General features: G+C 73.1%; 44 protein-coding genes, 3 tRNA genes and 1 pseudogene (2 of these 48 only partly in view). 32 read left to right on the top strand and 16 right to left on the bottom strand.

What is annotated here, in order from left to right:
- From OUQ99_RS26545 to OUQ99_RS26530, 4 genes are all read right to left on the bottom strand, one after another.
- Positions 1–1163: the 5' portion of a thioester domain-containing protein gene (locus OUQ99_RS26545; RefSeq protein WP_346660219.1), read on the bottom strand. Its footprint begins 22 nt before the window's first position; 1163 of the gene's 1185 nt are visible here — the first part of the coding sequence; it begins with the start codon at positions 1161–1163; the stop codon falls past the left edge of the window.
- Between the two features lie 298 nt (positions 1164–1461).
- On the bottom strand, positions 1462–2676 hold the full coding sequence (locus OUQ99_RS26540; RefSeq protein ID WP_267946502.1) for a thioester domain-containing protein: 1215 nt from the start codon (positions 2674–2676) through the stop codon (positions 1462–1464).
- Positions 2677–3280: 604 nt separating this feature from the next.
- Positions 3281–4492, bottom strand: a complete 1212-nt coding sequence (locus tag OUQ99_RS26535; RefSeq protein ID WP_267946501.1) for a thioester domain-containing protein — start codon at positions 4490–4492, stop codon at positions 3281–3283.
- Between the two features lie 410 nt (positions 4493–4902).
- Positions 4903–6078: a Cys-Gln thioester bond-forming surface protein gene (locus OUQ99_RS26530; RefSeq protein WP_267946500.1), complete on the bottom strand. Its 1176-nt coding sequence runs from the start codon at positions 6076–6078 to the stop codon at positions 4903–4905.
- A gap of 318 nt (positions 6079–6396) precedes the next feature.
- On the opposite strand from OUQ99_RS26530, the gene gatB reads away from it, so the two are divergent.
- From gatB to cimA, 13 genes and pseudogenes are all read left to right on the top strand, one after another.
- Complete coding sequence (gene gatB / locus OUQ99_RS26525; RefSeq protein WP_267946499.1) at positions 6397–7893, top strand: Asp-tRNA(Asn)/Glu-tRNA(Gln) amidotransferase subunit GatB; 1497 nt, start codon at positions 6397–6399, stop codon at positions 7891–7893.
- A gap of 439 nt (positions 7894–8332) precedes the next feature.
- Positions 8333–11038: a putative bifunctional diguanylate cyclase/phosphodiesterase gene (locus tag OUQ99_RS26520; RefSeq protein ID WP_267946498.1), complete on the top strand. Its 2706-nt coding sequence runs from the start codon at positions 8333–8335 to the stop codon at positions 11036–11038.
- Positions 11039–11406: 368 nt separating this feature from the next.
- A pseudogene (locus OUQ99_RS26515) lies at positions 11407–13188 on the top strand (acetolactate synthase large subunit); the annotation flags it as partial.
- A gap of 20 nt (positions 13189–13208) precedes the next feature.
- Positions 13209–13733 (top strand): acetolactate synthase small subunit, encoded by a 525-nt coding sequence (gene ilvN, locus OUQ99_RS26510; RefSeq protein WP_267946497.1) that lies wholly within the window; start codon positions 13209–13211, stop codon positions 13731–13733.
- Positions 13734–13848: 115 nt separating this feature from the next.
- Positions 13849–14844 carry a ketol-acid reductoisomerase gene (ilvC, locus tag OUQ99_RS26505; RefSeq protein WP_267946496.1) on the top strand — a complete coding sequence of 332 codons (996 nt, stop codon included), beginning with the start codon at positions 13849–13851 and terminating at the stop codon, positions 14842–14844.
- A gap of 164 nt (positions 14845–15008) precedes the next feature.
- Positions 15009–16598: a phosphoglycerate dehydrogenase gene (serA, locus tag OUQ99_RS26500; RefSeq protein ID WP_267946495.1), complete on the top strand. Its 1590-nt coding sequence runs from the start codon at positions 15009–15011 to the stop codon at positions 16596–16598.
- Positions 16599–17020: 422 nt separating this feature from the next.
- On the top strand, positions 17021–17962 hold the full coding sequence (locus OUQ99_RS26495; RefSeq protein ID WP_267946494.1) for a class I SAM-dependent methyltransferase: 942 nt from the start codon (positions 17021–17023) through the stop codon (positions 17960–17962).
- A complete protein-coding gene (locus OUQ99_RS26490) occupies positions 17959–19944 on the top strand; it encodes a glycosyltransferase family A protein (protein ID WP_267946493.1) in 1986 nt (661 codons plus the stop codon). Before OUQ99_RS26495 ends, OUQ99_RS26490 begins: the two co-directional genes overlap by 4 nt.
- The gene (locus OUQ99_RS26485; protein ID WP_267946492.1) at positions 19941–21545 is read left to right on the top strand and encodes a glycosyltransferase; all 1605 of its coding nucleotides are present in this window, start codon (positions 19941–19943) and stop codon (positions 21543–21545) included. The genes OUQ99_RS26490 and OUQ99_RS26485 overlap by 4 nt, the downstream gene beginning before the upstream one ends.
- A gap of 14 nt (positions 21546–21559) precedes the next feature.
- Complete coding sequence (locus OUQ99_RS26480; RefSeq protein WP_267946491.1) at positions 21560–23110, top strand: glycosyltransferase family A protein; 1551 nt, start codon at positions 21560–21562, stop codon at positions 23108–23110.
- Positions 23111–23831: 721 nt separating this feature from the next.
- Positions 23832–24896, top strand: a complete 1065-nt coding sequence (locus tag OUQ99_RS26475) for a 3-isopropylmalate dehydrogenase (RefSeq protein WP_267946490.1) — start codon at positions 23832–23834, stop codon at positions 24894–24896.
- Positions 24897–25137: 241 nt separating this feature from the next.
- Positions 25138–26268, top strand: a complete 1131-nt coding sequence (locus tag OUQ99_RS26470) for a branched-chain amino acid aminotransferase (protein ID WP_267946489.1) — start codon at positions 25138–25140, stop codon at positions 26266–26268.
- Between the two features lie 340 nt (positions 26269–26608).
- The gene (gene cimA / locus OUQ99_RS26465; protein ID WP_267946488.1) at positions 26609–28219 is read left to right on the top strand and encodes a citramalate synthase; all 1611 of its coding nucleotides are present in this window, start codon (positions 26609–26611) and stop codon (positions 28217–28219) included.
- A 33-nt stretch (positions 28220–28252) separates the two neighbouring features.
- On the opposite strand, the gene OUQ99_RS26460 is transcribed toward cimA, so the two are convergent.
- Entirely contained in the window at positions 28253–29092 is an 840-nt protein-coding gene (locus tag OUQ99_RS26460) for a DUF3152 domain-containing protein (protein WP_267950511.1), read from the bottom strand.
- 320 nt (positions 29093–29412) lie between these two features.
- Here OUQ99_RS26460 and OUQ99_RS26455 point away from each other — a divergent pair, with 320 nt between their 5' ends.
- The 8 genes from OUQ99_RS26455 (at position 29413) to OUQ99_RS26420 (ending at position 35188) form a co-directional block, all read left to right on the top strand.
- Positions 29413–30213, top strand: a complete 801-nt coding sequence (locus OUQ99_RS26455) for a fumarylacetoacetate hydrolase family protein (RefSeq protein WP_267946487.1) — start codon at positions 29413–29415, stop codon at positions 30211–30213.
- 96 nt (positions 30214–30309) lie between these two features.
- Entirely contained in the window at positions 30310–31344 is a 1035-nt protein-coding gene (locus tag OUQ99_RS26450) for a GDSL-type esterase/lipase family protein (protein ID WP_267946486.1), read from the top strand.
- A gap of 62 nt (positions 31345–31406) precedes the next feature.
- Positions 31407–32852, top strand: a complete 1446-nt coding sequence (gltX, locus tag OUQ99_RS26445) for a glutamate--tRNA ligase (protein WP_267946485.1) — start codon at positions 31407–31409, stop codon at positions 32850–32852.
- Between the two features lie 142 nt (positions 32853–32994).
- Positions 32995–33066 (top strand) — tRNA-Gln (locus tag OUQ99_RS26440).
- 47 nt (positions 33067–33113) lie between these two features.
- Positions 33114–33189: transfer RNA gene (locus OUQ99_RS26435), tRNA-Glu, on the top strand.
- Positions 33190–33298: 109 nt separating this feature from the next.
- Positions 33299–33374, top strand: a tRNA-Glu gene (locus OUQ99_RS26430).
- A gap of 415 nt (positions 33375–33789) precedes the next feature.
- Positions 33790–34053 carry a hypothetical protein gene (locus tag OUQ99_RS26425; protein WP_267946484.1) on the top strand — a complete coding sequence of 88 codons (264 nt, stop codon included), beginning with the start codon at positions 33790–33792 and terminating at the stop codon, positions 34051–34053.
- 217 nt (positions 34054–34270) lie between these two features.
- Entirely contained in the window at positions 34271–35188 is a 918-nt protein-coding gene (locus OUQ99_RS26420; protein ID WP_267946483.1) for a helix-turn-helix transcriptional regulator, read from the top strand.
- A gap of 274 nt (positions 35189–35462) precedes the next feature.
- Here OUQ99_RS26420 and OUQ99_RS26415 read toward each other — a convergent pair whose 3' ends face one another.
- Complete coding sequence (locus tag OUQ99_RS26415) at positions 35463–36146, bottom strand: IclR family transcriptional regulator (RefSeq protein WP_276567193.1); 684 nt, start codon at positions 36144–36146, stop codon at positions 35463–35465.
- Positions 36147–36300: 154 nt separating this feature from the next.
- Here OUQ99_RS26415 and leuC point away from each other — a divergent pair, with 154 nt between their 5' ends.
- From leuC to OUQ99_RS26400, 3 genes are all read left to right on the top strand, one after another.
- Complete coding sequence (leuC, locus tag OUQ99_RS26410) at positions 36301–37707, top strand: 3-isopropylmalate dehydratase large subunit (protein ID WP_267946481.1); 1407 nt, start codon at positions 36301–36303, stop codon at positions 37705–37707.
- Between the two features lie 28 nt (positions 37708–37735).
- On the top strand, positions 37736–38332 hold the full coding sequence (gene leuD, locus OUQ99_RS26405; protein ID WP_267946480.1) for a 3-isopropylmalate dehydratase small subunit: 597 nt from the start codon (positions 37736–37738) through the stop codon (positions 38330–38332).
- 350 nt (positions 38333–38682) lie between these two features.
- Positions 38683–38967 carry an HU family DNA-binding protein gene (locus tag OUQ99_RS26400; protein WP_267946479.1) on the top strand — a complete coding sequence of 95 codons (285 nt, stop codon included), beginning with the start codon at positions 38683–38685 and terminating at the stop codon, positions 38965–38967.
- Positions 38968–39174: 207 nt separating this feature from the next.
- On the opposite strand, the gene cofC is transcribed toward OUQ99_RS26400, so the two are convergent.
- On the bottom strand, positions 39175–39870 hold the full coding sequence (gene cofC, locus OUQ99_RS26395; RefSeq protein WP_267946478.1) for a 2-phospho-L-lactate guanylyltransferase: 696 nt from the start codon (positions 39868–39870) through the stop codon (positions 39175–39177).
- A 217-nt stretch (positions 39871–40087) separates the two neighbouring features.
- On the opposite strand from cofC, the gene OUQ99_RS26390 reads away from it, so the two are divergent.
- From OUQ99_RS26390 to OUQ99_RS26375, 4 genes are all read left to right on the top strand, one after another.
- The gene (locus tag OUQ99_RS26390; protein WP_267946477.1) at positions 40088–40918 is read left to right on the top strand and encodes a lysophospholipid acyltransferase family protein; all 831 of its coding nucleotides are present in this window, start codon (positions 40088–40090) and stop codon (positions 40916–40918) included.
- An 8-nt stretch (positions 40919–40926) separates the two neighbouring features.
- The gene (locus OUQ99_RS26385) at positions 40927–41982 is read left to right on the top strand and encodes an NAD(P)H-dependent glycerol-3-phosphate dehydrogenase (protein WP_267946476.1); all 1056 of its coding nucleotides are present in this window, start codon (positions 40927–40929) and stop codon (positions 41980–41982) included.
- Between the two features lie 11 nt (positions 41983–41993).
- Positions 41994–43208 carry a trans-sulfuration enzyme family protein gene (locus tag OUQ99_RS26380; protein WP_267946475.1) on the top strand — a complete coding sequence of 405 codons (1215 nt, stop codon included), beginning with the start codon at positions 41994–41996 and terminating at the stop codon, positions 43206–43208.
- 61 nt (positions 43209–43269) lie between these two features.
- A complete protein-coding gene (locus OUQ99_RS26375) occupies positions 43270–44394 on the top strand; it encodes a D-alanine--D-alanine ligase family protein (RefSeq protein WP_267946474.1) in 1125 nt (374 codons plus the stop codon).
- A 256-nt stretch (positions 44395–44650) separates the two neighbouring features.
- On the opposite strand, the gene OUQ99_RS26370 is transcribed toward OUQ99_RS26375, so the two are convergent.
- The 6 genes from OUQ99_RS26370 to OUQ99_RS26345 form a co-directional block, all read right to left on the bottom strand.
- Positions 44651–45607, bottom strand: coding sequence for an EI24 domain-containing protein (locus tag OUQ99_RS26370; protein ID WP_267946473.1), 957 nt, complete (start codon positions 45605–45607; stop codon positions 44651–44653).
- Positions 45608–45695: 88 nt separating this feature from the next.
- On the bottom strand, positions 45696–47387 hold the full coding sequence (gene cydC / locus OUQ99_RS26365) for a thiol reductant ABC exporter subunit CydC (RefSeq protein WP_267950510.1): 1692 nt from the start codon (positions 47385–47387) through the stop codon (positions 45696–45698).
- A 122-nt stretch (positions 47388–47509) separates the two neighbouring features.
- Positions 47510–49249 carry a thiol reductant ABC exporter subunit CydD gene (gene cydD, locus OUQ99_RS26360; protein WP_267946472.1) on the bottom strand — a complete coding sequence of 580 codons (1740 nt, stop codon included), beginning with the start codon at positions 49247–49249 and terminating at the stop codon, positions 47510–47512.
- Positions 49250–49419: 170 nt separating this feature from the next.
- Entirely contained in the window at positions 49420–50490 is a 1071-nt protein-coding gene (gene cydB / locus OUQ99_RS26355; RefSeq protein ID WP_267946471.1) for a cytochrome d ubiquinol oxidase subunit II, read from the bottom strand.
- A gap of 12 nt (positions 50491–50502) precedes the next feature.
- Positions 50503–51948, bottom strand: a complete 1446-nt coding sequence (locus OUQ99_RS26350) for a cytochrome ubiquinol oxidase subunit I (protein WP_267946470.1) — start codon at positions 51946–51948, stop codon at positions 50503–50505.
- A gap of 353 nt (positions 51949–52301) precedes the next feature.
- A complete protein-coding gene (locus tag OUQ99_RS26345) occupies positions 52302–53039 on the bottom strand; it encodes a DUF305 domain-containing protein (protein WP_267946469.1) in 738 nt (245 codons plus the stop codon).
- Between the two features lie 89 nt (positions 53040–53128).
- Here OUQ99_RS26345 and OUQ99_RS26340 point away from each other — a divergent pair, with 89 nt between their 5' ends.
- On the top strand, positions 53129–53866 hold the full coding sequence (locus tag OUQ99_RS26340) for a DUF3105 domain-containing protein (RefSeq protein ID WP_267946468.1): 738 nt from the start codon (positions 53129–53131) through the stop codon (positions 53864–53866).
- A gap of 116 nt (positions 53867–53982) precedes the next feature.
- Here the strand turns inward: OUQ99_RS26340 and OUQ99_RS26335 are convergent, their stop codons facing one another.
- Together OUQ99_RS26335 and OUQ99_RS26330 are read right to left on the bottom strand one after the other, a co-directional pair.
- Entirely contained in the window at positions 53983–54444 is a 462-nt protein-coding gene (locus tag OUQ99_RS26335) for a DUF3515 domain-containing protein (RefSeq protein WP_267946467.1), read from the bottom strand.
- 38 nt (positions 54445–54482) lie between these two features.
- Complete coding sequence (locus OUQ99_RS26330) at positions 54483–54716, bottom strand: Lrp/AsnC family transcriptional regulator (protein ID WP_267946466.1); 234 nt, start codon at positions 54714–54716, stop codon at positions 54483–54485.
- A 133-nt stretch (positions 54717–54849) separates the two neighbouring features.
- On the opposite strand from OUQ99_RS26330, the gene OUQ99_RS26325 reads away from it, so the two are divergent.
- Positions 54850–55860, top strand: a complete 1011-nt coding sequence (locus OUQ99_RS26325) for a thiamine-phosphate kinase (RefSeq protein WP_267946465.1) — start codon at positions 54850–54852, stop codon at positions 55858–55860.
- Positions 55861–56061: 201 nt separating this feature from the next.
- Positions 56062–56721, top strand: coding sequence for a cellulose binding domain-containing protein (locus tag OUQ99_RS26320; RefSeq protein ID WP_267946464.1), 660 nt, complete (start codon positions 56062–56064; stop codon positions 56719–56721).
- 138 nt (positions 56722–56859) lie between these two features.
- Here the strand turns inward: OUQ99_RS26320 and rpmB are convergent, their stop codons facing one another.
- Positions 56860–57045: a 50S ribosomal protein L28 gene (gene rpmB / locus OUQ99_RS26315; protein WP_013151263.1), complete on the bottom strand. Its 186-nt coding sequence runs from the start codon at positions 57043–57045 to the stop codon at positions 56860–56862.
- A gap of 425 nt (positions 57046–57470) precedes the next feature.
- Here rpmB and recG point away from each other — a divergent pair, with 425 nt between their 5' ends.
- Positions 57471–57671 carry the 5' end (the start) of an ATP-dependent DNA helicase RecG gene (gene recG / locus OUQ99_RS26310; RefSeq protein ID WP_267946463.1) on the top strand. Its footprint extends 2007 nt past the window's final position, so only the first 201 of its 2208 coding nucleotides appear in the window; it begins with the start codon at positions 57471–57473; its stop codon lies beyond the right edge, outside the window.

Below are 57671 nucleotides of genomic sequence, written 5' to 3'. Positions count from 1 at the left end.
GCCGCTGCCCTGCGCCTGCGGGCCAGGAGGAGGAGCACCGCCCCGGCCCCCAGGGCGAGCGCACCGGCCGCGACCAGGGCGGCGACCGCGCCACCGGTCAGGGCCAGCGGCCGCTCGTCGCGGTCCGCGGGGTCCGTGCCGCCGGCCGCCCCGGCGGGGCTCTCGGAGGTCTCGATCGGAGGCGGGGTCCCGCCCTGCGCGTCCCAGGCCGCGGAGGCGGAGTCCGACACGGTGATCTCGCTGTCCTGGGCGGTGATCAGGGTCTGGGTGGGCTCGTCCGACTCGCCCCTGAACAGGCGCCCGGTCCGGACGGTCGCCTCGGCCTCCAGGGTGAAGGTCGCCTCGCCCGCCCCGGCGTCCGCGGGAACGGCGAAACCGACCGTGGAGCCGTCGCCGACCCCGGTCACCGGCTCCCCGCTCCCGAGGTCCACCAGCTCCACGCCCTCGGGGGCGTCCACGGTCACCGGGACCTCGTCGGCGCTGGTCTCCACGGTGAACTCGCCGACGGTCCCGCCGGCCAGCCCGGAGCCGCGGTCGGGGCTGACGGTCAGCGCCGACCCCGGCTCGTCGGGCGTCTCCTCCGCGTGCTCCACGAGGTGGTCGTAGAGCCGGACGACGTCGCCCTCGACGACCCCGGCCTCCAGTTCGGGCCCCTGGTGGACCTCCTCCAGGTCGAGGCCGTTGCTGAAGTGCCAGATCGCCGCCTGGGTCGCGGTCAGCGCCTCCGACGCGTCCACGCCCGCGATGCCCGTGTCCTCGCGCAGCTCCCCGAGGCCGGTGACCGGATAGGAGTTGAGGAGGATCCACCGGACCTTGCCCGGTTCGGCGAAGTCGCCCCTGCCGGGGTAGGTGTCCCACCGGTCCTCGCGGTACCAGGCATCGCCGACGATGCCGGTGCGGAAGTCGATGCAGTAGGCGGTGAGGAGCTGGTCGCCCTCCAGGTCGACGTTGAACGTGCTCGTGGTCGTGTACGTCTCGCCCCTCATGGTGACGGCGTGGCCGTGCTCGGCGACGCCCGTGTACTGCCCGCGCACCGAGTAGACGGCCGGTTCGGCGGGAAGGGAGGCCGCGGGGGCGGCGGGGCCGAGGACGAGCGCCGAGACCGCGGCGACCGCGAGGACGGGGCGTGCGGGACCGGGACGGGGGATGGGCACGTGCGTCACATCGCTTCCTGAGGTGCTGCCGTGCCGAGGAGGCCCGGGGCCGGAGGCCGGTGCGGCACGGGAGGGCAGAGGGGGAGGAACTGCCACGGGAGCGGGGGCGCGCAGGGAGTTCCGGTCGCGGTGAGGGGCCTACCCGGCCGATGCTAATGACCCGGACCCGCGCCTCCAACCCGGTGAGGCGGGATTATCGCGGTGTGTCCGGAAGCGGTCACGGTGTGAACGCCGAAGGGCCCGCCCGCGTGGTCTCCCACGGGGGCGGGCCCTCGGCCACGGCCGCCCGGAGGCGGCCGGAGGAGGACTAGGCGTCCAGGTCCTCGGAGCCGGCCGCCGCCTTGCGCTTGCGGCTCAGGTAGACCGCTCCACCGCCGGCGCCGAGCGCGGCGATGCCCGCCGCGACCAGTCCGGCCAGGGCCCCGCCGGTGACCGGCAGGCTCGGCCGGTCACTGTCGTCGACGGGGGCCGAGGGCGTGTCGCTGGGCTCGACGCTGGGGCTCGGGGCCGGGGACTCCGGCGGGGTGGGCTCCCCGGACGGCTGCTCGGTGGGCCCCTCCGACGGCTCCTCGGTGGGAGGCGCGGTCTCACCGCCGCCCTCCCAGCTGGCGGAGGCGGAGGCGGACACGGTGGTCTCGTCGCCCTCGGCGGTGATCAGGGTCTGGGTGGGCTGGTCCGCCTCCTCGCCCTTGAACAGGCGGCCGGTCTCGACGCGGGCGGTGGCCTCCAGGGAGAAGGAGGCCTCGCCGGCGTCGGCGCCGGCGGGGACGGAGAAGCCGACCGTGTCGCCGTCGTCGACCGTGTCGACGGACTCACCGGTCGCCAGGTCGACCAGCTCGACACCGTCCGGCGCGGCCAGGGTCACGGGGACGCCGGTGGCGTTCGTGGCGATGGTGAACTCGCCGACGGTCTCGCCCGCGGTGCCGGAGGCGGTCTCGGGGGTGACGCTCAGGGCGGGGCCCGGCTCCTGGGGGAGGTCCTCCGCCGCCTCGAGGAGGTGGCGGTAGATCGCGGTCGTGTTGCCGTGGGCGCGGGTGAGCTCGGCGCCGTTGGTGAAGTGCCAGATCGCGGCCTGGGTCGCGGCGAGGGCCTGGGCCTCGGTGGTGCGGGAGTTCGCCTCCGCGGCCTCGGCCAGGGCGGCGGCGCTCACGGCGGGGTAGGAGTTCTGGAGGAGCCAGTGCACCTTGCCGGGCTCGGCGAAGTCGCCCTCACCCGGGTAGTTCGCCCAGGCGTCCTCCTTGTACCAGGCGCCTCCGCGGATGTCCGTCTCGAGGTCGATGCAGTACGTGGTGAGCACCGTGCCGTTCTCGAGCTCGAGATTGAAGAGGTTCGTGCCGACGCTCCTACCGTTCACGGTGATGGTCTCGCCCGTCTGGGCGTTGTCGACGTACTGGGCGCGGACGGAGCCCTCGTAGGTCTCGGCGGGGTCGGCGGCGGCCGGGGCGGCCAGGCCGAAGGCGAGGAACGCGGCGGCGGAGGCGGCCAGGGCCGTGCGGCCGGCGGCGCGGGGGAAGTGCGTCACATCATGTCCTGTCGTGGTTCTGCCGGGCGGCCCGGGGAAGCGGCGGGGTGCGCGGCGGTGCTGTCGGCCGGAACGTCCGGACTCGTGGGAGCGGAGGGAGGACCCTGACCCGGGACGGAGGGCCGGCAGGGCCGGGGCCGTGGGGCGCCCGGAGCTCCCGGGGCCCGGCAGAAGAGGTGTGTGTCAGACCGGTGTTCGTGGTGCGGTCCCGGCGGCGCCGACCTGGCGCGGCGGCATCCGCACGCCGGGACAGGTGTGGCCGCAGGGGTCCGACAATGAAGACGTCGGAGCGCCCTCTCCGGTTGTCCACACCCGGGAAACAGATCTGGCGGGAGCGTGAGCTCGGCCATAGCGTGGAAACAGGGGGGTTCCCGGGGCCCGCCCGCTTAGCGCTGCCCGCCCCCACCCTGCCCCGCTCCCGCACCGCCCGCGCGGCCCCGTCCCGCCCGCCCCCCGCCGGACCCACACCGCCCCACCCGCGCCCGGCGTCCCGCCCCGGACCGTCCCCCCGCCTTCCCACCCCGCACACGCGAAGGGCCCGCCCGCGTGGTCTCCCACGGGGACGGGCCCTCGGACGCCACCGCCCGGAGGCGGCCGAAGGGGACTAGCCCTCCAGGTCCGCGGCGTTGGCGGCCTTGCGCTTGCGGCTCAGGTAGATCGCTCCACCGCCGGCGCCGAGCGCGGCGATGCCCGCGGCGACCAGGCCGGCGAGCGCGCCACCGGTGACCGGCAGGGTCGGCTCGTTGCTGTCGTCAGCGGGGGCCGAAGGCGTCTCGCTGGGCGTCTCGCTGGGGCTCGGCGTCGGGGCCGGGGACTCCGGCTCGCTGGGCTCCTCGGTCGGCTCGCTGGGCTCGTCGGTGGGGGGCGTGGTCTCGCCGCCCTCCTCCCAGGTGGCCGACGCGGAGGCGGTGACCGTGGTCTGGCCGCCCTGGGCGGTGATCAGGGTCTGGGTGGGCTCGTCCGACTCGCCCTTGAACAGGCGGCCGGTCGCGACGGTCGCGGTGGCCTCCAGGGAGAAGGAGGCCTCGCCCGGGGCGGTGCCCTCGGGGACGGAGAAGCCGACCGTGTCGCCGTTGTCGACCGTGTCGACGGCCTCGCCGGTCTCGATGTCGACCAGGGTCACGCCCTCGGGCGCCTGAAGGTCGACCGGGATGGCGGAGGCGTTGGTCTCGATGGTGAACTCGCCGACGGTCCCGCCCGCGGTGCCGGAGGCGGTGCCCGGGGTGATGCTCAGGGCGGCGTCGGGCTCGACGGTCTGCGGCAGGTCCTCGGCCGCGCCGACCAGGTACTCGTAGACGGCTGTGACGCCCTCGCTGTTGTCGCCGTCGAGGGTCATGCCGTTGCTGAAGTGCCAGATGGCGGCCTGGGTGCCGCCCAGGGCGTCGGCGTCGCTGAGGCCCTCGAACTCGGCCTCGGCGCCCAGCTCCGCCGCGCTCAGCGCGGGGTAGCCGTACTGGAGGATCCAGTGGACCTTGCCGGGCTCGGCGAAGTCACCCTGACCGGGGTAGTTCTCCCACTTGTCCTCGCGGTACCAGGCATCGCCGACGATGTTGGTGTGGTAGTCGATGCAGTACGTGGTGAGGAGGGTGCCGTCCTCCAGCTCCAGGTTGAACAGGCTGGTGCGCGCACCGCCGCCGTCCATGTTGACCCGGGTGCCGTTCTCGGCGTTGCCGATGTACTGGCCGCGGACGGAACCTTCGTAGGTCTCCACGGGCTCGGCGGAGGCGGGGGCCGCGAGGCCGAGGGCCAGGAACGCCGAGGCGGTGGCCGCCAGGCCCGCGCGCCCGACGGTGCGGGGGAATGAGGAGTTAGTCAAGTTGTGTCCCGGTGTCTTCTAGGGGTAACCGGATGGAGTGCCCGTCCAAGAGGCCGAACGGGCCGGTGGGACGGTTGCGGTGGACAACGGCGCACGACGCGTTCAGGGGAGGTTCTGGATTCGCCGTGTTCGCTCGCCCGTTTCCGGGGTCACCACGTCGGGGTCGGGGACGCGGCGCCGTGTGGGGTGGGCGCGATCGTCCGGTGGGGCTCGCTGTGACGCGGGAGCGGGCCGCGCTCGCCGTGGAATGCCAACCGCCCGGCCGATACTAGCGACCCGCTTGGCCACTTCCAACCCGGTTCGACGAAAATGTGACGTGATACGGGCAGGAAAAAAACCGACCCGGACAAATCCGCATTATGACCCGAAGTTATGGATCGGGGACCGTGAGACAGGCGTGAGTTGTGGGATCAACCGCGACGTTTGCGGCCCAGAACCAGGATGAGCAGGCCGGATACCACCAGGGCGCCCGCGATGATGAGCAGCCCGGACAGCCAGGTGCCGGTGCGCGCCAAGCCCTCCCCGGGGATTCGGTCATCCGCTCCCGGGGGGGTCTCGACCCCGGTGGGAGCCTCGTCGGGGGCTTCGCCGAGGGCCGGGGGCTCCTGCGAGGGCGCGGGCTCCGGGGTCTCCTCGGGGCTCGGCTCCGCCGTCTGCTCCGGGTGCCAGGTGAACGTCGCGGAGGCCGAGCTCGTCGCCGAGACCTCCTCGGCGGTGATCAGCGGCTGCGTGCGCACGCCGTCCCGGCCGGTGAACAGACGCCCCTCCGGCAGGGACACGTCCTGGCCGAGCAGGTGCAGGGTCACCACCCCGGCCGGGACCGACGGGTCCACGTCGAGGAAGAGCTCGGCGCCGTCGTCCGCCTGGGTCACCTGGTCGCCGGCCCCGTCCACCAGCCACGCCGCCGGAGCGCCGCGGACCGAGACCTGCACGGGGTCCGCCGCGGAACTGTGCACCGTGAGCGGGCCGAGGGGTTCGTCGGGCGCGACCTCCTCCACGTGGGAGGGCGAGAGCTCCAGTGAGCGCGCGGTCGTGTGGTCGGCCGCCGCCCCGCTGCCCGCCACCAGGAACTCGTAGAGGGCGACGACCCCGAGGTCGTTCGCGGAGCGGTCCGGCTCCGCCCCCTCCAGCACGTGCCACAGGGCGGCCTGGGTGGCCGCGATGGCCCCGGCCTCGTCCAGCTGGACCAGGCCGGTCACCTGCGCCAGGAGACCGAGGTCGACCGCCGGGTAGGAGTGGGAGACGATCCAGTTCGCGCGGTCGGCGGGCGCGGGGGACGGGTCGGACCCCGTCCCCGTCCACCCGGGGTTGTCCGACCACGCCGACTCGACGTAGGCGGTGCGCGGCCGGACCTCCTCCTCCACCCGGGCCGCGTAGGCGCGGACCGAGGCCTCGTCGGCCACGCGCAGGCTGAAGAGCGCCGTGTCGACCTCCTGGCCGTCGGCGAGGACGAGTGCCGCCCCCTCGACGGGGTCGCGGTCCACACGTGAGAAGTCGTCGGCGTCGGCGGCGGGTGCGCTGACCAGAGCGCCTGTCAGGGCGGCCGAGGCCAGCAGCGCGGCGCACCGACGCAGGATGCCGGACATGCTCTTGCGCTCCCGTGCGAAGGGCGGAGGGCCCTCGGGGCCGACCGGCGAAATCATCTTCCTGGGGAACACAGACTAGTCGCTCAAGCACCCTGGGTGATCGGTCGACGCCTGGACAGCGGCCCAATCGTGTACTCGCCGTGACATCCGCGGGGGCGGACGGCGCCCCGGGCGCGCCTGCGGCGCGGGGCCGGGCACTCCACCCCCGGGCGCTCGGTAGGCTGACCTGGAAGGTATGTCCTCTACGGAAACGGGTTTGCGGCGATGGCCCACGCGGTAACTCCTAGCCCTGCCAAGAGCGGTGGCGAACCCACCCCGGTGGCCTACGAGCAGGCGCTGACCAGGTACGAGCCCGTCCTCGGTCTGGAGACCCACATCGAGTTGGGCACCGCCTCCAAGATGTTCTGCTCCTGCCCCACCGGCTTCGGCGCGGAGCCGAACACCCAGGTCTGCCCTGTCTGCCTCGCGTTCCCGGGTTCCCTCCCGGTGGTCAACGAGAAGGCCGTCGAGGGCGCGATCCGCCTGGGTCTGGCGCTGAACTGCTCCATCGCGCCCTGGGGCCGGTTCGCCCGGAAGAACTACTTCTATCCGGACATGCCGAAGAACTACCAGATCTCGCAGTACGACGAGCCGATCTGCGTGGACGGCCACCTCGACGTCACCGTCGACACCCCCGACGGCCCGCGCGAGTTCCGCGTGGAGATCGAGCGCGTCCACATGGAGGAGGACACCGGCAAGACCTCCCACGTGGGCGGGGCGACCGGCCGCATCCACGGCGCCACCTACTCGATCGTCGACTACAACCGCGCGGGCATCCCGCTGCTGGAGATCGTCACCCGGCCCATCACCGGCACCGGCGAACTCGCGCCCCTGGTGGCGCGCGCCTACGCCGCCGAGCTGCGCGACCTGGTCCGCTCCCTGGGCATCTCCGACGTGCGCATGGAGGAGGGCTCCATGCGCTGCGACGTCAACGTGTCCATCCAGCCGGTCGGCACCGCCGAGTGGGGCACCCGGAGCGAGACCAAGAACGTCAACTCGCTGCGCTCCGTCGAGCGCGCCGTGCGCTCCGAGATCGAGCGCCAGGCGGGCGTCCTCGACGCCGGGCACAGGGTCGTGCAGGAGACCCGCCACTTCCAGGAGAACACCGGCCGCAGCATCTCCGGCCGCTCCAAGGAGGAGGCGCAGGACTACCGGTACTTCCCGGACCCCGACCTCGTCCCGGTGGCCCCGACCGAGGAGTGGATCGAGGAGCTCCGCGCCACGCTGCCGGAGCTGCCCGCCGCCCAGCGCGCCAGGGTCAAGGCCGAGTGGGACCTCAGCGACACCGAGCTGCGGGACCTGGTCAACGCCGGTGCGATCGAGCTGGTCGAGGCGACCGTGGTCGCCGGTGCCCCGTCCGCCGAGGCGCGCAAGCTGTGGCTCAACGAGCTGTCCCGCCGCGCCACCGAGCAGGAGGTCGAGCTGGGCGCCCTGCCCATCACGCCCGCCCAGGTCGCGCGGATCATCTCCCTGGTCTCCGAGGGCACGCTGACCAACAAGCTCGCCCGCCAGGTCGTGGAGGGCGTGCTGGCCGGTGAGGGCGGGCCCGACGAGGTCGTCGAGGCGCGCGGCCTCCAGGTCGTCAGCGACGACGGCGCGCTGGGCGCCGCCGTGGACGAGGCCATCGCCGCCAACCCGGACGCCGCCGACAAGGTGCGCGGCGGCAAGCTCGCCGCGGCCGGCGCCCTGGTGGGCGCCGTCATGAAGGCGACCCGGGGCCAGGCCGACGCCGGACGCGCCCGGGAGCTCATCCTGGAGAGGCTCGCCGGGGCATGACCCCCTTCCGGGCCGGTCGGGCGACGACCGGCCCGGTCCCTCCCGGAGCCGGTCCGCCCGCCGTGCGGCGGGTCCCGGCGCCGCCGGGGCGCGGCGGGCCGGGAGGGGGGCCCACGGCGCGTCGCGCGCGCGGCGCGAGGCCCGCGCGCCATGGTGACTCCGGGTCACCATTCTGTCGTCATCTCTCATCCGGTCCTCAATCGCTGTGTGACCTTGGTTGCGTAGGGTTGCGACGCACGGGGGCGTGCGCGGTCGCTCCGGCCGCCCCGCCGCCGGGCTCGTCCCGGTCCCGCGAGAACCCGGGCGGCAGACCGCGGTACCTGGCGCTGTGCCGCGCCGGTACTCGAACGACGCGAGGTGGGTGCTCCATGTACGAGGAGAGAGCGCGACGGCGGCTGCGTGCCGCGACGGTCGCGACACGCCCGCGGGGAGGTCGGTGATGGGAACCCGGGCACGCCGTCTGTGGACCTTCGGCCTGGGCGTGCTGTTCCTGGTCTACGTGGCGGCGGCGTTCGTCCCGCTGGGGTCGACCACCGTCACCGCGGCGTTCGCCGAGTGGCCGACGGCGCTGGCCGCGGGCGTCGCCGGACTCTCCCTGCTCCTGGCCTCGCGGCGCTGGGCGGCGACCGGGGCCGACCGCGACGCGCACGTCGACGGGGCCGACGGCCCGGCCGCGCTGCGGCACCTCGGGTTCGCCGCGCTCGCCTGGTGCGCGGGTGGCGTCACTCACGGTCTGACCCGGCTCTTCAGTTCCAGTTCGGTGCTCTCGCTCACTCTGGGTGATCTTTTCGCGCTCGCCGCGCTGCCACTCTTCGTGGTGGGGTTCACCCGGTTCGCCCCCTGGCCGGGCGGACTGCGCACCGCGATGCGCCACATCACCGACAGCTACGTGTGCGCCGCCGCGGTGTTCTCCGTGGTGTGGCTGCTGCTGTTCTCCCCCCTCTACGAGGAGCTCGGGGAGGGCGCCGGGTTCCTGGGGTTTGCCCTGGTCTACCCGGTCGCCGACATCGTCGTCCTGTGCCTGCTCGTCCCGCTGGTGTTCATGTCGCCGCACAGCACGCGGCGCGCGGTGCTGCTGGCCATCGGGGCGCTCATCGTCATCGCCGGTTCGGACATGATCGGCGCGCTCACCCGCCTGACCGGGGTCCCCATCGCCGGGGGCGTCGAGCACCCGATCAAGTTCCTGGGCTTCGCCCTCCTGGGCGCCCTGCCGTGGCTGATCGAGCACCGGCCGGGCGCCGATCCCCGCCGGATCACGGGGAGGGGCCTGTACCGGTTCGCGCCCGAGCTGGCGGCGGTGGGGGCGGTGGCCGTCGCCGCCGTGGTGCTCACGGTGGCCGGGGTCCGGCTGTCCGGGGTGGCCCCGGTGCTCCCGCTGGCGGCGGGGACCGCCGTGATCGTGCTCCTGGTGCGGGTCCTGGGCATGCTGGAGGAGAACGCGACCCTCGCCCGCATGGTCCGCAACCGCGAGGGCCACTTCCACGAGCTGGCGCGCAACAGCGGGGACGTCATCCTCATCCTCGACCGGGACGGGGGCGTGTTCTACGTCAGCCCGGGGACGGCCGAGGCGTTCGGCTACCGCCTGGACGACGTGCTCGCCGCGCCCGTCACCGCGCTGATCCACCCCGAGGACCTCGCGCGCACGAAGGCCGTCACGGACCTGTTCACCGAGCGCGGCTCGCAGGGCGTGCACCTGCGGCTGCGGGTGCGGGCCGCCGACGGGACCTGGCGGCACACCGAGTCGACCGCCTCCCTGTACGAGCAGCCGGGGGAGCCCGACCGCCTGCTGGTGACCACCCGCGACATCAGCGCGCAGGTGGCCCTCCAGGACGAGGTGGAGCACCTGACGTTCCACGACGGGGTGACCGGGCTTCCCAACCGGGCGTACCTGGAGGAGCGGGCCAGCGACGTGCTGGCGCACAGGGCGATCAGCGAGGAGCCCACCGAGGACATCGCGGTGATCTTCCTGGACCTGGACGGGTTCACGTCCGTCAACGACTCGGCGGGCCACGTGCGCGGGGACCACCTGCTGGGCCAGGCGGCCCGCAGGCTGCGCGCCGAGGTGGACTCCAACGCCACCCTGGCCCGGTGGGGCGGCGACGAGTTCGCGGTCCTGGTGGAGGGGGTGCCCCGGGCCCAGCGGGTGGTCGACCTGGCCGAGCGCCTGGGCCGCGTGATCGCCTCCGAGCCCTTCCAGGTGGCCGACCGGGACATCATGCTGACCGCCAGCACGGGGGTGGCCTTCGCGGAGCCCACCACCGACAGCGGCGAGCTGCTGCGCAACGCCGACGTGGCCATGACCAGGGCCAAGGAGCGCGGCGCGGGGCACGTGGAGGTCTACGCCGCCCACATGCACGACATGGTGGTCTCCCGCCTGGAGCTGCAGATACGCCTGCGCGAGGCGCTGGCCAACGGCGACTTCTTCCTGGAGTACCAGCCGGTCGTCGACCTGGGCACCTCCCAGGTGACCTCGGTGGAGGCTCTGGTGCGCTGGGACCGCGACGGGGAGGCGGTCGGTCCGGACGCGTTCCTCGGCGCCGCCGAGGAGTCGGGGCTGATCGTGCCGCTGGGGGAGTGGATCCTCCGCGAGGCGTGCGAGAAGGTCGCGGTGTGGCGGCTCTCGGACTGGGACATCGGCCTGTCGGTCAACCTGTCCGTGAAGCAGGTCCTGTCGCCCCGCTTCATGGAGACGGTGGCCGGCGTCCTCGCCGAGACGGGGCTGTCCTCCGACGTGCTCACCCTGGAGGTGGACGAGGAGGTCCTGCTGGACGACGGCGGCGAGGCGGTGCAGCGCCTGGCGGAGCTCCGGGAGCTGGGCGTGCGGCTGGCCATCGACGACTACGGCATGGGCTACGCGTCGCTGGCGCACCTGCGGCGGCTCAGCGTGGACGCGATCAAGATCGACCCGTCCTTCATCGCCGACCTCGGGCGCGACGACACGGTCACCCTGCTCACCCACACGATCATCCAGCTGGGCCGCGACCTGGGGGTGCAGGTGGTGGCGGAGGGCATCGAGCGCCCCGAGCAGCTGGAGCAGCTGAGGGCCATGGGCTGCGACCACGGCCAGGGCTTCCTGGTGGCCCGTCCGATGCCCGCGAGCGGCGTCGAGTCCCTCGTCGGGGGGGAGGCCGGGGCCAACCTCTGACCCCGGACGCGCCCCCCGACCCCCGGTCGCACACGACCCCCGCCACGTGTTCTGTGTTACACGCGGTGGGGGTCTTGTGGTGGTTGGTCCAGTTCAGAAGGGCTTCTCAGTGAGGGGCGCGGTCGCATGCTGACATATGAGTCTCACATAATGAGACATTATGTCGTTCTTGTTGACGGGCGGCCCCTCCGTCGGCCAATGTGGTCAACGTGCAGAACACCTCCCTGATCCTCGTACTTGGTCGGCGCGCAGCCCACTGAGTTTCTTCTGCTGCGCGCCACCCCTCAACCGCCACAGGGCGGTGGGGGTTTTTTTATTGCCAGGCAGGGACCAGACCCACCAAGCCAGAGCCCCAGCACCGCTCTGGAACCTCGCTGAAGGATCTTGAGATGACCGAGCAGATGACCGGCGCCCAATCGCTGATCAGGTCGCTGGAGCAGGTCGGCGTTGACACTGTCTTCGGGATTCCCGGCGGTGCCATCCTCCCGGCCTACGACCCGCTCTACGACTCGGCCGAGGTGCGCCACATCCTCATGCGCCACGAGCAGGGGGCCGGGCACGCCGCCGAGGGCTACGCCTACGCGACCGGCCGGCCCGGGGTGTGCATGGCCACCAGCGGGCCCGGCGCCACCAACCTGGTGACCCCCCTCGCCGACGCCCACATGGACTCGGTCCCGATGGTCGCCATCACCGGGCAGGTCGCGGCCCCCATGATCGGCACGGACGCCTTCCAGGAAGCCGACATCTGCGGCATCACGATGCCGATCACCAAGCACAACTTCCTGGTCAAGAACGCCCGCGACATCCCCCGGACCATCGCCGAGGCCTTCCACATCGCCTCCAGTGGACGCCCCGGGCCGGTCCTGGTCGACATCTCCAAGGACGCGCTCCAGGCCTCCGCCGACTTCGTCTGGCCCGAACGCCTCGAACTCCCCGGCTACCGGCCGGTCACCAAGCCCCACGGCAAGCAGGTCCGCGAGGCGGCCCGCATGATGGCCGAGGCCCGCCGCCCCGTCCTGTACGTCGGCGGCGGCGTCCTGCGCGCCGGCGCCGCGGCCGAGCTGCGCGTCCTCGCCGAGATCACCGGCGCCCCCGTCGTCACCACGCTGATGGCCCGGGGCGTCTTCCCCGACAGCCACCCGCAGTTCGTGGGCATGCCCGGGATGCACGGCGACGTCAGCGCCGTCGGGGCCCTCCAGAAGGCCGACCTCATCGTCGCTCTGGGCGCGCGCTTCGACGACCGCGTCACCGGCAGGCTCGACAGCTTCGCCCCCGACGCCAAGATCGTCCACGCCGACATCGACCCGGCCGAGATCTCCAAGAACCGCCACGCCGACGTGCCCATCGTCGGCGACTGCCGCGAGGTCCTCGCGGACATGGTCGTGGCCGTCCGCGCCGACCAGGAGAAGGGCCGGCAGGGCGACTACGAGGCCTGGTGGCAGCAGCTCAACCGCATGCGCACCACCTACCCCAAGGGTTACGAGGCCTCCGACGACGGCAGCCTCTCCCCGCAGGCCGTCATCCAGCGCCTGGGCCAGATCGCCGGCCCGGAGGCCACCTACGTCGCGGGCGTCGGCCAGCACCAGATGTGGGCCGCCCAGTTCATCGACTACGAGCGCCCCGGGTCCTTCGTCAACTCCGGCGGGCTCGGCACCATGGGCTTCTCCGTCCCCGCCGCCCTGGGCGCCAAGGTCGGCGACCCCGACCGGGTCGTCTGGTCCGTGGACGGCGACGGCTGCTTCCAGATGACCAACCAGGAACTGGCCACCTGCGCCATCGAGGGGATCCCCGTCAAGGTCGCGGTGGTCAACAACGGCAACCTGGGCATGGTCCGCCAGTGGCAGACCCTCTACTACGAGGGCCGCTACTCCAACACCGACCTCCAGACCTCGCCCCGGGACGAGAAGGTCCGGATCCCCGACTTCGTCCGCCTCGCGGAGGCGTACGGTTGTGTCGGCCTGCGCTGCGAGCGCGCCGAGGACATCGACGCCACCATCGAGAAGGCCATGGCGATCGACGACGCACCCGTCGTCGTGGACTTCACGGTCAATCACGACGCCATGGTCTGGCCGATGGTCGGCCCCGGCGTCAGCAACGACAACATCCAGTACGCGCGCGACATGGCGCCGAACTGGGAACACGAGGACTAAGAGGAGAAGGCCGAACCACCATGAGCAGTCACACGCTTTCCGTTCTGGTGGAGGACACCCCGGGTATCCTCGCCCGCGCCTCCTCCCTCTTCTCCCGCCGCGGCTTCAACATCGACTCACTCAGTGTCAGCACCACCGAGTACCCAGGACTGTCCCGGATGACAATCGTGGTCAACTGCGACCTCCACCCCTTGGAGCAGGTGACCAAACAGCTCAACAAGCTGGTCAACGTCGTCAAGATCGTGGAGATGGACACCACCGCGTCGGTCCGGCGCGAGCTCCTGCTCGTCAAGGTCAAGGCCGACGCGTCGAGCCGCACCCATGTGCTTCAGACGGCCGAGCTGTTCCGCGCGCACATCGTGGACGTCAGCCCGGACGTCGTCGTCATCGAGGCCGTCGGCGACCCGGAGAAACTCGATGCCCTGGTGAGGAACCTGGAGCCGTTCGGCATCAGGGAGCTCGTCAAGTCAGGGCTGGTCGCCCTGGGCCGCGGGCCGCGGTCGATCACCGACCGTTCCCTCCGCACCGTCGACCGCAGCGCCTGAGGCCGCCGGGCGCCCGGGAGGGCGCCGGAGCCGCGGGCCCTCCCGACCGACCGGCGGGCGCGGACGACCGCCCACCCCGACCCCACACGTACGCAAGAACAAGGAGCATTCCCAAGTGGCAGCACAGATGTACTACGACGACGCCGCGGACCTCGCGCTCATCCAGAGCAAGAAGGTCGCCGTGATCGGCTACGGCAGTCAGGGGCACGCGCACGCGCTGTCGCTGCGCGACTCGGGCGTGGACGTGCGGGTCGGCCTCGCCGAGGGCTCCAAGAGCCGCGCCAAGGCCGAGGAGGAGGGCCTGCGCGTCGTCACCCCCGCGGAGGCCACCCGCGAGGCCGACGTCATCATGATCCTGGTCCCCGACCACATCCACCGGGACCTGTACGCCGAGGAGATCGCGCCGAACCTGGAGGAGGGCAACGCCCTGTTCTTCGGCCACGGCTTCAGCATCCGCTACGGCCTCATCAAGCCGCCCGCGGGCGTGGACGTGGCCATGGTCGCCCCCAAGGGCCCGGGCCACCTGGTCCGCCGCCAGTTCGAGGCCGGGCGCGGCGTGCCCTGCCTGGTCGCGGTCGAGAAGGACGCCAGCGGACAGGCCTGGGACCTGGCCCTGTCGTGGGCCAAGGGCATCGGCGGCACCAAGGCGGGCGTGATCCGGACGACGTTCACCGAGGAGACCGAGACCGACCTGTTCGGTGAGCAGGCCGTGCTGTGCGGCGGTACCGAGGAGCTGGTCAAGGCCGGTTTCGCCACCCTGGTCGAGGCGGGCTACCAGCCGGAGATCGCCTACTTCGAGTGCCTGCACGAGCTCAAGCTGATCGTCGACCTCATGTACGAGGGCGGCATCTCCAAGATGAACTGGTCGGTGTCCGACAACGCGGAGTACGGCGGCTACACCCGCGGCCCGCGCGTCATCACCGAGCAGACCCGCGAGGAGATGCGCAAGATCCTCGGCGAGATCCAGGACGGCTCCTACGCCAAGGAGCTCATGGACGAGTTCGACGCCGGCCAGCCGACCTTCAAGAAGCGCCGCGAGGCCGAGCAGAACGAGAAGATCGAGAAGGTGGGCGCCGAACTGCGTCCGCTGATGAGCTGGCTCAAGGCCTAGGGGACCGGGCGAGGACCCCGTGAACCGGGGGCAGGTGGACTACACCACCTGCCCCCGTCGGGCTTCCCTACCCGGGCAGTAGACTTTTGATCGGCCGTCCCACCCGATCCGGGCAGTGCCAACCACCTGCGCGATCGGGTCGCACCACCCGAAAAGGAACCGTTGTGCCCAAACCCGTCGTACTCGTAGCGGAAGAACTCTCGCCCGCCGGAATCGCGCTGCTCGAAGAGGACTTCGAGGTGCGCCACGTCAACGGCGCCGACCGGTCCGAGCTCCTGCCCGCCCTCGCCGACGTCGACGCCCTGATCGTGCGCAGCGCGACCAAGGTGGACGCCGAGGCCCTGGCCGCGGCCTCCCGGCTCCAGGTGGTCGCCCGCGCGGGCGTCGGCCTGGACAACGTGGACGTGGACGCCGCCACCAAGGCGGGCGTCCTGGTGGTCAACGCCCCGACCTCCAACATCATCAGCGCCGCGGAGCAGGCCATCAACCTGCTGCTGGCCAGCGCCCGCAACACCGCCCCGGCCCACAACGCCCTCATCAACGGCGAGTGGAAGCGGTCCAAGTACACCGGCGTCGAGCTGTACGAGAAGACCGTCGGCGTCGTCGGCCTCGGCCGGATCGGCGCCCTCGTGGCGCAGCGCCTGTCGGCCTTCGGGACCAAGGTCATCGCGTACGACCCGTTCGTGCAGCCCGCCCGCGCGGCGCAGATCGGTGTGGAGATGACCACGCTGGACGAGCTGCTGGAGCGCTCCGACTTCATCACCATCCACCTGCCCAAGAACAAGGACACCCTGGGCCTCATCGGTGACGAGGCGCTGAGCAAGGTCAAGCCGACGGTGCGCGTCATCAACGCCGCGCGCGGCGGCATCCTGGACGAGGACGCGCTGTACCGGGCCCTGAAGGACGGCCGTGTCGCCGGTGCGGGCATCGACGTGTTCGCCAAGGAGCCCTGCACGGACAGCCCGCTCTTCGAGTTCGAGAACGTCGTGGTCGCCCCCCACCTGGGCGCGAGCACCGAGGAGGCGCAGGAGAAGGCCGGCACGCAGGTCGCGCGCTCCGTCAAGCTGGCGCTGTCGGGCGAGTTCGTGCCGGACGCCGTGAACGTGCAGGGCACCGGAGTGGCTGAGGAGATCAAGCCGGGCCTGCCCCTCACCGAGAAGCTCGGCCGGGTCTTCACCTCCCTCGCGGGCACCATCGCCAGCCGCATCGACGTCGAGGTGCGCGGCGAGATCGCCGCCCACGACGTGAAGGTCCTGGAGCTGGCCGCCCTCAAGGGCGTGTTCGCCGACGTGGTCGAGGACACGGTGACGTTCGTCAACGCCCCCCTGCTCGCGAAGGAGCGCGGTGTCGAGGTCAACCTCGTCACCAGCGACGACAGCAGCGACTGGCGCAACCTGATCTCGGTGCGCGGCGTCCTCGCCGACGGCACCCGGGTGTCGGTGTCCGGGACCCTGACCGGCCCGCGCCAGATCGAGAAGCTGGTCGAGATCAACAACTACACCATGGAGATCGGCCTGGCCGAGCACATGGTGTTCCTGGCCTACGAGGACCGCCCCGGCGTCGTCGGCAAGGTCGGCGCCCTGCTGGGCGACGCGGACGTCAACATCGCGGGGATGCAGGTCATCCGGGACCAGGAGGGCGGCAAGGCGCTGATCGCGCTCACCGTCGACTCCGCCGTGCCCGAGGAGATCCTGTCGTCGATCTCGGGCGAGATCGACGCGGACATCAGCCGCCAGATCGACCTGGAGGACTAGGGCCCGCGGCAGAACCGCGGGGCCGCGCCGCGACCACGGCACAGCCTGGAGGGCCGCTCCCACCGATCGGTGGGAGCGGCCCTTTTCCGTGCGCGGCGCCCTACGCGCGGAAGGCCGGTGCGGCGCCCCGCGACAACGGGGGCGAAAAGCCGTTCCTGGCCACGGATGTCACCTTTTCTGAATTTCCTTGGGAAATGTCCCAGGTGTGCCTGATGGGTGCACGGAGAAGGGGCGAAGGGGGATCCGGCCTCGTGTTATGTGAAGGTTATTTCTTTTCCTGTGCAAGGATATCGCTGGTCATGGTGCTCGTGTCCGTCCGGATCCGCGCTTGTGGAGTCCTTCTCGAACGGGTTCGGGTGTCGGCGGGGTCGCTGTCCTGGATTCCGCCTCCATAGTTTCGACTCGATGCCGGGGGGATTGAATTGCATTTTCCACGTCGACGGTTCGCGGTGGCGCTGGGGGCGGCCGTGGCGGCCTGGGCGGGAACGCTCCTGGTGATGCTCGTGTACGGGGTGGTCGACATCCGGTCCGCGCTCCACCTCACCGCCCTGTCCGGGGCCTTCGGCGCGGTCGGGCTCCTCGCGGTCCTCGTGCGGCGCAACACCGCGCAGCTGCGGTCGCTCCGGCTGCGGTTCGACCGGCACGCGCGCGAGATCGCCGAGATCGCGGGGGAGAACCGGAGCGAGCTCTTCGCCCGCGCCGACGACCTGACCGGCCGCCTCGCCCGGATGGAGGAATCGGTGCACGCGCTGTGCGACGCGTCCGCGGGAGGGGGCGGGGAGCGTGCGGTCCCCTCCGTGCGGGAGCCGGGAACCCCGGCGGAGGGGAGGGCCGTCCGCGAGCTGGAGGCGCTCCTGGGTCCTGACGCGCCCATGCCGGCGCCCGGGGAGGACGGGGTCTCCCCCGAGACGGTGGAGCGGGTCGTCAGGGCGGTGCGGGACCGGCGTCCGCACCTGGTGGTGGAGGTCGGCAGCGGCGCGTCCACGCTCTGGCTGGGCCTGGCGCTCCGCCGGTTCCGGGCTGGGAGGTTGGTGGCGCTGGAGAGCGACCCCCGGTGCGCGGGCCTGGTCCGGGCCATGGTCGCGGCGCACGGGCTCTCCGGGGTCGTCGAGGTGCGCGGCGCCTCGGACCTGGACGGACTGCACGGCATCGACCTCCTGCACCTCACCCGCGTGACGGGGGCGACGGAGGTCGACGCGGTCCCGGACCTCTTCGACCGCTGCGCCCCGGGCGCGCTGGTCATCCCCGGGGAGGACCACGGGGCCCGGGGCCCGGGACGCGGGAGGGCGTCGGCCGAGCGCTCCGACGCCGTCCTCGGGGCAGGGGCCTCCGCGGACGCGGTGCGGGCCCGGGCCGCCTCGTGACCGGGGGAGAGCTCGCGGACGCCCTGCGGCTCCGCGGCTCCCTCCCCACCCTGGTCTGCCACACCGGCGCCGCGGCCGCGGAAGCGGTCGGGGAGCTCGCCCTCGGCGCCGGGGACAGGGCGGTCGACCTGGACCGGGTCGTCGTCGGGGAGCCCGGGGCCGGAGGCGGACCGGCGGATCCGCACGCGGGCGTGGTCGCCGTCGTCGCCGCGACGGCGACCGACCTGAGGAGGGCGCTGGTCCCCCTCGGGGTCCTGCCGCCCGCGCCGTTCGTGGTGGTGGTCCTCCTGGAGGTCCCCTCCCACCAGGGGCCTCCGGTCCCGGTGGCGCCGGCGCCGGGGGAGTGGTCGGAGCTTCTGGAGCTGCGTGTGCGGCGCCTGGCCGGCGGAGGCTGGTCGTGCGAGGCGTGCTTCGAGGACCCCGTGTACGTGCACAGGGTGGCGGGTGCCCTGGCACGGGGGGTCGTCGGCGGCCGGCCGGGGGCCGCACCGGTCCCGGCGGTGTCGGTGCTGGGCGCGGACGCGGGTCTGTGGTGCCCCGGCGGCGCCCGGGTGGCCGATCCCCGCAAGGCGGACGTGGTGCTGCGGGTGGGGCCCGCGGAGCCCGGCGGCCCCGTCGTCCCCGAGGGCGCGAGGGGAGGCGGTGTCCGCCGGCTGAGCGTGGAGGAGTCCTCGTGGGCGGCCGCGGGGCGGCCGGGCGGCACGGTCCACGGCCGTTTCCGGGTGGAGGACGTGCCGCCCGTCGACGAGCGGACGGTGAACCCGACCGGGTTCGTCGGCCGGGCGGGCCCGAAGGTGGGACGCCTGGTCTCCCGGGGCGGGCGCTGGGTCCTGGTCTCGGGAGGATCGGTGCGGTGGCGGGTGCCCGAGGACGGCACCGTGACCGACGTGGACGTCGCCCGGTTGCGGGACCTGCGCGCCGTGGACGTGGAGTGGGGGCGGCACAGCGGTCCGCTGGCGGCGGTGCGGGCGGTGGCGGGGCTGGCCGCGGCGGGGGTCCCGCTCGTCGGCGGCCCGGTGCCGCCGTGGGCCCGGTGCCTCGGAGCCGACCTGTGCGCGCTGGTCGCCTCGGTCGGAGCGGACGAGCTCGCGGACGGACTGGTGCGGGAGGAGCACAGCGTCCGGTTGCGCCGGGCGGCCCTGGGAACCCACGGCGTGCGCGCGCGGTGGAGGGACCTGGGGGCGGCGGCCGGCGTCGGGGGACCGCCCGACCCGGCGGTGTCGGTGGTGCTGTGCACCCGGCGGCCGGAGATGCTCGGGTTCGCGCTGCGCCAGGTGGCCCGCCAGCGCGGTGTGGAGGTGGAACTGGTCCTCGGGCTGCACGGGTTCGGCGAGGACGCCCCGGGGGTCCGGGAGGCGACGGCCGCCTTCCGGAGGACCGGCCGCGCCCTGCAGGTCTTCCGGCCCGACCCGGACGCGGTCCTCGGATCGGTGCTGAACGAGGGGATCGCCCGGGCGAGCGGCTCGGCGGTCGCCAAGATGGACGACGACGACTGGTACGGGCCGGACCACCTCGCCGACCTGGTGCTGGCGCGTCGCTACTCCGGCGCCGACGTCGTGGGCAGCGCCGCGGAGTTCGTCTACCTCGAGACCCTCGACCTGACGGTGCGGCGGAGCGCCCCGACGGAGTGCCTGTGGCGGCGGGCCGCAGGGGGAACCCTCCTCATGGACCGCACGGCGGTGGAGGAGGTCGGCGGTTTCCCGCCGGTGGGCACGGCCGAGGACACGGGCCTCTTCGCCGGGATCGAACTCCTCGGCGGCCGCGTCTACCGCGGCCACGGCCTCAACTACGTCCTGCGCCGCAGGGCTTCGGGACACACCTGGGACGTCGGCGCGGGCCACTTCCTCCGCAACGGCGCGGAGCGGCGCCGCGGATGGCGGCCCAGCGCGCTCCTGGAGTCCGAGGCCGCGGACGCCCCCGCGGGGGCGGCGCCGCGGGAGCTCCGTGGAGAGCCGACCGTGAGGGAGGGGAGCAGGGGATGACGCTCGTCCGGGAGGGCGCCCTCGACCGCCGCGGGCGGGGGGAGCGCGGACCGCGGCCGCTGATCCGCCACAACGACTACTCGGTGCTGGAGCCGCCCGGGCTGGGCGCGTGGGAGCCCGAGCTGGGGGTCGGCGTGGTCGTTCGGGCGTTCGGCGGGCAGGAGAAGCTCGATCTGACGCTGGCGTCGCTGGCCGCGCAGACCTATCCGGCACGGCTCACGGAGGTCGTGGTCGTGGACGACGGCAGCGACCCGCCGCTCAGGCTGCCGGAGGTCCGGCCCGCGAACACGCGGATCGTGCCGGCCCGGCCCGGGGGCTGGGGCAGGGGGCACGCGGTGAACACCGGCGCGGCCGCCACGGACGCGGACGTGGTCCTGTTCCTCGACGCCGACATGATCGCCTTCCGGGACCACGTCGAGGCGCAGATGCGCTGGCACCACCTCGCCGACCACCTCGTGGTCACCGGCCACCTGCGGTGCGTCGGCCACGGGACGGGACTGCCGAGCCCGGCGGAGGTGGCCGACGCCGTCGGCCGCGGGGAGCCGGAGGCCCTGGTCGAGGGGCCGGGCGAGGAACTGGCGTGGCTGCGCAGGGCCTACGACCGCAAGGAGGACCTGCGCACCGCCGGATACGAGGCGTTCTCCTACTTCATCGGGGGCACCGGCTCGGTGCGCCGGGAGCTGCTGGCCGAGTGCGGGGGGACCGACCCCGAACTGCTCCTGGGAGAGGACACGCACCTGGCGTACCGGCTGGCGCAGCGCGGCGCGGTGTTCGTCCCGGAACTCGACAGCAGCAGCTGGCACCTGGGCCTCCCGGAGATGGAGCTCCGCAAGGCGGAGGGCGTCCGGTACAGGGTCCCCTTCGTCGGCAACCGCGTCCCCCGGCTCGGCGTGCGCCGGGGCGCGGGCGTCCGGCAGTGGCAGGTGCCCTGCGTGGACGTGGTGGTGGAGGTGGCGGGGGCCCGGTTCGGGGCGGTGTCGGACACGGTGGAGCGCCTGCTGGGGGGTGACGCGGCGGATGTGCGGATCACGCTGGTGGGGCCGTGGCGGCGTGCGCGCTCCGGGGGGCGCGCCGTCCCGGACGGTCCGGGCCCCGACACGGCGGCGCTGCGGGAGGCCTTCCGGTGCGAGTCGCGGGTGGTGTTCGCCGAGGAGGCGCCGCGGGAGGACCCGGACGTCCCGTTCCGGCTCCTCCTCCCCCCGGGCCTGCCGCTCGCCCGGCACGCCGTCCGCCGCATGGTGGAGGAGGCGGACAGGGCCCGCGCCGGGCTGCTCCGCGCCGTGGTCCCGGGGAGCGACCGCGGCGGACCCCGCCTGGAGCGCACCGCGGCGTTCGCCCGGGCCCGTCGGCTGGCGGACCGGCCGGAGGAGGTCGAGGCCCTGGTCGGAGAGGTCAGCGCCGTGCACTGGATCGACGGCGAGTCCCAGCTGCTCACGGAGGAGGACCGGCCGCCCGACCCCCCGGAGGACTGGCGGAGCGCGCTGGCGCTCGCCGAGCGGGAGGCCGCGGAGCAGGAGGCGAGGGCCGGACGCCTGGAGCGCAGGTACCGCTGGCTGACGGGCACCCGCGGCGGCAGGTTCGTGCGCCGGGTCATCGGATGAGGGGGATCGGCGGTATGGCGGAGACGGTCGGGACACGGGGCCGCGTCGGCGCGCCGGCGGGACGGAACGGGGCGGGCCCCGCCCGCGTCCGCCGCAACGACCACCCGGCACCGGAGCCGCCGGACCCGGGCGGATGGGAGCCGGAGCTGGACGCCGTCGTGGTCGTCCGGGCGTGCGGCGCGCGGGGGAGGCTCGGCCCGACGCTGGCGTCGCTGGCCGCGCAGACCTATCCGGCGCGGCTCACGGAGGTCGTGGTGGTGGCCGACGGCGGCACACCGGTCCGGCTGCCGCAGGTCCGCCCGGAGAACACGCGGACCGTCGCCGCCGGCCCCGGCCGGTCGGGGCCGCAGGACGCGGTACGGGCGGTGGCGGAGTCCTCCCCGGACGCGGCGGTGCTGTGGCTGGAGGCCGGAACGGAGGTCGGCCGCACCCACGTGGAGGCGCACATGCGCTGGCACCACCTCGCCGACCACCTCGTGGTGCTGAGCGGGGCGGCCTCCCCGGAGCCGGACGGGGGACCGGGACCGGAGGCCGCGGCCTCCGGGGGCCGCGATCCCTCGGAGGGACCGGGGAACGCGGGACACCGGGGGTGGCGCGCCCTCGCCGGGTCGGCCTGGTCGGTGCGGGGCGGGCTGCTGGCCGAGTGCGGGGGGAGCGGCCCTGCCGCGCTCGTGGGAGGGGAGGACCACCTGGCGTACCGGCTGGCGCAGCGGGGCGCGGTGTTCGTCCCGGAGCCCGCCGCGGGGGTCAGGGGCCCCGGCGGGCCGCGGGGGGACGGAAGGGAGGACGGTGACGCCCGATTCCACCGGCTCCGCCTGGAGGACAGGGTCCCGCTCCTGCGCTTCCGCCGGGCCTCGCGCCGCCGGGAGTGGCAGGTGCCCTTCGCGGAGGTGGTGGTGGAGGTGGCGGGGGCCCGGTTCGAGGCGGTGTCGGACACGGTGGAGCGCCTGCTGGGGGGTGACGCGGCGGATGTGCGGATCACGCTGGTGGGGCCGTGGCGGGACGTGCCGTCCGGCAGGCACGCCGTCCTGGACGATCCGGACGCGGAGCCGAGGCTGGTGCGGGAGGCCTTCCGGTGCGAGTCGCGGGTGGTGTTCGCCGAGGAGGCGCCGCGGGCGGACCCGGACGTCCCGTTCCGGCTCCTGGTTCCGCCCGGGGCGCCCGTGCGCCCCGGGGCCGTGGACGCCCTGGCCGCCGCGGCGGACGCGTGCGGTGCGGGCCTCGTCCGCGTACGCGGTGCGGGCGCGCTCCGCCTGGAGCGGACGGCCGCCTTCGCCCGCGCCCGGCGCCTGGGGGCCTCCGGGCCGGACCTCGACGCCGCGGTGGCCGAACTGTGGGGCGAGCACGAGGTCGACCCGGCCGAGGTCCTGGAGGCGGACCGCCCCGGCGGGGAGGGGCCGCCGGCCGACTGGCACAGGCGGATGAGGCGGGCGCTGAGGGCGGCCGACCGGCACCGCGCCGCCGCCGACCGCTGGGAGCGCCGTATCCGGGTGCTCGTCCGCGGCTTCGGCGTGCGGCTGCTGCTCGGCCGGACCGCCCGGGGAGCGCGCGTGCAGGGGCCGTGACGGAGTCGGGCCGCCCGGTTGAACTGCGGCGACACCAGCGTGTCTCACATCGTGGGAATTGCTGGTCATATAGTTGGACATCCGATATTCTGAAGTCCTAGGAGTTGGTGGCGTCGGCTCCACCGCCGCACGCCGCCACCCAGTGCCGCGCCCGCTCCGACCGGGGCCCGCGTCGGCGATTCCGGCAGACGATCCCGCCGGGGGCGAGCTCCTGATTCCGGTGGGCACCGCCGCCCACGTTCCGCGCTCCACCGCCGTTCGGCGCCATCCCGCCGGGCCGCGGCCGCAGAGCGCGCGGCGCCGCAGGGCGCAACCGCGAAGGCCCGTGGCCGGGCCGTTCCCATGGCCGGTCACGCAACGCATCCGGAGGATCGCATGTACGACATGATCGAGTACCCGACCGCGCCCGACTCCGAGGACGAGCTCAACCGCGCCCTCCAGGACGCCCTGAACCGCCGGGCCTGAGCCCGCCGACCCGTCGCGCGGGGCGCCCCGGCGCCCGGCGGGCGGTCGTGTTCCGGGGGCCGCCGCCCCGGCGGCGCCGCGCGGGCCCCGCCCCGGGGAGGGGTCCGGGGGGCGGTCCGGGCCTGCGGCGCAAAATCGCGCGGGCGGGACGCCCCGGGTCTCCCGGGCCGGTAAGGTTGTCTCATCCAGTGTTCAATCTGATCTCACCATCTGAGAAATGCCCGGTGGGGTCGTACCCGAAGCAGAGGCAGTCCGTATGGCAGCTCGCACCGTGAAACTGGCCGTCATCCCCGGAGACGGGATCGGCCCCGAGGTCGTGGCCGAAGGGCTCAAGGTGCTGGAGGTCGCGGCCGCCCAGCAGGACCTCGCCGTGGAGACCACCGAGTACGAGCTGGGCGCGAAGCTCTGGCACCGCACGGGCGAGACGCTGCCCGAATCGGTCCGGACCGAGCTGGCCGGACACGAGGCCCTCTACCTCGGCGCGGTCGGCGACCCGTCCGTGCCCAGCGGGGTGCTGGAGCGCGGGCTGCTGCTGCGCCTGCGCTTCGACTTCGACCACTACGTCAACCTGCGCCCGGTCCGCCTGTACCCGGGGGTGGCCAGCCCGCTCGCGGGCGTGGGCCCCGAGGACATCGACATGCTCGTGGTCCGCGAGGGCACCGAGGGCCCCTACGCCGGAGCCGGCGGCGTGCTGCGCAAGGGCACCCCCCACGAGGTCGCCACGCAGGACAGCGTCAACACCCGCTTCGGCGTGGAGCGCGTGGTCCGCTACGCCTTCGAGAAGGCCGCGTCCCGACCGCGCAGGAAGCTCACGCTGGTCCACAAGGACAACGTCCTGACCTTCGCCGGCGAGCTGTGGCAGCGCGTGGTGCGGGAGGTCGGCTCCGAGTACCCGCAGGTCGCCGTGGACTACTGCCACGTCGACGCCGCGTCGATGTTCTTCGTCAACCAGCCCGCGCGCTTCGACGTGGTCGTCACCGACAACCTGTTCGGCGACATCATCACCGACATCGGTGCCGCCATCACCGGTGGCATCGGCCTGGCCGCCAGCGGCAACATCAACCCGGACAACACGTTCCCCAGCATGTTCGAGCCCGTCCACGGCTCCGCGCCCGACATCGCGGGCCAGGGCAAGGCCGACCCCACCGCCACGGTGCTGTCCGCCGCGACGATGCTCGACCACCTGGGGGTCCCCGAGGCGGCCCGCCGCATCGAGAACGCGGTCGCCGCGGACCTCAAGACCCGCGCCCAGGGCGGCGGGTCGCGATCCACGGCCCAGGTCGGCGACGACCTCGCCGCGCGAGTAGCCGAGCAGGGCTGACGCACGTTCCGTCGGCCCTGCCCTTCTCCGAGGCGCGGCCGACGGCAAGGGGCCACCCGCTCGACGGGTGGCACGGTCCCTGGGACCGACACCGGCAGGCGCGCCCGGAACAACACGAGCGCGCCTGTCGCCGTGTCCGGGCCCCAGGGTCCGCCCTGGCACCGGGTGCGCTCTTCCGCCAGACTGGATTCCAGGTCGGCGGCGCTGCCGACCTGTTGCACCCGAGAGGACCACCGACGACATGAACAACGACACCACCACAGCGGGGTTGACGTTCGACATCCAGCTCTCCGACCGGCGGAAGACCCCGCAGGAGCGGGAGGCACTGCTGGAGGATCCCGGTTTCGGGCAGGTGTTCACCGACCACATGGTGACCATCCGCTACACCGAGGGCCGGGGGTGGCACGACGCCAAGCTGGAGCCGTACGGCCCGCTGAGCCTGGACCCGGCCACATCGGCCCTGCACTACGCCCAGGAGATCTTCGAGGGACTCAAGGCCTACCGCCACCCGGACGGCTCGCTCGCGTCGTTCCGTCCCGAGGCCAACGCCGCCCGGCTCAACAGGAGCGCGGCGCGCATGGCCATGCCGGCGCTTCCCGAGGAGCTGTTCCTCGAGTCCATCGACCTGCTCCTCCAGCACGACGGCGCCTGGGTGCCGGACAAGGAGTACTTCAGCCTCTACCTGCGCCCGTTCATGATCTCGACGGACGTCGGCCTGGGTGTGAACCACCCGTCCCGCAGCTACCTCTACCTGCTGATCGCGTCCCCGGTCGGCTCGTACTTCTCCGGCGGCGTCAAGCCGGTGACCGTCTGGCTGTCCAAGGACTACACGCGCGCGGCCCCGGGCGGGACCGGCGCGGCCAAGTTCGCGGGCAACTACGCGGCGAGCTTCCTCGCGCAGTCCCAGGCGGTCGAGAAGGGGTGCGACCAGGTCGTCTGGCTCGACTCCCGCGAACACCGCTGGGTCGAGGAGATGGGCGGCATGAACCTGTGGTTCGTGTTCGGCTCGGGTGAGAACGCGCGCCTGCGCACGCCCCCGCTGACCGGCACCCTCCTGCCCGGCATCACCCGTGAGTCCCTGCTGACCCTGGCCCCCGACCTCGGCATCCCGGCGGAGGAGGCCCCCATCTCCACCGACGAGTGGCGCGAGGCGGCCGAGTCGGGGGAACTCACCGAGGTGTTCGCCTGCGGCACCGCGGCCGTGATCACGCCCGTCGGGTTCGTCAAGAGCGACGAGGGCGCGTTCACGGTCGGCGACGGCACGCCCGGACCGGTCACCATGCGCCTCCGCGAGGAGCTGGTGGGCCTCCAGACGGGGCTGCGCGCCGACAAGCACGGCTGGATCACCAAGTTCTCGGGCCGTGACGCCTAGGGCCTGACCGCGCGCGGGCCGTCCCGACGGGGGCGGCCCGCCGCCTCCCCGGGAGCGCGTACGCCCAGGCGTGTCCCGGCGCCGCGGTCCGAGGGGGTGAAACGTCCGTTCCGAGAAACTCCCGTCTCGAACAATGGGACAATCGGCCGCTGAACACGGAGGACCCGGCCGCCTTGTGGCACACTGACCTCATGCCGTCTCAGGTTCTCATTATCGTGAGGCGCGCTGGCTGACCGACGTACCTCGCCAGCGCGCCGACCTCTCGTGTCCACGGGGGGTCTTTTTTGTTGGCGGGGGCCGGTCGGCCACACCACAGCATCCACCTTCGGGAGTTCCGCCCATGAGGGACGACAGTTTCCACGTCTTCGACACCACGCTGCGCGACGGAGCCCAGCGCGAGGGGATCAACCTGCGGGTCTCCGACAAGCTGGCCATCGCGCAGTTGCTGGACGACTTCGGGGTGGCGTTCATCGAGGGAGGGTGGCCGGGGGCGAACCCCAAGGACACCGAGTTCTTCCAGCGGGCTTCACGAGAGCTCACGCTGAGGCACGCGCAGCTCACCGCGTTCGGCGCGACCCGCCGGGCCGGTGTGCGGGCCGCCGACGACCCCCAGGTGGCCGCCCTGCGCGACAGCGGCGCGCCGGTCGTCACCCTTGTCGCCAAGAGTGACGACCGGCACGTCGAGCGCGCCCTGCGCACCACCCTCGACGAGAACCTCGCCATGATCGCCGACACGGTGTCCCACCTGCGCGAACACGGCCAGCGCGTGTTCGTGGACTGCGAGCACTTCTTCGACGGCTACCACCACAACCCCGACCACGCCCTCGACGTGGTCCGCACCGCCGCCGGGGCGGGGGCCGACGTCGTCGTCCTCTGCGACACCAACGGCGGCATGCTCCCCGGCGACATCACCCGCGTCGTCACCGAGGTCCGCGAGGCCACCGGCGCCCGCCTGGGCATCCACGCCCAGGACGACACCGGCTGCGCCGTCGCCAACACCCTCGCCGCCGTGGACGCCGGGGCCACCCACGTGCAGTGCACCGCCAACGGCTACGGGGAACGGGTCGGCAACGCCAACCTGTTCTCGGTGGTCGGCGCCCTCACCCTCAAGCGCGGCCTCGACGTGCTCCCCGACGGCTGCCTGCCGGAGATGACGCGCGTCGCGACCGCCGTCGCGGAGATCGTCAACCTCACCCCCGACACCCACCAGCCCTACGTGGGGGTGTCGGCGTTCGCCCACAAGGCGGGGCTGCACGCCTCGGCGATCAAGGTCGACCCCGACCTGTACCAGCACACCGACCCCGCCCTGGTCGGCAACACCATGCGGATGCTCGTCTCCGACATGGCCGGACGGGCCTCCATCGAGCTCAAGGCCCAGGAGCTGGGGCTGGACCTCTCCGGCGACCGGGCGCTGGCCGGCCGGGTCGTGGAGCGGGTCAAGGCCCTGGAGCTCTCCGGGTACAGCTTCGAGGCGGCCGACGCCTCCCTGGAGCTGCTGCTGCGCGAGGAGCTCGGTTCCCCGGTCCGCTACTTCGACACCGAGTCGTGGCGGGTCATCACCGAGCGCAGGCCGGCCACGGGCGCCGACTCCCTGTCCAACGGCTACGAGAGCCTCACCGAGGCCACGGTGAAGCTGCTCGTCAAGGGCGAGCGCGTGATCGCCACCGCCGAGGGCAACGGTCCGGTCAACGCCCTCGACCGGGCGCTGCGCAGCTCCATGGAGGGCGCCTACACCGCCCTGGCCGGACTGGAGCTGACGGACTACAAGGTCCGCATCCTGGAGGGCACCTCGGGTACCAACGCCGTCACCCGCATCCTCGTGTCCTTCAGCGACGGGGCGGGGGAGTGGACCACGGTGGGCGTCGGCCCCAACGTCGTCGACGCGTCCTGGGCGGCGCTCGAACAGGCCGTCACCTACGGACTCCTCCGGCAGGGCTATCCGCAGGTCTGACGGGACGGCCCGCGGCGGGCGCGCGGCGGCGGGTCAGTCGTCGGGGTCCTCGTCGGACCCGTCGGCGGGCCCGTTGTCCGGGTGGACCCAGCCGTTGGCCTCGCACCCCTGGAGGCCGAGGGTCTGCTGCTGCATCACGGGGGCGGGCTCGCCCTCGCCGGGGCAGTCGACGTGGCCGTGGCCCAGGGTGTGCCCCACCTCGTGGTTGATCAGGTAGATCCGGTAGGTCTCCAGGTCGTCGTCGAAGTGGGGGACGCTCCCCACCCAGCGGTTCTGGTTGATGATCGCCCGGTTGCCGTTGGCGCAGGAGACGTACCCGTTGGTGTTGAGCGGGGCGCACATGCGGTCGACGGTGTCCGGAGCGGCCAGCAGGACCCGGATGTCGGCGTCGTCGCCGTCCACCCGCTGGAGCGAGCGCTCCCCGTCGTCCCCCCAGCTGCGGGGGTCGCCCAGGATCTCCTCGACGGCGGCCGCGAAGTCCTCGGCCTTGCCGGGGAGCCCGTCCTCGACCTCCACGGCGAAGGTCGTCAGGGGGCCGTCCCCCATGACGTCGCTCTCGCCCTCCATCACGGTCATCTCGCCGTCGGCGCTGTCGACCTCCTCCTCCACGGAGCGGAGGAGGACGGGCTCCTCCTCTTCCGCGTCCTCCGGGGAGGGGGAGGTCTCCTGGCCCTGCCCGGAGGCGCTGTCCACCTGCCCGGACTCCTCCGCCGAGGCCCTGGGGTCGCCGGAGTCGTCGGGAACGCCGTCGCCCACAGGGGCGGTGGCGGAGGTCTCCGAGGGGGAGTCGAGGTCGGACGGCGGCGCGGGCACGCTGATCATGAGCACGGCCGAGGCACCCGAGACCAGGCACAGGCCCAGTGCCAGCCCCATCGGGTACCGGCGTCGGCGGTGCCTGGCACGGGACCGGCCCGTGGGCGAAGCGGACGTGGGCACGACGAGCAACCTCTCGACAGTGGATATCGGACCCAGCATGCCAGAGTTCACCCGGAGTTCGGGCCAGGCGGGCATCCGGGGAAGCCCGGTGTCCCGGAGCTCGGCCGTTGTGCGCACGGAGGCCTGCGGACCGTCGCACCCCGGGTTCCGGTCCTGGCCCGCCGGGGTTCCGGACCGAGTCCCGCCCGCACCCCGGCCCCGGCGCGCGGATACGCTTCAACCGCAAGAGAGACAACGGGGCTGCTGGGAGGCACCAGGTGCGCATCGCACGGTTCGCGGTCGGGGACGAGGTCGGTTTCGGGCTGATCGACACCGATTCCGACAGTGGGGAGGAGTTCGTCGCGCGGCTGAGCGGACACCCTCTCCTCGGCGACATCAAACTGACAGGTGAGAGGGCCAGGCTCTCCGACGTCCGGCTGCTCTCACCGGTCCTGCCCACCAAGGTGGTCTGCATCGGCAAGAACTACGCCGACCACGTCGCGGAGATGAAGGACGTCACGGGCGAGTCCACCGACGAGCCCGTCGTGTTCCTCAAGCCGTCCACCTCCGTGGCCGGTCCCAACGACCCGATCTTCCACCCCTCGGTCTCGGAGCGGGTCGACTTCGAGGGCGAGCTGGCCATCGTCATCTCGCGGCCCTGCCGGGAGGTGCCGCGCGAGCGCGCCAAGGACGTGATCTTCGGGTACACCGTCGCCAACGACGTCACCGCACGCGACCTCCAGAAGAAGGACAAGCAGTGGACGCGGGCCAAGGGCTTCGACTCCTTCTGCCCGATCGGGCCCTGGATCACCACCGGGCTGAGCATCGAGGAGGCCCAGGACCTGGCGCTCACCACCACCGTGGACGGGGAGGTCCGCCAGTCCGGGCGGACCTCGCAGTTCATCCACGACATCCCGGACATCATCGCCTATGTCACCTCCTTCATGACGCTCCTCCCCGGTGACGTGGTCCTCACCGGTACCCCGGCCGGGGTGGGGCCGGTGCGGATCGGCCAGGAGGTCTCGGTGACGGTGGAGGGGCTGGGCACCATCAGCAACCGGGTGGTGGCCCGCGACTGACCGGGCTCCGCGGCCGGGAGCCCGCGGAACACCGTCCCACCACGGGGCCGGCGGCGCGCCTCGCCGCCGGCCCACGGACCAGCGGAAGGCCCACACGTGACGACCCCCCGACACCGCCGCCCCCGCCCCCTCGTCCTCGCTGGCGCGCTCGCGGCCGTGCTCCTGGTCGCGGGGACCTTCTACTGGACCGCCGTGCGCGACGACGGCGGCGAGACCGTACGGGAAGCGGAGGGACCAGTGGACCACCCGCGCCGCATCATGCTGGCGGGCGACTCGATGACCCAGGGCGCCAACGGCGACCGGACCTGGCGCTACCACCTGTGGAACCACCTCGCCCCGCAGGTGGAGGGGCTCGACTTCGTCGGCCCCTACACCGATCCCGCCACCCGGGAGATGATCCTGCCCGTCCCCACGACCGGGGACGAGGCCGTGGAGAGTCCCGCGCAGGACCCGGCCGAGGACTACGAGGAGGGCGGCGGGGACGGCGCCCCGGCGGACCGCCCGGGACAGGAGCCCTCCGGCCCCTCCCCCGGGGAGCCGCAGGGGCTGGAGGGGGTCGTCTGGCCCGGAGCCGACGGCGACCCGGACACCGTCGAGTACCGCGACCCCGACTTCGACCAGAACCACAACGCCCTGTGGGGGCGCACCCTGCGCGACGCCGCGGCCTCCATCGGGGAGGAGGTCCGGGTCCACCGGCCCGACGTCCTGTGCGTCATGCTCGGCGTGAACGACCTGCTGTGGCCCGTCACCATGGAGGAGATGGAGCACCGGCTGCGCGGCTACGTGGAGTCGGCCCGCGCGGGCAACCCGCACCTGCGCATCGTGATCGCCGAGGCCCTCCCCATCGCCCTGGCCGAGTCCGACGAGGGGTTCGCGCTGCGGGTCTACGCCTACAACGAGCTCGTCCGCGAGGTCGCCGCCGACCTGTCCACGGACACCTCGCCCGTGATCAGCCTCGACGTCGCGGGCAGGGAGTCCTGGGACGCGGCCGCCGACACCTACGACGGCACCCACCCCAACGCCGGCGGTGAGACCAAGATCGCCGCGGCGTTCGCGGACGCCCTGGCCCAGGGGTACGGGATCGGTTTCGGCTTCCCGAGGCCCCTGGCGGTCAGGCCCGCGCAGGAGTGAGGCCGCCCGGCCGCCGGCGGACCTCCCCCGGGCCCCCGCACACCACGGATACCCTGGGCTGCGTGACTGAGACTTCGCTTCGTACCCGCTTCGCCCCGTCCCCCACGGGCATGTTCCACGTCGGCGGCGCCCGATCCGCACTGTTCAACTGGGCGCTGGCCCAGCAGAGCTCCGAGGGGCGCATGGTGCTGCGCATCGAGGACACCGACGCCGCCCGCAACCGTCCCGAGTGGACCGAGGGCATCGTCCGTGCGCTGGCCTGGCTCGGCATCGGCGAGGACGCCCCGCACTTCGAGGGCCCCTACTTCCAGTCGGCCTACGCCGACAAGCACCGCGAGACCGCGCAGGAGCTGTACAAGAACGGCCGCGCCTACTACTGCGACTGCACCCGCGAGCAGGTGCAGGAGCGGCGCGACAACCCCAACCTGGGGTACGACGGCCACTGCCGTGAGCGCGGCCTGGAGCCGGGCCCCGGCCGCGCTCTGCGCTTCCGCGTGCCCGACGGCGGGCCCACCGTGGTGGAGGACCGGATCCGCGGCCGGGTGGAGTTCGAGCACTCCGCCATCGAGGACTTCGTGATCGCGCGTGCCGACGGCTCGCCGCTGTTCGTCCTGGCCAACGTCGTGGACGACGTGGAGATGGGCATCAACCAGGTCGTCCGCGGCGAGGAGCACCTGTCCAACACCCCCAAGCAGCAGCTGCTGTGGGAGGCGCTGGGCCTGACCCCGCCGGTGTGGGCGCACCTGCCCGTCATCGTCAACGAGCAGCGCAAGAAGCTGTCCAAGCGCCGTGACAAGGTGGCCCTGGAGTCCTACCAGGAGGAGGGCTACCTCGCCGAGGCGATGGTCAACTACCTCATGCTGCTGGGGTGGGCCCCCGGCGACGACCGCGAGATCATGCCGTGGTCGGAGATGGTGCCCCTGTTCCGCATCGAGGACGTCAACAGCTCCAGCGCCTTCTTCGACGAGAAGAAGCTCCGCGCGTTCAACGGCGAGTACATCCGCGCGCTGAGCGCCGAGGAGTTCGCGGAGCGCTGCCGGCCGTGGCTGACCGGTGACGCCGCGCCGTGGGACCCGGCCGACTACGACCCCGAGGTCTTCGCCGCCGTCGCACCGCTCGCGCAGAGCCGCGTGGCGGTGCTCAGCGAGATCGTGCCCAACGTGGACTTCCTGTTCCTCCCCGAGCCCGTCGAGGACGAGAAGAGCTGGGCCAAGGCCATGAAGCCGGGCGTCGGCGCGGAGATGCTGGAGGCCGCCCTGTCCCGCTTCGCCGACCCGGGGCTGCCGTGGACCGCCGAGGACCTCAAGACCGCCACCGAGGAGACCGGCGCGACGCTCGGCCTGAAGCTGGGCAAGGCGCAGGCCCCGGTGCGCGTCGCGGTCACCGGGCGGACGGTCGGACTGCCGCTGTTCGAGTCGCTGGAGCTGCTCGGCCGCGAGCGCGTGCGGGCGCGGCTGGAGGCCGCGCTGGCCAAGCTGCGCGCCCAGGAGGCCTCCGCGTCCGAGTAGGCGCGGACCCCGGTCCGGGGTGGTCGGAGCCACAGGCCGGCCGCCCCGCATTCGGTTCGCGACCACTCCGAATGTCCGCTAGAGTTATCCACGTCGCCGAGGGGGACAGGGAAGCGGAAGCTACCGGGTCCTCCCAGGGCACTGGGGTATGGTGTAATCGGCAGCACGACTGATTCTGGTTCAGTTAGTCTAGGTTCGAGTCCTGGTACCCCAGCGCAGACTTGCGGTCTCCGTGAGTCTCACGGATCTCTGATCCGTTGCGCCCCCGTCGTCTAGTGGCCTAGGACGCCGCCCTCTCAAGGCGGTAACGGCGGTTCGAATCCGCTCGGGGGTACCAACAGGGAGAGACTCCCACGGTGTGGGAGTTTTTTTCTGGGTCGGTGCATGTCACCGATGTCCGGTTGGTGTGGGTATCGTGGTTTCGCGGTCCTGCTCCGACCCGTCCGGCCCCCGTCGTCTAGTGGCCTAGGACGCCGCCCTCTCAAGGCGGTAACGGCGGTTCGAATCCGCTCGGGGGTACCAGTCAGGCTCCATCCGCAAGGATGGGGCCTTTCGTGCGTCCGGGGCCGCCCCCTCGCCGTGGCCTCAGGGCCCGCCGCCCGTGCAGGACGCCGGTCGGATCCGTGGGGCACCACCGTTGTCGCGGCCTCCCGGAGCCGTCAGTCCCCGGCGTCGCGGACCTCCTGCCGAGGTCTGCCCCGAAACCACCGCCCGCCCGCGCTCCGGTCGTGCGGGGACCGGGGCCGGGGGCGCGGAAACCGTTCGCCGCCGCCGCGTGTGGCCCGGGTGTGCCCGCGCGGGCGGGCCGCCCCTGGAATACTGGGGCGGCGCAGTCTCCCCGACCGCCCAACCCCCTGTCGGAGCGTATGAAGAGCGACCTCTCCCCCCGGACGGCCGACCGGGCCGCACGCCCCTCCCCGCGGGGAGGCGGTGCGCCGTGACCGGCCGTGAGCTCGGTCCCGGGCGCCACCAGGACAAGGAGGTCCGGGAGGTCCTCAAGGAGCTGGGGGAGCGGGGGTGGGTGCTCAGGCGAGAGGGCCACTGGGGCCGCCTGTACTGCGACTGCGGCTGCACCCGCATCCAGGTTCCCGGGACGCCGAGGGACTCCGGCCGGGCCGCACGCCGGATCAGGCAGGAGGCCCGGCGCTGCCCCATGCCCCCGGACGACCCCCGGCGCGGTGCGAGCGGCCCCCGCGGGTGATCCCGGCGGGGCGGCCGGCCCCTCGGCGGAGCGGGCGGCGCGTCCCGGGGTCCGGCCGCGGACGACGGGTGCGGGCCGCGGCGGCGGCCCCGTCCCGGGCATGGTGCGATCACGCCGCGGCAGGTACCCTGTTGTTGACGTTTGTCAACGCCGACGCGGGGCCGGCGCGCCCCGGTCCCCGGTGCGCGGGGCGGTGCGACGGAGGAGGGCGGGGCCGATGGCCGAGTACGAGTTCGTCTTCGTCGTCGACGGGATCACCCTGGACGACCACGACTCGGTCCACACCCTCACCGAGGACCTCGACGCGGTGGTCTCCTCCTCCCACGGGGTGACCCGGCTGACCGTGGCCGGGGCCGGGCCCGACGCCGTCACCGCGGCCAGGGCGCTCATGGAGCGCGTCCACGCCACGGCGCCCCGGGTGCGGCTGGTCCGTCTGGACCGGGAGCTCGTCGGTGTCTCCGACATCGCGGAACTCACCGGCCGGACCAGGCAGAACGTCACCCAGTGGACCCGCGGCCAGCGCCGGGACGGCGTCCCGTTCCCCGCGCCGGAGGCGACCGTCGGCCGCTCCTCCGTGTGGCTGTGGTCCGAGGTCAACGCGTGGCTCGGCGGGATCGGCCTGGACGACGGCGAACTGCGCCCCACCCGCGCGGAGGCCACCGAGATCGACTGGCTCCTCCAGACCACGCGCAAGGTCGAGCTGGCCCTCGTGCGCCACGTCGACAGCCCCGACGTGCGGCGCGTGTCCAAGCTGCTCGCCGCGCACGCCCGCACGACCCGCGAGTTCATCCACTACCTGGTCAAGAACCCCCGGGTGCGCGATCCCCGGGGGCGCTACACCATCCTGGTCTGCTCGCCCGGCGACGAGGCCGTGGACGTCTTCCGCCGGCTGGAGTCGTTCGACCACCCCGTCGTGCTCGCCACGGTCACCAACCGCATCCACGCCCTGGTCATGGTCGACGGCGAGGGCGGCGCGGCGAAGCCGACCGAGCTGGTGCGCGGGATGACCGTGCGCGACTGGCTGGGGATGATCGCCCTGTCCCCGGAGAGCGAGTTCACCGTGGCGGCCGAGGGGGCGTCCACGAAGACGGCCACGATCTCGGCCCGTTCGCCCATGGACCTCGTGGGCGCCTGACGGTCGGGGCGGGACCGGCCCGGGCGCGGACCGACGTGCCCGCACCGGCGTTCCCGGACCGACGTGCCCGGTCTTCGGGCCGGTGCCGTGCCGGGGCCGCAGGCGGCCCCCAGGGGACCGCGGAGCGCCCGTGCGCACCGGCCCCGGACGCGGAACCGCGCCGCCCGGAGCACCGGGGGCGCGGTCGCCTGTTCGAGGCGGGTCGGCTCCGGCGGAGGGGCGGGCCCCGTCCTCCGGTCGACCCGGGGGAAGGGCCTGCGGACGGTGGGGCGCGTCAGTGGGCGACCTCGGTGTGCAGCGACTCGCTGATCTTCTCGGCGGCCGACAGCACGGCCTGGGAGTGGATGCGGCCGGGGGAGCGGGTCAGGCGCTCTATCGGGCCGGACACCGAGACGGCGGCGATCACGCGCCCGCCGGGGCCGGACACCGGGGCGGACACCGACGCCACGCCCTGCTCCCGCTCGGCGACGCTCTGGGCCCAGCGGCGGCGGCGCACCTGGGCGAGGCTGGCGGCGGTGAAGCGGGCGCCCACCAGCGACCGCCGTATGCGGTCGGAGTCCTCCCAGGCGAGGAGGACCTGGGCGGCCGAACCGGCGTTCATGGGGAGCTCGCTGCCCACGGGGACCGTGTCCCGCAGGCCGCTGCTCCGCTCGGAGGCCGCCACGCACACCCGCAGGTCGCCCTGGCGGCGGTAGAGCTGGGCGCTCTCGCCGGTCAGGTCGCGCAGCTGCACGAGGACGGGGGCCGCGACGGCCAGCAGGCGGTCCTCCCCGGTCGCTATGGAGAGTTCGCCGAGGCGGGGGCCGAGCACGAACCGGCCCTGGCTGTCCCGGGAGACCATGCGGTGCCGTTCGAGGGCGACGGCCAGCCTGTGCGCGGTCGGCCGTGCCAGTCCGGTGATCTGGACCAACTGGGCGAGGGAGGCCGGACCGGACTCCAGGGCGTCGAGGACGGACATGGTCTTGTCCAGGACACCGACGCCGCTGGATGAGCTAGAGTTGTCCATGGCTTGATATTGCCGTCTCGAAATATGGAATGCAAGTCGGCCCGCAGTCCGCGCAGGGCACACCGAGACGAGCCCGACACGTCTGACACGAGAGAGGCGACCGCCCATGGCACGCACGATGGCCGAGAAGGTCTGGGAGGAGCACGTCGTCCGACGTGCCGACGGCGAGCCGGACCTGCTCTACATCGACCTCCACCTGGTCCACGAGGTGACCAGCCCCCAGGCCTTCGAGGGGCTGCGTCTGGCCGGCCGCAAGGTCCGGCGCCCGGACCTGACCATCGCCACAGAGGACCACAACGTCCCCACGCAGGACCTCCTCGCCCCGATCGCCGACCCCGTCTCCCGCAAGCAGGTCGAGACACTGCGCAAGAACTGCTCCGACTTCGGCGTGCGCCTGCACCCGATGGGCGACATCGAGCAGGGCGTCGTGCACGTGGTCGGCCCCCAGCTGGGCCTCACCCAGCCCGGGATGACCATCGTCTGCGGCGACAGCCACACCAGCACCCACGGCGCGTTCGGGGCCCTGGCCTTCGGCATCGGCACCAGCCAGGTCGAGCACGTGCTGGCCACCCAGACCCTGCCCATGGCGCCCTTCCGGACCATGGCGGTCACGGTCGACGGAACGCTGCGGCCGGGGGTGTCCGCCAAGGACATCATCCTCGCCGTCATCGCCAAGATCGGCACCGGCGGCGGCCAGGGCTACGTCATCGAGTACCGGGGCGAGGCCATCGAGGCCCTGTCCATGGAAGCCCGCATGACCGTGTGCAACATGTCCATCGAGGCGGGCGCCCGCGCCGGGATGATCGCCCCTGACCAGACCACGTTCGACTACATCGAGGGCCGCGCGCACGCCCCCCGGGGCGAGGACTTCGAGGCCGCCGTCGAGCACTGGAAGAGCCTGCGCACCGACGAGGGCGCCGTCTTCGACGCCGAGGTCGTCCTGGACGCCGACGAGCTCAGCCCGTTCGTCACCTGGGGCACCAACCCCGGCCAGGGCGTGCCCCTGCACGCCGAGGTCCCCGACCCCGCCTCCTACGAGGACCCCTCGGCCCGCGCCGCCGCGGAGAAGGCCCTGGCCTACATGGACCTCGCGCCGGGGACGCCGATGCGGGAGGTCCGGGTGGACACCGTCTTCCTGGGCTCGTGCACCAACGGCCGCATCGAGGACCTGCGCACCGCCGCCGAGATCATCCGGGGCCGCAGGGTCGCCGAGGGGGTGCGCATGCTCGTGGTCCCCGGGTCCATGCGGGTCAAGGAGCAGGCCAACGCGGAGGGGCTGGGCGAGGTCTTCGAGGCCGCCGGCGCCGAGTGGCGCGAGGCGGGCTGCTCGATGTGCCTGGGCATGAACCCCGACCAGCTCAAGCCGGGCGAGCGCAGCGCCTCGACCTCGAACCGCAACTTCGAGGGCCGCCAGGGCCGCGGCGGGCGTACCCACCTGGTGTCGCCGCAGGTCGCCGCGGCGACCGCCGTGCGCGGCACCCTGTCCTCGCCCGCCGACCTGGCCGCCCTGTAGCCCCTGACCCGTTAGGAGAGACCTCCCCATGGAGAAGTTCGACGTCCACACCGGTCGGGCCGTGCCGCTGCGCTCCAGCAACGTCGACACCGACCAGATCATCCCGGCCGTCTACCTCAAGCGGGTCGCCCGGACCGGCTTCGAGGACGGCCTGTTCGCCGAGTGGCGCAAGTCCGACCCGGACTTCGTCCTCAACCGCCCCGAGTACGAGGGCGCGTCCGTGCTGGTGGCCGGCCCGGACTTCGGCACCGGCTCCTCCCGCGAGCACGCCGTCTGGGCGCTCCAGGACTACGGCTTCAAGACCGTGCTGTCCTCGCGCTTCGCGGACATCTTCCGCGGCAACTCGCTCAAGGGCGGGCTGCTGACCGTCCTGCTGCCCCAGGAGGTCATCGAGCGCATCTGGAAGGCCGTCGAGGCCGACCCGGCGACCGAGGTGACCGTCGACCTCGTCGAGCGCGAGGTGCGCTCCCCGGGCGCCGGGGTGCAGGAGCCGTTCGAGCTCGACGACTACACCCGCTGGCGGCTGATGGAGGGGCTGGACGACATCGCCCTGACGCTGCGCCACACCGACGAGGTCGGGGCCTTCGAGGCGACCCGGAAGCCGTGGCTCCCCGTGACCCTGTAGGGGCCGGATCGTGTTCTGGGCCGGGGATCGAGGCGTCGTGTGACGCAGCACACCCCCGGCCCAGAAATATTTTACCTTTACTTGGTGTGAGCGTTCGCTTACGTTCCCGCTGTCCTTAAGCTCGGCGTGTCTGCTGCCCGGAATCCGGTTATACGTAGGCATTTGAGAGCTACAGAAGGGGTCAAAAGGGACCGCAGTCCCGGGCTCCACCGGTCCAGACCGCACCCTCCGTGAGGCTCCCCCGCAGGTGGGGAAGGCGCCGACACGCCTTGCCCGTAGGCGTTTGTATTTGTGTAAGGGCCTCTGCTTCCCCTAATTTCGTGCGAGCAAGGGGGAACCGGAGGAACCTTATGAACAAGCGTGACCTGATCGACGCGATCTCCGATCGTCTCGGAGACAAGAAGACCGCGACCGAAGCGGTCAACGCTGTGCTTGAGACCATTCAGGCAACCGTGGCGTCGGGCGACAAGGTCGCCATCACGGGCTTCGGCGTTTTCGAGAAGTCCGAGCGCGCGGCTCGCACCGCGCGCAACCCGGCCACCGGGGCCACCATCAACGTCCCCGCGAGCTTCGTTCCGAAGTTCCGCGCCGGCGCTGACTTCAAGGCCCTCGTCAACGGGGACAAGAAGAAGTAGCCCACCGCCACACGGCGACGGGCCGAGTCCGCCCGGGTTCCCTTCGGGGAGCCCGGGCGGATCTCTGTTCCGGGTGCGGCGGAGGAGTCCCGTGCTCCCGACGGCGGGAGGCACGCCCGGAGGACGGTCACACGCGCCACAGGACGTTCTGTGCGTCTCAGAGGTCCCACGAGCGCGGGACGGGCCCTCCCGGAGCCCCCAGGGGCGTCAGGGCGCGCCCTGCGACCGCAGGCAGCTGCCCGCGACCGTCTCCCACAGCTCACGGGTCCGCGGACCCACCCCCAGGCCCACCGCGTCGCACAGGTCCTCCGGGGTGTCCACGTCCCGCCGGACCGACGCCACGTCCGGGAGCGCGATCTCGTGCGCGCCCCCGTCCCGGTGCCGCGCACGCGAGGCCCCCTCGAAGGCGGGGGTGAAGGGGTGCCCGGGCGCCGCCGCGAGCAGGGTCGTCCCCACACCCGGGGCGTCCGGCAGGAACGAGCGCCCGTGGCGGGCCGCCGCGGCGAGGACCCGGCCCAGCTCGTCCGGGCGCAGCGCGGGCAGGTCGGCCGACAGGGCGCACACCCCGGCCCCGGGCCGCCTGCGCCGTGCGGCCGCGGCCCCGTGGGCCAGGGCGGAGTTCAGCCCGGTGCCGGGCTCGCCGTCGACCACGACCGCGCCCAGGCCGGTCAGCTCGGCGCCGGCCCGGGGGTCCTCGGTCACCGCGAACACGGCCTCCACGCCGGGGCAGGCCAGGGCCGCCTCGACCGTGTCGCAGGCGATCGCCAGCGCCAGGTCCTCGCGGAGCCCCCCGGCGGCCAGGGCCAGTCGGGTCTTGGCGCGGCCGAGGTGCTTGACTGGGACGACGAGGGACCAGCGCACCCCGGGGCGCGGCGCCCCGCCCCGTACTCCAAAGCCGGTCACGCTTCCCCCGGGACGTCGAATCGGCCACGACAGTCACGAGGGTAGGCGCTCGGGGGAGGCGCGGCGCGGGCGCCCTGTGGCGTGTCGGAGCCTTGACCTGGCGGCCCTTCCCGGGCCGGTCCGGCGGGGGCACCTGGGAGGGTTCCGCCACGTCCTACACTGAACCGGTTGTGCTCCGCGGCCCGGACGGGCCGGGAGCGATGAAGTGAGGAGTCCCGTGGCCAAGCAACGAGAATCGCGGTGGGTGAAGGCGGTCGTCTCCCGGATCGTCAGGTTCGTGCTGTGGTTCATCACCAAGCCGACCTGGGAGGGCACCGAGAACGTCCCGGCCCGGGGCGGGGTGATCATCGCCGCGAACCACCTCTCGATGGCCGACCCGCTGACGGTCGCGCACTTCCTCTACATCGGGGCCCGCCGCTGGCCGACCTTCACGATGAAGGACGGGGTCATGAAGATCCCCGTGGTGCGCGCGGTGGCCAGGAGCACGGGGCAGATCCCGATCAAGCGCGGCAGCACCGACGCCGTGAAGGCGCTCCACGAGGCGGAGGTCGCCCTCACCCGCGACGGCTCCTCGGTGATCTTCTACCCGGAGGGCACCTGCACCCGCGACCCGGGCCTGTGGCCGATGACCGCCAAGACCGGGGTGGCGCGGCTGGCGCTGACCACGGGCGTGCCGGTCGTCCCGGTCGCGCACTGGGGCGAGCAGAACCTCCTGCCGTACGGGGCCAAGAAGCCCAGCCTGTTCCCGCGCAAGCGCATCGACTTCCGCGCCGGGCCGCCGGTGGACCTGTCCCGGTTCGAGGGCCGGCCGCTGACCGCGACGGTCCTCAAGGAGGCCACCGAGCTCATCATGGGCGACATCACCGCGCTCCAGGCGCAGATCCGCGGGGAGGAGCCGCCCGCGATCCCCTTCGACTTCAAGAGGGCGCGGGAGGAGGCCGCCGAGGCCAAGCGGGCCGAGCGGCTCACCGGCGGTGACGCCGACGGCGGAACGGGTGACGGCGCCGCGGGCGGCGGCGACAACGGGAAGAGCAGCGCGGGGACGTGACGGGGCAGATGGGTACCGACAACGTGAGGATCGCCGTTCTCGGCGCGGGCTCCTGGGGCACCGTGTTCGCGAACATCATCGCGGACGCCGCCGACCTGGCCCGAGAGCGGGACCCCGGCGCCAGGCCCGTCGAGGTCGTGCTGTGGGGACGCAGGGCGTCCGTCGTGGACGCGGTCAACGAGACCTCCGAGAACCCGGACTACTTCCCGGGCATCGGCCTGAACCCCCGGCTGCGGGCCACCAACGACGCCGCCGGGGCGCTCGCCGGGGCCGACGTGGTCGTGCTGGCGGTCCCCTCGCAGACACTGCGCGCGAACCTCGTCGAGTGGCGGCCGCACCTGCGCGAGGACGCGGTGGTCGTCAGCCTCATGAAGGGCGTGGAGCTGGGGACCTGCCTGCGCGTCAGCCAGATCATCGCCCAGGTGCTGGAGTACCCGGAGGAGCGCATCGCGGTCGTGTCGGGCCCCAACCTGGCCCGGGAGATCGCGGAGCGCCAGCCCGCCACCGCCGTCGTCGCGTGCCCGCACGAGGAGACGGCCGTGCGGCTCCAGTCGCTGTTCAAGTCGGCGTACTTCCGTCCCTACACCAGCACCGACCTGGTCGGGGTGGAGATCGGCGGTGCGATGAAGAACGTGATCGGCCTCGCCGTGGGCGTGGCCGAGGGCATGGGGTTCGGGGACAACACCAAGGCGTCCCTGATCACCCGGGGCCTGGCCGAGACCACCCGCCTCGCGGTGGCCCTGGGCGCCGACGAGCACACGCTGTCCGGCCTCGCGGGCATGGGGGACCTCGTCGCGACATGCTCCTCGCCGCTGTCGCGGAACCGGACCTTCGGTGAGAAACTGGGCGCGGGCAAGACCCTCGAACAGGTCGTGGCGGAGACCAGGCAGACCGCCGAGGGGGTCAAGTCCTCCGAGTCCGTCCTCGAACTCGGGTGGGCCAACGGGGTGGACATGCCGATCACCGAGGCCGTCGTCAAGATGATGCACCACGACCTGAGCCCGGCCGAGGCGCTGGTGGCGTTCATGTCGCGCACCAGCAAGCCGGAACGCTACGGGGTCTGAGAGCGAGCACGATGTCACACACAGCAGGGTCCGGCGGCGGCGAGCACACCCGGGCGGTCTCCCTCCCCGGGGCGCCGGTTCCGCAGGAGCGCCCCATGCGCATGCCGGTCCACAGGGCGACCACCTACGCGTTCGACACCTCCCAGCAGTACGCGGACGTCCTCGCGGGGGCCTCCCCCGGCTACTCGTACGCCCGCATCGACAGCCCCACCGTCGACGCGTTCGCCGACGCGGTGGCCGCGCTGGAGGGCTCGGGCCTGGAGGAGGACGTGCGCGGACAGGCCTTCTCCTCGGGCATGGGGGCGCTCAGCACCGTGTTCCTGGCGCTGACCGAGGCCGGCGCGCACGTCGTGGCCTCCCGCTCCATCTACGGCAACACCCACTCGCTGCTGGACCGGCTCCTGCGCCGGTTCGGGGTGAGCACCGACTTCGTGGACATCACCGACCTCGACGCGGTGCGCGCCGCCGTCGGTCCGCGGACCCGCGTGGTGTTCACCGAGACGCTGTCCAACCCCACGATGACCGTGTCCGACCTGCCGGGCCTGGCGCGGATCGCCCGCGGGGCGGGGGCCGCGCTGGTGGTGGACTCCACGTTCGCGTCACCGGCGGTCTGCCGGCCCCTGGAGCACGGCGCCGACGTGGTGGTGCACTCCGCCACCAAGTACATCGGCGGCCACAGCGACACCACCGGCGGCGTGGCCGTGGCCTCGCCGGAGCTCATCGGGCGCATCCGCTCGGCGCGCATCGACCTGGGCCCCTGCCTCGCCCCCGACGAGGCGTACCTGCTCCACCGCGGCCTGGAGACGCTGCCGCTCCGGGTGCAGCGCCAGTGCGAGACCGCGGCGGCCTTCGCCGCGGCGCTGGAGGGCCACCCCCTCGTGGAGCGGGTCGACCACCCCTCCCTCGACTCGCACCCGCAGTCCGCGCTCGCGGACCAGCTGTTCGACGCGGGGCGACGCGGAGCGGTCGTGACCGTGCACCCTGTCGGCGGGCGGGAGGCGGGTACGGCCTTCGCCGACCGCCTGCGCGTGGCGACCATCGCGGCCTCGCTCGGGGGCACGCACACCCTGGCCGGACACGTCGCCTCCACCTCGCACCGCAGCATGAGCGGGGCCGAACTGGCGGCCGCGGGCATCTCCCCGGGCGCGGTGCGGTTCTCCATCGGCCTGGAGGATCCCCAGGACCTCATCGAGGACGCCCTCCGGGCCCTCGACGGGGGAAACTGACACATCACGGGTATTTCTCCCGGTTCCGGTTCCATCAGTTGGCGAGATAAGGTCAGGCAGCATGTCGTCCGAGCAGCGCAAGATTCGGGTCGCCGTCGTCTTCGGCGGGCGTAGTTCCGAACACGAGATCTCCTGCGTCACCGCGGGAAGCGTGTTGTCCGTCATCGACGGGGACCGCTACGAGGTCGTGCCCGTCGGCATCACCAGGACGGGCAACTGGGTGCTGACCTCGGGCGATCCCGAACGGCTGCGCATCGACGAGGCCACCCGGGCGCTCCCGACCGTCCCCGAGGACGGCGCGGACCTCGCCCTGCCCTTCGACGCGGCCGGCCAGCTGATGGTCGTCAACCCGGAGAAGGGCCCCGAACGGCTCGCCGAGGTGGACGTCGTCCTGCCGCTGCTGCACGGCCCCTTCGGTGAGGACGGCACCATCCAGGGGCTGTTCGAGATGATGGGGGTCCGCTACGCGGGCGCCGGGGTGTTCTCCAGCGCCGCCGCCATGGACAAGGTCTTCATGAAGGCCATGCTCCGCGGCAACGGCATCCCCACCAGCGACTTCGTCGCGATCTCCGACCGCCAGTGGCGCACGGAGCGCAAGCGGGTGCTGGACGACGTCGCCGAGCTGGGCGCCACCGTGTTCGTCAAGCCCGCCCGCGCGGGCAGCAGCGTCGGCATCACCAAGGTGCGCGACACCTCGGACGCCGACGCCGTGGTCGCCGCCGTCGAGGCCGCCCGGGAACACGACCCCAAGGTGCTGGTGGAGGCGCAGGTCGTCGGCCGCGAGATCGAGTGCGGCGTCCTGGAGGCCGAGGACGGCGGGACCCCCGACGTGTCCTTCCCGGCCGAGGTGCACGTCGCCGACGGGTTCGACTTCTACGACTTCGAGGCCAAGTACCTCTCGACGAGCAGCCTCACCATCCCGGCGCGGATCCCGGAGGAGGCCACGGCGAGACTGCGCGCGATGGCGGCGGACGTGTTCGAGGCGATGGGCTGCGAGGGCCTGGCCCGTGTGGACTTCTTCTACACCGAGGACGGCGAGATCCTCGTCAACGAGCTCAACACGATGCCCGGGTTCACCCCGGCCTCGGCGTTCCCCCAGATGTGGGCCGCCACCGGTGTGGACTACGCGGCGCTGATCGAGCGGATGATCGCCTCGGCGCTGCGCCGCGCCCCCGGCCTGAGGTAGCGGGCGGGGCGAAGGGGCGCGGAACCCCCGGAGCGGGCACGGGCACGGGGGCGGTGACGCGTCCCGACACCGTCCACAGGCGGGTGACCGGTCGGTTGCCCGCCTGCGGCTCGCCCGGGAGACTGGGATCCGGGGGAGCCACCGCCTCCCGACGGCAGGCGCGGGTCCCCCGGATCCAGCCTAAGCGCGCACCGCGCCTCCGACCAGGCCCGATCCTCACCTGTGGACGACCGGGCCGACCTGCGTCCGGCCGGGCTCAGCCCGGGTGCGGTCCCCGGGGCGGGTGCTGCGGGCCCCGGTCGCCCGGGTACGCCCGGTGCGGCCGGGTTCCCTCCGTACCGGGGGCTCCCCGGTGCGTGCTCCCGGCCGGGCCGCCGAGGGCCTGCCCGCCCGGCCCGGTCTGCCCACCCGGTCCGACCTGCCCGCCCCGCCCGTCCTGTCCGGACGCGAGCCCGGCAGGTCCGGAGGGCACCAGGTCGCGGGTGAGGATCGCGCCGGCCGCCGTGGCGGCGGGGAAGACCACGACCGCCACGAACGGGATCGCCAGCAGGAGGTAGGTCGGCACCGCGAAGCCCAGCACCCGCATCCGCCGCCTCGCCATGTGCTCCCTGCGGTCGCGGATGGTCGTCAGCCTCCGGCGGTCGAACGCGCTCGCCAGGAGCTCGATCGCCAGCAGCCACCCGCCCAGCAGGGCGGCCAGCACCGGGCCGACCACGGGCCCCACCAGAGGGACGAAGCCGACCACGAGGACGAGCACCGACACCAGCAGGGACACCGCGACGATCACCAGCGACTGGCGCACGGCACGCCACATCGACGCCATCAGCGACTCGTCGGGCTCCTCGGGCGCGTTGCCCAGCTCCTCCTCGACCAGCTCGGTGATCTTGTCGTAGATGGGCGACCCGAGCGTCAGGGTCACGGTCGTGAACGTCACCACCATCAGCAGGACCGTCCCGGCCAGGATGCCGACCGACACGGCTCCGCGGAGGAGCCCCTGCCAGAAGGGGTCCCAGCCGTCGCTGAAGGGCGTCGCCCAGGCCGCCAGGTCGACCAGGTTCACCACGAGGAGGACCAGCAGGCCCAGGAACACCAGGGAGGTGAGCAGGGCGGGCAGGGCCCCGAGCAGGAACAGGCGCGGTTTGCGCAGAAGCAGGACGAAGCCGCGTGCCAGGACGCCGACGCCGCCGAAGAACTCACGTACAGGATTGGCCACGGGGGAACACTAGAGGAACCCGGCCCGGGTGTCAGATCCGGGCCGGGACCTCCGCGCGGACGGGCCCCGCGCGGAGGTCCCGGCGGGGTCAGCCCGAGCCGACGTCGCGGTACCAGCCCTCCGCGCGCGCGAGCTCCTCGTGCGTCCCGTGCTGGACGACCCTCCCGTCGCGCACCACGTAGATCCGGTCCACCCGGTCCAGACCCGTCATGTCGTGCGTGATCAGCAGGGTGGAGAACCCCTCGGCGGCGGCGAGCAGGTCGTCCACCACCGCGTCGCGGGTGTCCGGGTCCAGGTGGGCCGTCGGTTCGTCCAGCACGAGCACGCGGGGCGCCGCCAGCACGGCGCGGGCCAGGGCCAGCCGCTGCACCATCCCGCCGCTCAACCCCAGGCCGTGCGTGCCCACCTGCGTGTCCAGCCCCTTCGGGGTCGCCGCGACGTCGTCGGCCAGCCGCGCCCGCCGCAGCGCCTCCCACAACTCGCCGTCGTCCGCCTCCGGCCGGGCCAGCCGCAGGTTCTCCCGCAGGGTCGAGGCGAACACGTGCGGGTCCTGCGGGACCCCGGACACCATCCCGCGCACCTCGTCCGCCGGGTACGTCGTGATGTCCTCGCCGCCGAGCTCCACCCGGCCGCCGTCGGGGTCGCGGAACCGCAGCAGCACCGACGCCAGGGTGCTCTTGCCGGCCCCGCTCGGACCGATCACCGCGACCGTCCACCCGGCGGGGATCTCCAGGTCCACCCCGTCCAGGGCCCACGGCTCGTCCGGCCCGTAGCGCACCCGCAGGTCACGCACCCGCACCGTCGGGTCGCCGCCGGGGTCGAGGCCCGCGCGGGTGGGCGGGGCGGTGGCGGGCGAGGTGTCCAGCACCCCGAACAGGCGGGCTCCGCTCGCGCGGATCGCCCCCAGCTTCGCGGCGACGGCGGGCAGGGGGGCGACGATCTCGAACGCCGCCAGGGTCGTCAGCACCAGGACCGCCAGTGACACGGCGCTCAGCGAGCCGCCCTCCACCGCGGCCACCCCGAGGAACAGGGCTCCCCACACGGTCAGCCCGGTGATCAGCGCGGACGCCCCGGCGCCGAGGCCGAGGACCGCCGCGTCCCGCTGCGCCAGGCGTGTCAGCTCGGCGTCGGCGGCGTCGACCCGCTCCACCTGCCGGTCCATCGCGCCGTAGGCGACCAGGTCGGGTGCCCCGTGCAGGGTGTCCACGAGCGCGGTGGACAGCTCGCCGCGCGCCTTGCCCTGCCGCCGGCCCGGCTCCCGGCCCAGCGCGGCGGCGGCGAGCGGGACCGCGAGCCCGGCCAGCAGCAGGCCGCCGGCCAGGAGGAGCCCGCCCGGCACGTACACCGCCGTCAGGAAGAGGGCGGTCGCGCCGCCGGTCACCAGGGAGATCAGCGGGGGTGTCAGCCCGCGCACCAGGAGGTCCAGGGTGGCCTCGGTGTCGTTGACCAGACGGGAGACCAGATCGCCGGAGCGGAAGCGCCCGAACGGCTCGGTCGCGGCCAGCCGCTCGTAGACCCGCACCCGCACCTCGGCCAGCGTCCGGAACGCCGCGTCGTGGGTGACCAGCCGCTCCAGGTAGCGCGCGACGCCGCGGCCCACGCCCAGCGCACGGGTGGCGACCACGGAGAAGCCCAGCGCGGTGATGCCGGGATGGTTCGCCGCGGTGGCGAGCATCCACGCGGCGACCCCCAGCAGAGCCACCCCGGCGCCGGTGGCCGCGGCGCCCAGCAGGACCCCGAGGGCGAACCTCGCGCCGCGGGGCCGGGCCAGGGCGGCCATCCGCCACAGCGGGTCGCGCCGGCGCCCGCCCCCGGGGAGCGGCGGGGCGTCCCCGCCGGGGCCGGTCCGCACATCCGTCCCGGGAGCCCCCGCGGCTCCGGCGTTGTCGGCGTCGTCGCGGTTCATCGCGGCACGCTCCCTTCCCGGGTCGGCAGTGGCAGCGTCACGGTCCGCAGGGTGTCTCCGGGGAAGCCGCGCGCCCAACCGGTGTCGTGGGCGACGATGAGGGCGGTCCGCCCCTCCAGGAGCCTGGCGACGGCGGTGCGCACCGCCGCCGCGTTCTCCGGGTCCAGGTGGGCGGTGGGTTCGTCCAGCAGCACGAGCGGGGCGTCGCGGCACATCGCCCGGGCCAGCGCGATCCGCTGCCGCTGCCCTGCCGACAGCCGTGCGCCGCGCTCGCCGAGCCTGGTGTCGTAGCCGTCGGGCAGGGCGCGGACGAAGGCGTCGGCCTCGGCGAGCCGGGCCGCCTCCCGCACCCGCTCCGGGGAGGCACCGGGGGCGCCGAGCCGGATGTTGTCGGCCACGGACACGTCGAAGAGGTAGGGGTGCTGGGGCACCCACGCGACGCCGAGCCTCCAGTCGTCGGCCGGGATCCCGTCCAGGGACTCCCACCCGCCGCCGGGCGCGCGCACGCTGATCCGCCCCGCCGTGGGCTCGGTCAACCGCAGCACCAGTGACAGGAGGGTGGTCTTCCCCGAGCCGCTGGGCCCGGTGAGCAGCACGTGCTCCCCGGCCGCGACCTCCAGGTCCAACCCGGACAGCGCGGGCACGTCCCTGCCCGGGTAGCCCATCCCCACGCCCTCGAAGCGGATGTCGCCGCCCGCCGCGGCCGCGGCCCGGCCGGTCGCCGGGGGAGCCGAGCCCTCCGCCGTCCCCCCGCCGCGCCTGCGGTCCAGTTCGGCGAACACCTGCTCGGCGGCGGCCACGCCTTCCATGCTCGCGTGGAACCGGGCGCCGACCTCCCTCAGCGGCAGGTACGCCTCGGGTGCGAGGATCAGCACCAGGAGGGCGGTCTGGTAGTCCATGTGGCCGCCGAGCAGGCGCAGGCCGACCTCGACGGCGACCAGCGCCACCGCCAGGGTCGACAGGAGCTCCAGAGCGAACGCCGACAGGAACGCGACCCGCAGCGTTCCCATCGTCGCCCGGCGGTGGTCCTCGCCGACCCGGCGGATGATCGCCGCCTGCGCCTTGGCGCGGCGGAACACCGCCAGGGTCGGAAGCCCCTCCACCACGTCGAGGAAGTGGCCGCCAAGGCGGCTCAGGAGCCGCCACTGCCGGTCGGTGCGCGCCTGCGTGTGCATCCCGATCAGCGCCATGAAGACCGGGATCAGCGGAAGGGTCACCAGGACGACGATCCCGGAGATCCAGTCGGCCCGGAACACGACGGCCAGGACGGCGAACGGCACGATCGCCGCCAGGACGAGCTGGGGGAGGTAGCGGGCGAAGTAGTCGTCCAGGGCGTCCAGGCCCCTGGTCGCCAGGGTCACCAGTTCGCCCGCCTTCGGCGACCCCTGGCCGTCCTCGGCGCCGGGGCCGGCGGTCCACACCCGGCCGGACCCCGTCACGTGCGCCACCAGGCGGCGGCGCAGCTGCGACTTCGTGCGCGCGGCGCTGTACAGGGCGGAGGTCTCGGCCAGGTAGGACAGCAGCGCCCGGGCCAGGGCGATGGCGGCGACGCCGCCGATCGCCCAGCCCAGCGAGTCCAGGCCCTCGCCCTGCCAGGCGCCCGTGACGGCGCGGGCGAGCAGCCATGCCTGGGCCAGGATCAGGCCCGTGATGAGCACTCCGCTGACCACGGAGACCGCCAGGTGCACCCGGACCGCGCTCGCGGTGCGGACCAGGCGCGGATCAAGGGGTTTCATGCGTGCGGTCCTCGTCGTCTCGGCCGGGTCCCGCGGGTACCCGGGGTGTGCGGTTCTCACACGGTGGCGCGGTGCGGGCTCCGGGCCAGTATCCATCGGGGCGTCACCGCCCCGCGGGGAGCCCCGCGCCGGGCCGGGAGCGCCGCGGTGCGGGGCTCCCGCCCCGAGGGTCAGGCGACGGGGGTCCTCCGGGGCTCCGCAGCCCCGTCCCCGCGCCCCGGTCCGTCCGGCGCGGTGACGCCCTCCCCGGTCACCGAGGCGCCGGTCACCCGGCGGCGGAACACCCAGTAGCTCCAGCCCTGGTACAGGAGCACCAGCGGCAGGAAGACCACCGCCACCCACGTCATCACCGTGAGCGTGTAGTCCGCGGAGGACGCGTTGTCCACGGTCAGGCTGAACGCCGGGTCGGTCGTGGAGGGGAGCACGTTCGGGAAGAGCGCCCCGAAGAGCGCGGCGACGGCGGTGAGGACGGTCAGCGCCGTGAACGCGAACGACCACCCCTCGCGCCCCTTCCAGGCCGCGGCGACCCCGCTCACCAGGGCGGAGGCGGCGACGACGACGAGCGGCAGGGTCCACGGGTGGCCGTACGCGGCCTGGGTCCACAGCAGGAAGACGGCCCCCGCGGGGACCGCCGCGCAGGCCGTGCCCAGGGCGGCCCGCCGGGCGCGCGCCCGCACCGGCCCGTCGGTCTTCAGGGTCAGGAAGATCGCCCCGTGCAGGGTGAACAGCGACAGCGTCGTCAGCCCGCCGAGCAGGGCGTAGGGGTTGAGCAGGTCCGGCAGGGAGGCGGTGACGATGTGGTCGGCGTCCATGGCCACGCCCCGCACGATGTTGGCGAACACGACGCCCCACAGCAGGGCGGGTGCGGCACTGCCGAAGAAGATCGCCCGGTCCCACCAGGTCCGCCAGGCGTCGCTGTCGCGCTTGCCCCGGTACTCGAAGGCGACGCCGCGCAGGATCAGGGCGATGAGGATGGCGAACAGCGGGATGTAGAAGCCGCTGAACAGCGAGGCGTACCAGGCGGGGAACGCGGCGAACATGGCGCCGCCCGCGGTGAGCAGCCACACCTCGTTGGCGTCCCACACCGGGCCGATGGAGTTGATGGCGACCCGGCGGTCGACGGAGTTGCGCCTGCCCATGAACGGGAGGAGCGTGCCGACCCCGAAGTCGAACCCCTCCAGGACGAAGTACCCGATCCACAGGACCGAGATGGCGATGAACCAGATGACGGGGAGTTCCATGGTCCGTGGCTCCTAGTAGCTGAAGTGCGGGATCTCGGACTCGTCCTCGTCGTTCTCCAGGGCGGGGACGAGGTGGGAGGGTCCGGCCTTGACGTACTTGACCAGCAGTCCGACCTCCACCACGGCGAGGAGTCCGTAGACGGCGGTGAAGATGCTCAGGCTCATCGCGACGGTCCCGAGGCTCACCCCGGGCGAGACGCTGTCGGCGGTGAGCAGGTAGCCGTGCACCGTCCAGGGCTGCCGGCCCATCTCGGTGAGCACCCAGCCGAAGATGTTCGCGGCCAGGGCGGCGGGCAGGGACAGCATCGCCGCGAGGTAGAACCACCGGTTGGTCGGGGTGCGCTCCCTGCCCCTGGTGAGCCACAGGCCCAGGGCGGCGACGGCGACCCCGGAGAGGCCGAAGCCCATCATCAGGCGGAAGGACCAGTAGACGACGAACACGTTGGGGGTGTAGTCGCCCGGGCCGTAGTACTCCTCGTAGGCCTGCTGGAGGTTGTTCATCCCGTGGACCTCGCCGTCGAACGTGCCGGTCGCGAGGAAGCTGAGCACGTTCGGGACGGTGACGTCGATGGGGTTGTAGCGCTCCTCCGTGTCGCCGACGGCCAGGGCGGAGAAGGGGGCCCCCTCCTCGGTCTCCCACAGGGCCTCGGCGGCGGCGAGCTTCATGGGCTCGTACTCGGCGGCGAGCTTGGCCTGGTGGTCGCCGGAGAAGACGACGACCGCCCCGGCGACGAGGGTGAAGACCAGGCCCACCTTGAGGGTGCCGCGGAAGAGGGCGAAGTCGCTCCTGGGCGGCGTGACGCCCTCGGTGCCGGTGTCGCCGTGCCGCTGGTTGCGCCAGAGCTTGTAGGCGCTGACGCACACGACGAACAGGCCGGCGGTGATGAACGCCGCCGAGACGGTGTGCAGGTAGGTGGACCAGGCCTGGTCGTTGCTGAGGACGGCCCAGATGTCGTTGAGCTCGGCGCGCCCGTTCTCCGGGTTGACGGTGAAGCCGACCGGGTGCCGCATCCACGCGTTGGCGGCGAGGATGAAGTAGGCGGACAGGTTGGTGCCGACCGCCACCATCCAGATGCAGGCCAGGTGGACGCCGCGCGGGAGCCGGTGCCAGCCGAAGATCCAGAGCCCGATGAAGGTCGACTCCAGGAAGAAGGCGAGCAGGGCCTCCATGGCCAGGGGCGCCCCGAACACGTCGCCGACGAACCGGGAGTACTCGCTCCAGTTCATGCCGAACTGGAACTCCTGCACGATGCCGGTGACCACGCCCATGGCGAAGTTGATCAGGAAGAGCTTGCCGAAGAACTGGGTCGCCTGGAGGTACTCGTGCTTGCCGGTGCGGTACCAGAGGGTCTGGAGCACGGCCACGATGAACGACAGTCCGATCGTGAGCGGAACGAACAGGAAGTGGTAGATCGTGGTGACACCGAACTGCCACCTCGCGAGTTCAAGAGCTTCCATGCCCACCTCTCAGGTACCGACCTCCGGTAGTACTACACAATGTAGTGCTACGACGTGTCGTCGCCTCTGCGGGCCCCCGGCAATCGCGTGTGGTCCGCGTCTCGGCGGACGCCCGGGGCGGCGCACGCGGATCGCGCCGCACCGGCCCCGGGTGAGCGAAATCGGCCTGACCTGCGGTGATTCGGTTGCGGTTCTTGCTACGGCCGCCCGTCGGCACAGGGGGGGAGAGTCCTTGTGTGCTTGGGCACACGCCGCGTCGGGCCCTCTCCCGCGGGGTCGGGAGGGGGCCGCACACGACGACGGCGCGCCCCGGTGGTCGGGTGCGCGCCGTCGTCGTGTGCGGGAGCGGTCGGTCAGTCCCCGCCGGAGCCGCTCCGCTCGTCGATCATGCCCTCCATGAGGTTCACCTCCGACTGCTGGGCGTCGATCATCCCCTGGGCGAACCGGGTGACCATCTCCTCGCCGCCCAGGTCCACCTCGGCCTCGGCCATCTCGATGCCGCCCCGGTGGTGGGCGATCATGAGTTCGAGGAACAGGAGTTCGGCCTCCACGCCCTCGGCCTCCTCCAGGGCCTCCAGGTCCTCGGGGCTCGCCAGACCCGGCATGGTGTCGGGGACCTCCCCGCCGCCGTCGCCGTGGTCGTGCCCCTCCATCCAGGTCATCGGAGGCTGGGCCCCCCGGGCGGGCAGGTCCCAGGCCATCAGCCAGCCCTGCATGATGCCGATCTGCGCCTGCTGCGTACGGGTCATGTCGGTGGCGACCGTGTGCAGCTCGGGGTCCTCGGTCTTGTCCAGGATGACCATCGACATGTCCACCGCCTGGGCGTGGTGAGCGCTCATGTCACGCAGGAATCCGGCGTCCGCCCCCGTGTCCAGCGGGTAGGACGGGCGCCCGAGGAGATACCCCGCGGCGAGGGCCAGTGCGACGAGGATCACCGCGGTCCAGGTCGGTACCGAACGCCATGACACCTGCGGGGACGCGCCCTCCTCCGAGAGCCGCTCCGCCCGGGAGCGCTCGTCCTCGTCCGGGGTTCCGTCGGCTTCCCCGACGCCGTCGGCGGCTCCCGAATCGGGGCCGTTCGTCTGTTCCATAGGAACCATCCTGGTCAAATCGCCCAACTGTGGTGCCAAAGTAGAGGATAGATAAGTCCCTTATGTCACCACCCACCTCAGGAGACCCCGTGGCAAAGAAGAAGACGGCGGAGGAGCGCCGCCAACGCGCAGCCGAGCTCAAGGCGCAACGCCTCAAAGAGGAGCGCCGCCGTAAGATCCTTACCATTTCCGGGGTCGTCACCGCTGTGGTTCTGGTGGTGGGCCTGATCGCCTTCCTCGTCTTCATGGAGGTCCGCAGCCGGTCGGTGTCCAACGTGGCCGAGTACGAGGTCCCCTCGTACGAGCACGTCGAGACGGGCCAGCCGGTCGACTACGAGCAGTCCCCGCCCGTGGGCGGCGACCACTGGAGCGCCTGGCAGAACTGCGGCGTGTACCCCGAGCCGGTCACCCCCGAGTTCGCGGTCCACTCCCTGGAGCACGGCGCCGTGTGGATCAACTACGAGCCCGGCCTCCCCGAGGACCAGGTCGAGCAGCTGGTGGGCATGTACAGCGCGGGCGACTACCTCGTCATCAGCCCCTACGAGGGTGAGATGGAGGCGCCGATCGTCGCCTCGAGCTGGGGCCGCCAGATCACGGCCGAGACCGCCGACGACGAGATGCTCCAGCGGTTCGTGCGCCTCTACGAGCGCGGCACCGACGTGCCCGAGCCGGGGGCCTCCTGCTCCGGCCAGGTCGCGGAGACGGCGGCCGAGGTCGAGTCCCTGCTCACCGGTGGGGGAGCCGAGGGCGGCGAGGGCTCCGGCGAGGAGGACCCCGACGCGCCGGCCGAGGGCTCCGAGGAGCAGCCCATGGAGGAAGAGGAGTGACGGCGTCCCCGTCCGCTCCGTGAACGCCTGAGAGGAGGACCCGGCCCCTCGGCCGGGTCCGACGACCGCGGGGGCCGCCGTACGCCGACGGCCCCCGCCCGTGTGTCCGGGACCGGTCAGAGCTCGCCGTCGGGCAGGGGCGGGACGTGCTCGGAGACCAGGTCGCTGACCGTGCTCAGGGCCCCAGCCGGGGCGCCGTGGGCCGGCGGGACCGACAGTTCGACGTAGGCCTCGCGCCCGACGACCGTGTACAGGGTGGGGGCGTCCTCCGGTTGGGGCAGCCAGGCCACGCCGTTGACCTCCTGGAGGAGGGAGTCCGGAGCGAGGACCACGGGCCGCGGGACCCCGCAGCGCAGTCCGATGGCCGGGTCGCCCCAGGCCGCGGTGAGCTCCGAATCGGGGCGCACCCGGGCGCGCTCGGCCTCCAGCAGTGTGTCCGGCAGCGCCTCGACGAGCCCCGCGCAGGTCCGCGCGGTCGCCTCGTCCGCCTCGGGGGGCTCCATCCGCACGGTCTGTGCGCCGCAGCCCGTGGCCACGAGCGCGACGGCCAGAGCCGCTCCGGCGAACCGCTTCAGCACAAGCAACCCCCGGGGTGCCGCCGACGCGGCGGAGCGCGTCAGATGTTGACGATGGGACAGGTGAGGGTCCTGGCGATCCCGTCCAACCGCTGGATCCGCGCCACCACGAGGGTGCCCAGCGAGTCGATGTCGGAGGCCTCGGCCTGGACGATCACATCGTAGGGCCCGGTCACGTCGTGGGCCGTCTCGACCCCCTCGATGCCCCGGATCCGCTCCGCCACCTCCGCAGCCTGACCGACCTCGGTCTGGATCAGGATGTATGCCTGCACCATGAGAACTCCTTCGTGTGCGCCGGGTGTGGGCGGTGAGCGGTTCCCGGCCGAGCCGGGGGTGCGGCCGATGACGAACGGATGACGGACGTGGGTCCGGACCGCTGCGCCGGAGCGTCACCGTACCCTGATCCCTGTGCAGAACACCATTGGGGGTCTGGGGGAGTTCGCTCTGATCACGCGCGTGACGAGCCAATTCCCCACGACGGACGATGTAATCCTCGGACCCGGCGACGACGCGGCGGTCGTCGCGGCGCCCGACGGCCGAACGGTCGCGACCACCGACCTGCTGGTCGAGGGGCGCCACTTCCGGAGGGAGTGGTCCACCGCCCGGGACGTCGGCCACCGGGCCGTCGCCCAGAACTTCGCCGACATCGCCGCGATGGGCGCCCGTCCCACCGGCCTCCTCATCGGCTTCGCCGCCCCCTCCGACCTCCCCGTGGCCTGGGCGGAGGAGTTCACCGCCGGTGTGCGCGACGAGTGCGCGGTCGCGGGCGGGGCCGTCGTGGGCGGCGACATGGTCGGTTCGGACACCCTCACCATCGCCGTCACCGCCCTCGGCGACCTCCAGGGGAGGGCGCCCGTCCGCCGGGACGGGGCCCGGCCGGGCGACGTGGTCGCCTACACCGGTCACCTCGGGCTGTCCGCCGCCGGCCTGGCCCTGCTGGAACGGGGGATCGACGGCCCGGCCGAGTGCCTGTCCGAGCACCGCCGCCCCAGCCCGCCCTACGCGCGGGGCGTCGAGGCGGCCCGGCTCGGCGCCACCGCCATGCTCGACGTGAGCGACGGCCTCGTGCAGGACCTCGGGCACGTCTGCCGGGCCGGCGGCGTACGCATCGACCTGGACTCGGCGGCGCTGCGCCCCGACCCCGCACTCCTGGAGGCGGTCGCCGTTCTCGGCGCCGAGGGGCCCGGGGCGGCGGCGGAGGCCGCGGTCGCCCTCATGGTCGCGGGAGGGGAGGACCACGCGCTGGTCGCGGCGTTCCCCCCGGGCACCGCCCTGCCGGGCCACTGGCACCGGATCGGGTCGGTCACCGATCCCGCGGCAGGGACGCCTGGCGGTGGCGGGGCGGGGGACGAGAACCCTGTCACAGTGGACGGGCGTGCGCCCCGGAACAGGGGCTGGGATCATTTCCGCGAAGGGTGAGCCCCTTTGGATTTGTCCTGTTTGGCTGTCACGCTAGGCTTTGCCAACGCGGCCCGCGTCTCGTTCCGGGCTGACCGCCCGGGTCCGTGTGGCGCGGCGGCCCCGGAAAGCCCCATGAGGAGCGGCCCGGGAACGGGCGGAGAAGACATCCCGGCGTGACCGAGGGCGACGGGCGGGCAGCGGAGCGTCGAGAGGCGGTTTATGGGGCGCCATGGCTGGCAGAACGGCACCCGGCGGGGTGCGCACCGCAGTGAGCCGACGGACGTCGGCGCGCTGCGACGGCTCGGCGGCCTCATCGAGAGCACGGTGCCCAAACGCGTCGAACCGCCCCGGCTCCTCAACGTGCTCGTCGTCTCCGGTGTCATCCTCGGGCTGATCCTGTTCGGCTACAGCACCACGCAGATCTATCTGCAGTTCGGCGGCGCGCCGGGGTCGAGCCGGACGCCGGGGACGCAGGACGGGGCCCAGCCGACCCACGACGCCTCCCCGGGGACGGAGGGGGACGAGTCGGCCGCCGACCGGCCCCGGGTCCCGCAGAACCAGGCGGGCGCGGAGCCCACCACGGTCGCCTACCAGGTGCTGGGGACGACGTCGGCCGGGTTCACCGGCCACGTCACCGTCACCAACACCTCGCGGACCAGGCTCGACGCCTGGGAACTGGCCCTGGCCTTCGACAGCGCCGAGATCACCGACGTGACCGACGCCGACTGGGAGCCGATCGACGACGGCATCCTCGCCCGGCAGCCCGGGGACCGGGACGGGCTGGACCCGGGAGCCTCCGCCACCCTGACCTTCGAGGCCCTGGGCGTTCCGCAGAGCCCGGTGCGCTGCTCCCTCAACGGGCACGTCTGCGAGCTGTGACCCCGGCGGCCGGAGCACGGCCGCCCCCGTGCGGCCGGGCCGCCGCGCCCGGTCCCGTACCGTCGGGGCGGAGGCACGACGAAGGCCCCCCGACCGTGGTCGGAGGGCCATCGAGGAACATGCAGCGGTGCGGGGACCCTAGCGGGTCACCTTGCCGGCCTTGATGCACGAGGTGCAGGCGTTCACGCGCTTGGGCGTGCCACCGACACGGGTGCGAACAGTCTGGATGTTGGGGTTCCAGCGGCGGCGGGTGCGACGGTGCGAGTGGGAAACACTGTTACCGAACCCTGGTCCCTTGCCGCAAACGTCGCATACGGAAGCCACGGTAACTCCATTCAAGCGCTCAGGATCGCGCACGTCGCCGCACGCGAAGATTCATCCGACCGGGAGAGGTCGGGCGGACAGGTCGGCGCGGACGCCAACCGTGGAAGAGTACACGAAGGACAAGGCCGTACACGGATCAGACCGCTGGCCAGCGCCCGTACGCGCAACGGTGGAACGTGGTGTGGTCGAGGACCCCAGCACCCACCGGCGCATCGAATCCCCCATGGCGGGCATGGCGAAAACGCGATGAACTCTGACGAGTATACCCCGGTCCGGTGGGGCGGACGCCCGGCCGCCGACGGGGCCCGCCGACGGCCGGCCCCCGGAATCCCGGCGGACGACGACGCGGTGGGCGCCCGAGCGTCGCAGCGGGGGTCTACCGTTGCGGTGACCAGCGATCCAGAGACGCCGGGACGGGAACAGACGTGACTACCTGGGACGAACCGCTGAGCAGGGGACCGCTCAGGGGCAAGACGGCGAAGGCGCTCGCCGAGAAGCTCGACCTGCACACCCTCGGTGACCTGCTGCGCTACTACCCGCGCAGGTACGACCGGCGGGGCGACCTCACCGACCTCGCCGCGCTGCGCGAGGGGGAGGAGGTCACCGTGCAGGCCCGCGTCCTGGAC

The organism is Streptomonospora nanhaiensis (genome assembly GCF_026642255.1).
GTDB classification, from domain to species: domain Bacteria; phylum Actinomycetota; class Actinomycetes; order Streptosporangiales; family Streptosporangiaceae; genus Nocardiopsis; species Nocardiopsis tropica.
This window is presented reverse-complemented; position numbering and strand designations above follow the sequence as displayed.

Coding starts and splice junctions, on each gene's coding strand:
- OUQ99_RS26530 (WP_267946500.1), bottom strand. CDS start 6,078: ATGTCCGGCATCCTGCGTCGGTGCGCCGCGCTGCTGGCCTCGGCCGCC.
- OUQ99_RS26520 (WP_267946498.1), top strand. CDS start 8,333: ATGGGAACCCGGGCACGCCGTCTGTGGACCTTCGGCCTGGGCGTGCTG.
- ilvN (WP_267946497.1), top strand. CDS start 13,209: ATGAGCAGTCACACGCTTTCCGTTCTGGTGGAGGACACCCCGGGTATC.
- OUQ99_RS26485 (WP_267946492.1), top strand. CDS start 19,941: ATGACGCTCGTCCGGGAGGGCGCCCTCGACCGCCGCGGGCGGGGGGAG.
- OUQ99_RS26480 (WP_267946491.1), top strand. CDS start 21,560: ATGGCGGAGACGGTCGGGACACGGGGCCGCGTCGGCGCGCCGGCGGGA.
- OUQ99_RS26475 (WP_267946490.1), top strand. CDS start 23,832: ATGGCAGCTCGCACCGTGAAACTGGCCGTCATCCCCGGAGACGGGATC.
- OUQ99_RS26470 (WP_267946489.1), top strand. CDS start 25,138: ATGAACAACGACACCACCACAGCGGGGTTGACGTTCGACATCCAGCTC.
- cimA (WP_267946488.1), top strand. CDS start 26,609: ATGAGGGACGACAGTTTCCACGTCTTCGACACCACGCTGCGCGACGGA.
- OUQ99_RS26460 (WP_267950511.1), bottom strand. CDS start 29,092: ATGGGGCTGGCACTGGGCCTGTGCCTGGTCTCGGGTGCCTCGGCCGTG.
- OUQ99_RS26420 (WP_267946483.1), top strand. CDS start 34,271: ATGGCCGAGTACGAGTTCGTCTTCGTCGTCGACGGGATCACCCTGGAC.
- OUQ99_RS26415 (WP_276567193.1), bottom strand. CDS start 36,146: ATGTCCGTCCTCGACGCCCTGGAGTCCGGTCCGGCCTCCCTCGCCCAG.
- leuC (WP_267946481.1), top strand. CDS start 36,301: ATGGCACGCACGATGGCCGAGAAGGTCTGGGAGGAGCACGTCGTCCGA.
- leuD (WP_267946480.1), top strand. CDS start 37,736: ATGGAGAAGTTCGACGTCCACACCGGTCGGGCCGTGCCGCTGCGCTCC.
- OUQ99_RS26400 (WP_267946479.1), top strand. CDS start 38,683: ATGAACAAGCGTGACCTGATCGACGCGATCTCCGATCGTCTCGGAGAC.
- OUQ99_RS26385 (WP_267946476.1), top strand. CDS start 40,927: ATGGGTACCGACAACGTGAGGATCGCCGTTCTCGGCGCGGGCTCCTGG.
- OUQ99_RS26380 (WP_267946475.1), top strand. CDS start 41,994: ATGTCACACACAGCAGGGTCCGGCGGCGGCGAGCACACCCGGGCGGTC.
- OUQ99_RS26375 (WP_267946474.1), top strand. CDS start 43,270: ATGTCGTCCGAGCAGCGCAAGATTCGGGTCGCCGTCGTCTTCGGCGGG.
- cydC (WP_267950510.1), bottom strand. CDS start 47,387: ATGGCCGCCCTGGCCCGGCCCCGCGGCGCGAGGTTCGCCCTCGGGGTC.
- cydD (WP_267946472.1), bottom strand. CDS start 49,249: ATGAAACCCCTTGATCCGCGCCTGGTCCGCACCGCGAGCGCGGTCCGG.
- cydB (WP_267946471.1), bottom strand. CDS start 50,490: ATGGAACTCCCCGTCATCTGGTTCATCGCCATCTCGGTCCTGTGGATC.
- OUQ99_RS26350 (WP_267946470.1), bottom strand. CDS start 51,948: ATGGAAGCTCTTGAACTCGCGAGGTGGCAGTTCGGTGTCACCACGATC.
- OUQ99_RS26345 (WP_267946469.1), bottom strand. CDS start 53,039: ATGGAACAGACGAACGGCCCCGATTCGGGAGCCGCCGACGGCGTCGGG.
- OUQ99_RS26330 (WP_267946466.1), bottom strand. CDS start 54,716: ATGGTGCAGGCATACATCCTGATCCAGACCGAGGTCGGTCAGGCTGCG.
- OUQ99_RS26320 (WP_267946464.1), top strand. CDS start 56,062: ATGGGGCGCCATGGCTGGCAGAACGGCACCCGGCGGGGTGCGCACCGC.